The 55,822-nt window shown below is 73.2% G+C and carries 56 protein-coding genes and 1 pseudogene (1 of these 57 cut by a window edge); 36 read left to right on the top strand and 21 right to left on the bottom strand.

What is annotated here, in order from left to right:
- Both ACYU8I_RS14170 and ACYU8I_RS14165 read left to right on the top strand, forming a co-directional pair.
- Positions 1–106, top strand: the 3' portion of a protein-coding gene (locus ACYU8I_RS14170) for an RNA polymerase-binding protein RbpA (RefSeq protein WP_460841945.1). Its footprint begins 254 nt before the window's first position; only the last 106 of its 360 coding nucleotides appear in the window; the start codon falls outside the window, past its left edge; the stop codon is at positions 104–106.
- A gap of 252 nt (positions 107–358) precedes the next feature.
- Positions 359–1,279 carry a hypothetical protein gene (locus ACYU8I_RS14165; protein ID WP_460841943.1) on the top strand — a complete coding sequence of 307 codons (921 nt, stop codon included), beginning with the start codon at positions 359–361 and terminating at the stop codon, positions 1,277–1,279.
- 158 nt (positions 1,280–1,437) lie between these two features.
- On the opposite strand, the gene pgl is transcribed toward ACYU8I_RS14165, so the two are convergent.
- From pgl to tkt, 4 genes are read right to left on the bottom strand one after another with little or no spacing between them, the layout of a single operon-like run.
- The gene (gene pgl / locus ACYU8I_RS14160; RefSeq protein WP_460841941.1) at positions 1,438–2,169 is read right to left on the bottom strand and encodes a 6-phosphogluconolactonase; all 732 of its coding nucleotides are present in this window, start codon (positions 2,167–2,169) and stop codon (positions 1,438–1,440) included.
- On the bottom strand, positions 2,166–3,818 hold the full coding sequence (gene pgi, locus ACYU8I_RS14155; protein ID WP_460841939.1) for a glucose-6-phosphate isomerase: 1,653 nt from the start codon (positions 3,816–3,818) through the stop codon (positions 2,166–2,168). The genes pgl and pgi overlap by 4 nt, the downstream gene beginning before the upstream one ends.
- Positions 3,819–3,852: 34 nt before the next feature.
- Positions 3,853–4,953, bottom strand: coding sequence for a transaldolase (gene tal, locus ACYU8I_RS14150; RefSeq protein WP_460841937.1), 1,101 nt, complete (start codon positions 4,951–4,953; stop codon positions 3,853–3,855).
- A gap of 56 nt (positions 4,954–5,009) precedes the next feature.
- Positions 5,010–7,106 (bottom strand): transketolase, encoded by a 2,097-nt coding sequence (gene tkt, locus ACYU8I_RS14145; RefSeq protein WP_460841935.1) that lies wholly within the window; start codon positions 7,104–7,106, stop codon positions 5,010–5,012.
- Positions 7,107–7,407: 301 nt separating this feature from the next.
- Here tkt and ACYU8I_RS14140 point away from each other — a divergent pair, with 301 nt between their 5' ends.
- Entirely contained in the window at positions 7,408–8,361 is a 954-nt protein-coding gene (locus tag ACYU8I_RS14140) for a heme o synthase (protein ID WP_460841933.1), read from the top strand.
- A 6-nt stretch (positions 8,362–8,367) separates the two neighbouring features.
- On the opposite strand, the gene ACYU8I_RS14135 is transcribed toward ACYU8I_RS14140, so the two are convergent.
- Genes ACYU8I_RS14135 through ACYU8I_RS14115 form a run of 5 tightly spaced genes read right to left on the bottom strand, consistent with a single transcriptional unit; the run spans position 8,368 to position 12,155 of the window.
- Entirely contained in the window at positions 8,368–8,874 is a 507-nt protein-coding gene (locus ACYU8I_RS14135) for a hypothetical protein (RefSeq protein ID WP_460841932.1), read from the bottom strand.
- A 38-nt stretch (positions 8,875–8,912) separates the two neighbouring features.
- On the bottom strand, positions 8,913–9,881 hold the full coding sequence (locus tag ACYU8I_RS14130) for a COX15/CtaA family protein (protein WP_460841931.1): 969 nt from the start codon (positions 9,879–9,881) through the stop codon (positions 8,913–8,915).
- Position 9,882: 1 nt separating this feature from the next.
- Positions 9,883–10,647, bottom strand: a complete 765-nt coding sequence (locus ACYU8I_RS14125; protein WP_460841929.1) for an ABC transporter permease — start codon at positions 10,645–10,647, stop codon at positions 9,883–9,885.
- A complete protein-coding gene (locus tag ACYU8I_RS14120; RefSeq protein ID WP_460841927.1) occupies positions 10,644–11,618 on the bottom strand; it encodes an ABC transporter ATP-binding protein in 975 nt (324 codons plus the stop codon). Before ACYU8I_RS14120 ends, ACYU8I_RS14125 begins: the two co-directional genes overlap by 4 nt.
- 9 nt (positions 11,619–11,627) lie before the next feature.
- Entirely contained in the window at positions 11,628–12,155 is a 528-nt protein-coding gene (locus ACYU8I_RS14115; RefSeq protein ID WP_460841925.1) for a mycothiol transferase, read from the bottom strand.
- Positions 12,156–12,250: 95 nt separating this feature from the next.
- Between ACYU8I_RS14115 and ACYU8I_RS14110 the strand changes: the two genes are divergently transcribed.
- The 9 genes from ACYU8I_RS14110 to ACYU8I_RS14070 all read left to right on the top strand — a co-directional run bounded on the left by ACYU8I_RS14110 (position 12,251) and on the right by ACYU8I_RS14070 (position 19,889).
- Positions 12,251–13,024 carry a helix-turn-helix transcriptional regulator gene (locus ACYU8I_RS14110; RefSeq protein WP_460842005.1) on the top strand — a complete coding sequence of 258 codons (774 nt, stop codon included), beginning with the start codon at positions 12,251–12,253 and terminating at the stop codon, positions 13,022–13,024.
- On the top strand, positions 13,021–14,439 hold the full coding sequence (sufB, locus tag ACYU8I_RS14105; RefSeq protein ID WP_460841923.1) for a Fe-S cluster assembly protein SufB: 1,419 nt from the start codon (positions 13,021–13,023) through the stop codon (positions 14,437–14,439). The genes ACYU8I_RS14110 and sufB overlap by 4 nt, the downstream gene beginning before the upstream one ends.
- Before the next feature lie 54 nt (positions 14,440–14,493).
- Positions 14,494–15,714 carry a Fe-S cluster assembly protein SufD gene (gene sufD / locus ACYU8I_RS14100; protein WP_460841921.1) on the top strand — a complete coding sequence of 407 codons (1,221 nt, stop codon included), beginning with the start codon at positions 14,494–14,496 and terminating at the stop codon, positions 15,712–15,714.
- Positions 15,714–16,040, top strand: a complete 327-nt coding sequence (locus tag ACYU8I_RS14095) for a non-heme iron oxygenase ferredoxin subunit (RefSeq protein ID WP_460841919.1) — start codon at positions 15,714–15,716, stop codon at positions 16,038–16,040. The genes sufD and ACYU8I_RS14095 overlap by 1 nt, the downstream gene beginning before the upstream one ends.
- Position 16,041: 1 nt before the next feature.
- The gene (gene sufC, locus ACYU8I_RS14090) at positions 16,042–16,800 is read left to right on the top strand and encodes a Fe-S cluster assembly ATPase SufC (protein ID WP_460841917.1); all 759 of its coding nucleotides are present in this window, start codon (positions 16,042–16,044) and stop codon (positions 16,798–16,800) included.
- An 82-nt stretch (positions 16,801–16,882) separates the two neighbouring features.
- Positions 16,883–18,151 carry a cysteine desulfurase gene (locus ACYU8I_RS14085; protein WP_460841915.1) on the top strand — a complete coding sequence of 423 codons (1,269 nt, stop codon included), beginning with the start codon at positions 16,883–16,885 and terminating at the stop codon, positions 18,149–18,151.
- Between the two features lie 2 nt (positions 18,152–18,153).
- A complete protein-coding gene (gene sufU, locus ACYU8I_RS14080; protein WP_460841913.1) occupies positions 18,154–18,645 on the top strand; it encodes a Fe-S cluster assembly sulfur transfer protein SufU in 492 nt (163 codons plus the stop codon).
- Complete coding sequence (locus tag ACYU8I_RS14075) at positions 18,642–19,016, top strand: metal-sulfur cluster assembly factor (RefSeq protein WP_460841910.1); 375 nt, start codon at positions 18,642–18,644, stop codon at positions 19,014–19,016. Before sufU ends, ACYU8I_RS14075 begins: the two co-directional genes overlap by 4 nt.
- 171 nt (positions 19,017–19,187) lie before the next feature.
- On the top strand, positions 19,188–19,889 hold the full coding sequence (locus tag ACYU8I_RS14070) for a dienelactone hydrolase family protein (protein ID WP_460841907.1): 702 nt from the start codon (positions 19,188–19,190) through the stop codon (positions 19,887–19,889).
- Positions 19,890–19,892: 3 nt separating this feature from the next.
- On the opposite strand, the gene ACYU8I_RS14065 is transcribed toward ACYU8I_RS14070, so the two are convergent.
- On the bottom strand, positions 19,893–20,492 hold the full coding sequence (locus ACYU8I_RS14065) for a DUF1684 domain-containing protein (RefSeq protein WP_460841904.1): 600 nt from the start codon (positions 20,490–20,492) through the stop codon (positions 19,893–19,895).
- Positions 20,493–20,532: 40 nt separating this feature from the next.
- Between ACYU8I_RS14065 and ACYU8I_RS14060 the strand changes: the two genes are divergently transcribed.
- Positions 20,533–21,150: an acVLRF1 family peptidyl-tRNA hydrolase gene (locus ACYU8I_RS14060; protein ID WP_460841902.1), complete on the top strand. Its 618-nt coding sequence runs from the start codon at positions 20,533–20,535 to the stop codon at positions 21,148–21,150.
- Positions 21,151–21,213: 63 nt separating this feature from the next.
- Positions 21,214–21,399, top strand: a pseudogene (locus ACYU8I_RS14055) (TOBE domain-containing protein); the annotation flags it as partial.
- Between the two features lie 325 nt (positions 21,400–21,724).
- Here the strand turns inward: ACYU8I_RS14055 and ACYU8I_RS14050 are convergent.
- Positions 21,725–23,113: an amino acid permease gene (locus ACYU8I_RS14050; protein ID WP_460841900.1), complete on the bottom strand. Its 1,389-nt coding sequence runs from the start codon at positions 23,111–23,113 to the stop codon at positions 21,725–21,727.
- A 134-nt stretch (positions 23,114–23,247) separates the two neighbouring features.
- Between ACYU8I_RS14050 and ACYU8I_RS14045 the strand changes: the two genes are divergently transcribed.
- Together ACYU8I_RS14045 and ACYU8I_RS14040 are read left to right on the top strand one after the other, a co-directional pair.
- The gene (locus tag ACYU8I_RS14045; protein WP_460841897.1) at positions 23,248–24,162 is read left to right on the top strand and encodes a phosphotransferase; all 915 of its coding nucleotides are present in this window, start codon (positions 23,248–23,250) and stop codon (positions 24,160–24,162) included.
- On the top strand, positions 24,159–24,596 hold the full coding sequence (locus ACYU8I_RS14040) for a DUF6314 family protein (RefSeq protein ID WP_460841895.1): 438 nt from the start codon (positions 24,159–24,161) through the stop codon (positions 24,594–24,596). Before ACYU8I_RS14045 ends, ACYU8I_RS14040 begins: the two co-directional genes overlap by 4 nt.
- On the opposite strand, the gene ACYU8I_RS14035 is transcribed toward ACYU8I_RS14040, so the two are convergent.
- Together ACYU8I_RS14035 and ACYU8I_RS14030 are read right to left on the bottom strand one after the other, a co-directional pair.
- Positions 24,584–24,784, bottom strand: a complete 201-nt coding sequence (locus ACYU8I_RS14035) for an I78 family peptidase inhibitor (protein ID WP_460841893.1) — start codon at positions 24,782–24,784, stop codon at positions 24,584–24,586. The genes ACYU8I_RS14040 and ACYU8I_RS14035 overlap by 13 nt on opposite strands.
- A 3-nt stretch (positions 24,785–24,787) precedes the next feature.
- Positions 24,788–25,387, bottom strand: a complete 600-nt coding sequence (locus ACYU8I_RS14030) for a biotin transporter BioY (RefSeq protein ID WP_460841891.1) — start codon at positions 25,385–25,387, stop codon at positions 24,788–24,790.
- A gap of 287 nt (positions 25,388–25,674) precedes the next feature.
- Between ACYU8I_RS14030 and ACYU8I_RS14025 the strand changes: the two genes are divergently transcribed.
- Positions 25,675–27,225 carry an ABC-F family ATP-binding cassette domain-containing protein gene (locus ACYU8I_RS14025; protein WP_460842003.1) on the top strand — a complete coding sequence of 517 codons (1,551 nt, stop codon included), beginning with the start codon at positions 25,675–25,677 and terminating at the stop codon, positions 27,223–27,225.
- A gap of 139 nt (positions 27,226–27,364) precedes the next feature.
- On the top strand, positions 27,365–29,251 hold the full coding sequence (locus ACYU8I_RS14020) for an ABC transporter ATP-binding protein (protein ID WP_460841888.1): 1,887 nt from the start codon (positions 27,365–27,367) through the stop codon (positions 29,249–29,251).
- A gap of 65 nt (positions 29,252–29,316) precedes the next feature.
- On the opposite strand, the gene ACYU8I_RS14015 is transcribed toward ACYU8I_RS14020, so the two are convergent.
- Positions 29,317–30,189 (bottom strand): SURF1 family cytochrome oxidase biogenesis protein, encoded by an 873-nt coding sequence (locus ACYU8I_RS14015; protein WP_460842001.1) that lies wholly within the window; start codon positions 30,187–30,189, stop codon positions 29,317–29,319.
- Positions 30,190–30,246: 57 nt separating this feature from the next.
- Here ACYU8I_RS14015 and moaA point away from each other — a divergent pair, with 57 nt between their 5' ends.
- Positions 30,247–31,281 carry a GTP 3',8-cyclase MoaA gene (gene moaA, locus ACYU8I_RS14010; protein ID WP_460841884.1) on the top strand — a complete coding sequence of 345 codons (1,035 nt, stop codon included), beginning with the start codon at positions 30,247–30,249 and terminating at the stop codon, positions 31,279–31,281.
- A gap of 393 nt (positions 31,282–31,674) precedes the next feature.
- Here the strand turns inward: moaA and ACYU8I_RS14005 are convergent, their stop codons facing one another.
- Together ACYU8I_RS14005 and ACYU8I_RS14000 are read right to left on the bottom strand one after the other, a co-directional pair.
- Complete coding sequence (locus ACYU8I_RS14005; protein ID WP_460841882.1) at positions 31,675–31,884, bottom strand: acetone carboxylase; 210 nt, start codon at positions 31,882–31,884, stop codon at positions 31,675–31,677.
- 23 nt (positions 31,885–31,907) lie between these two features.
- Positions 31,908–32,219 (bottom strand): DUF3099 domain-containing protein, encoded by a 312-nt coding sequence (locus tag ACYU8I_RS14000; RefSeq protein ID WP_460841880.1) that lies wholly within the window; start codon positions 32,217–32,219, stop codon positions 31,908–31,910.
- A 156-nt stretch (positions 32,220–32,375) separates the two neighbouring features.
- Here ACYU8I_RS14000 and ACYU8I_RS13995 point away from each other — a divergent pair, with 156 nt between their 5' ends.
- The 3 genes from ACYU8I_RS13995 to ACYU8I_RS13985 are packed head-to-tail and all read left to right on the top strand — an operon-like array spanning position 32,376 to position 35,228.
- Complete coding sequence (locus ACYU8I_RS13995) at positions 32,376–32,588, top strand: dodecin (protein ID WP_460841877.1); 213 nt, start codon at positions 32,376–32,378, stop codon at positions 32,586–32,588.
- 19 nt (positions 32,589–32,607) lie between these two features.
- Positions 32,608–34,347, top strand: coding sequence for a Mur ligase family protein (locus ACYU8I_RS13990; protein WP_460841874.1), 1,740 nt, complete (start codon positions 32,608–32,610; stop codon positions 34,345–34,347).
- Complete coding sequence (locus ACYU8I_RS13985) at positions 34,344–35,228, top strand: NYN domain-containing protein (RefSeq protein WP_460841871.1); 885 nt, start codon at positions 34,344–34,346, stop codon at positions 35,226–35,228. Before ACYU8I_RS13990 ends, ACYU8I_RS13985 begins: the two co-directional genes overlap by 4 nt.
- A gap of 70 nt (positions 35,229–35,298) precedes the next feature.
- On the opposite strand, the gene cphA is transcribed toward ACYU8I_RS13985, so the two are convergent.
- Together cphA and ACYU8I_RS13975 are read right to left on the bottom strand one after the other, a co-directional pair.
- Complete coding sequence (gene cphA, locus ACYU8I_RS13980; RefSeq protein WP_460841868.1) at positions 35,299–38,133, bottom strand: cyanophycin synthetase; 2,835 nt, start codon at positions 38,131–38,133, stop codon at positions 35,299–35,301.
- Complete coding sequence (locus tag ACYU8I_RS13975) at positions 38,130–39,290, bottom strand: cyanophycinase (RefSeq protein WP_460841866.1); 1,161 nt, start codon at positions 39,288–39,290, stop codon at positions 38,130–38,132. The genes cphA and ACYU8I_RS13975 overlap by 4 nt, the downstream gene beginning before the upstream one ends.
- Positions 39,291–39,367: 77 nt before the next feature.
- Between ACYU8I_RS13975 and ACYU8I_RS13970 the strand changes: the two genes are divergently transcribed.
- Together ACYU8I_RS13970 and ACYU8I_RS13965 are read left to right on the top strand one after the other, a co-directional pair.
- Positions 39,368–39,886 (top strand): SixA phosphatase family protein, encoded by a 519-nt coding sequence (locus ACYU8I_RS13970; protein ID WP_460841864.1) that lies wholly within the window; start codon positions 39,368–39,370, stop codon positions 39,884–39,886.
- Complete coding sequence (locus ACYU8I_RS13965; RefSeq protein ID WP_460841862.1) at positions 39,883–40,383, top strand: DUF1990 family protein; 501 nt, start codon at positions 39,883–39,885, stop codon at positions 40,381–40,383. The genes ACYU8I_RS13970 and ACYU8I_RS13965 overlap by 4 nt, the downstream gene beginning before the upstream one ends.
- A gap of 472 nt (positions 40,384–40,855) precedes the next feature.
- Here the strand turns inward: ACYU8I_RS13965 and serB are convergent, their stop codons facing one another.
- Positions 40,856–42,079 (bottom strand): phosphoserine phosphatase SerB, encoded by a 1,224-nt coding sequence (serB, locus tag ACYU8I_RS13960; protein ID WP_460841860.1) that lies wholly within the window; start codon positions 42,077–42,079, stop codon positions 40,856–40,858.
- Positions 42,080–42,323: 244 nt separating this feature from the next.
- On the opposite strand from serB, the gene ACYU8I_RS13955 reads away from it, so the two are divergent.
- A complete protein-coding gene (locus tag ACYU8I_RS13955) occupies positions 42,324–44,081 on the top strand; it encodes a bifunctional metallophosphatase/5'-nucleotidase (protein ID WP_460841859.1) in 1,758 nt (585 codons plus the stop codon).
- 69 nt (positions 44,082–44,150) lie between these two features.
- Here the strand turns inward: ACYU8I_RS13955 and ACYU8I_RS13950 are convergent, their stop codons facing one another.
- Positions 44,151–44,873 carry a hypothetical protein gene (locus tag ACYU8I_RS13950; protein WP_460841857.1) on the bottom strand — a complete coding sequence of 241 codons (723 nt, stop codon included), beginning with the start codon at positions 44,871–44,873 and terminating at the stop codon, positions 44,151–44,153.
- A 70-nt stretch (positions 44,874–44,943) separates the two neighbouring features.
- Between ACYU8I_RS13950 and ACYU8I_RS13945 the strand changes: the two genes are divergently transcribed.
- The 7 genes from ACYU8I_RS13945 (at position 44,944) to ACYU8I_RS13915 (ending at position 49,774) form a co-directional block, all read left to right on the top strand.
- Positions 44,944–45,726, top strand: coding sequence for an ABC transporter ATP-binding protein (locus ACYU8I_RS13945; RefSeq protein ID WP_460841855.1), 783 nt, complete (start codon positions 44,944–44,946; stop codon positions 45,724–45,726).
- A 53-nt stretch (positions 45,727–45,779) separates the two neighbouring features.
- On the top strand, positions 45,780–46,262 hold the full coding sequence (locus tag ACYU8I_RS13940) for an NfeD family protein (protein ID WP_460841853.1): 483 nt from the start codon (positions 45,780–45,782) through the stop codon (positions 46,260–46,262).
- Positions 46,263–46,296: 34 nt separating this feature from the next.
- Positions 46,297–46,812, top strand: coding sequence for an SPFH domain-containing protein (locus ACYU8I_RS13935; RefSeq protein WP_460841851.1), 516 nt, complete (start codon positions 46,297–46,299; stop codon positions 46,810–46,812).
- 112 nt (positions 46,813–46,924) lie between these two features.
- Entirely contained in the window at positions 46,925–48,073 is a 1,149-nt protein-coding gene (locus ACYU8I_RS13930) for an SPFH domain-containing protein (protein ID WP_460841849.1), read from the top strand.
- Between the two features lie 32 nt (positions 48,074–48,105).
- Complete coding sequence (locus ACYU8I_RS13925) at positions 48,106–48,909, top strand: sulfite exporter TauE/SafE family protein (RefSeq protein WP_460841847.1); 804 nt, start codon at positions 48,106–48,108, stop codon at positions 48,907–48,909.
- A gap of 47 nt (positions 48,910–48,956) precedes the next feature.
- Positions 48,957–49,118, top strand: a complete 162-nt coding sequence (locus ACYU8I_RS13920) for a hypothetical protein (protein WP_460841845.1) — start codon at positions 48,957–48,959, stop codon at positions 49,116–49,118.
- Between the two features lie 89 nt (positions 49,119–49,207).
- Positions 49,208–49,774, top strand: coding sequence for a dihydrofolate reductase family protein (locus ACYU8I_RS13915; protein WP_460841842.1), 567 nt, complete (start codon positions 49,208–49,210; stop codon positions 49,772–49,774).
- Positions 49,775–49,784: 10 nt separating this feature from the next.
- Here ACYU8I_RS13915 and ACYU8I_RS13910 read toward each other — a convergent pair whose 3' ends face one another.
- Positions 49,785–50,558, bottom strand: coding sequence for an IclR family transcriptional regulator (locus ACYU8I_RS13910; RefSeq protein ID WP_460841839.1), 774 nt, complete (start codon positions 50,556–50,558; stop codon positions 49,785–49,787).
- A gap of 106 nt (positions 50,559–50,664) precedes the next feature.
- Here ACYU8I_RS13910 and ACYU8I_RS13905 point away from each other — a divergent pair, with 106 nt between their 5' ends.
- From ACYU8I_RS13905 to ACYU8I_RS13890, 4 genes are all read left to right on the top strand, one after another.
- Entirely contained in the window at positions 50,665–52,857 is a 2,193-nt protein-coding gene (locus ACYU8I_RS13905) for a malate synthase G (RefSeq protein WP_460841837.1), read from the top strand.
- Positions 52,854–53,282 carry a GlcG/HbpS family heme-binding protein gene (locus ACYU8I_RS13900; protein WP_460841835.1) on the top strand — a complete coding sequence of 143 codons (429 nt, stop codon included), beginning with the start codon at positions 52,854–52,856 and terminating at the stop codon, positions 53,280–53,282. Before ACYU8I_RS13905 ends, ACYU8I_RS13900 begins: the two co-directional genes overlap by 4 nt.
- Positions 53,282–54,778 carry an FAD-linked oxidase C-terminal domain-containing protein gene (locus ACYU8I_RS13895; RefSeq protein WP_460841833.1) on the top strand — a complete coding sequence of 499 codons (1,497 nt, stop codon included), beginning with the start codon at positions 53,282–53,284 and terminating at the stop codon, positions 54,776–54,778. Before ACYU8I_RS13900 ends, ACYU8I_RS13895 begins: the two co-directional genes overlap by 1 nt.
- A 1-nt stretch (position 54,779) precedes the next feature.
- Positions 54,780–55,822 (top strand): FAD-binding oxidoreductase (locus tag ACYU8I_RS13890; RefSeq protein ID WP_460841830.1); only part of this gene is annotated, 1,043 nt, incomplete at its 3' end.

Raw genomic sequence — 55,822 nt, 5'->3', positions numbered from 1 at the left:
CGCCTACGTGAAGGAGCGCCGCTCCGACGCCGAGGCCAAGGACATCCTCGAAGAGGCCCTCTCCACCCTCCGCGCCCGCCGCAAGTCCGGCGACCTCATCTTCTGACCCACCCCCTCCCCGCCCATCCCGCCGAGGGGTCAGTCCCTGATGGTCGAGGGGTCAGTCCCTGATGGTCGAGGGGTCAGTCCCTGACGGTCGAGGGGTCAGTCCCTGACGGTCGAGGAGTCAGTCCCTGACGGTCGAGGAGTCAGTCCCTGACGGTCGAGAGGTCAGTCCCTGACCGCCGAGCAGTCACTGCCTGACGAGCCCTGTGGATAGCCGCAGCGGGGATCCGTCGTCTGTCCGACGCTGTGCGACGTGCACTCCGACGTCCCGTTCCCAGGTTGCTTCACCACTGCGATGGCGGCGGAGGAGGGTATCGACGGCCGAACGCTACGTTCGCTCGTCGACCGGCAGGTCCTCACGCACGTCGTCACGGGCGTGTACGCCGATGCGTCGTTGACCATCGACCTGGACAGGAAGGTCGAGGCCATCAGCCTCGTGCTCCCGTCCGGCGGCGTGGTGGTCGACCGCACTGCCGCGTGGTTGCACGGTCTGGACGTGCTCCGCCGGAGCTCGATCTACGAGGTTCCGCCCGTGGAGGTCTACGTGTCAGGCGGGACCCGGATGCGTCGCGAGGGCGCCGAGTCCGGCTGCCGTCAGCTGTCGTCTGCGGACGTGGGGGAGCTCAACGGTGTCCCGGTCACGACGCCGTTGCGCACGTCGATCGACCTCGCGCGACTGCTCTGGCGGTACGACGCGATCGGGGCGGTCGACCAGTACCTTCGGTTCGGCGTCCCGCGGGAGGCCATGATGGCCGAGCTCCCACGGTTCCGTGGCTTCCGCTGGGTCACGCAGGCGCGGAGGCTCGTCGCCCTCGGAGATGCCCGCGCGGAGTCGATGGCAGAGTCGGCGCTCCGTCTGCACTGGCACGAGACGCTCCGGGTGCTGCCAGAGCCCCAGGTGTGGGTCCGTGACGCCGACGGGCACGACGTCTACCGGGTCGACGTGGCAGCTCGGAAGATGCGGTACGGCGCGGAGTACGACGGGGAGGAGCACCACACCTCGACCGAGGACGCTGCGCACGACGAACGACGTCGATCGTGGCTGGACGGGCGGGGTTGGGAGATCGACAGCCTGACGAGCAGCAGCATCTACGGGTTCTCGCCGCATCCCTCCGAGGTGCTGCTGTCGGGGTGGGACCGCGCCCGTGCGCGCCACGGGCTCCCCAGGGAGTGACTTCTCGGCCGTCAGGCAGTGACCCCTCGGCCGTCAGGGAGTGACTCCTCGGCCGTCAGGGAGTGACTCCTCGGCCGTCAGGCAGTGACTCCTCGGCCGTCAGGCAGTGACTCCTCGGCCGTCAGGGAGTGACTCCTCGGCGGGGTGGGGATGGGTGGTCAGAGGAGGGAGGCGGCGGGGTCGTCGAGCCACCAGGTGTGGCGGCCGCCGGTGACGCCGCGGGCGGGGGTCTCGGCGACGGAGCCGTCGTCGGCCAGGGCGCGTCGTACGGCGTCGGCCTTGCCGTCACCGCTCACGAGGAACCAGACCTCGCGGGTGTGGTTCAGGGTGGGGAAGGTCAGCGTGATGCGCTCGGGCGGCGGCTTGGGCGAGTCGGTGACGCCGACGGCGACCTGGTCGGTGACCTCGAGCTGGGGGTGGCCCGGGAAGAGCGACGCGACGTGGCCGTCGGGGCCGAGCCCGAGCATGACGAGGTCGAAGGGGTCGCGGTCGTGGTCGGCGACCAGTCGGGCGTACGCCGCTGCGGCCGCGTGTACGTCGGCGTGCGCCTCGTCGCTGGCGGGCATGTGGTGCACCCGCATCGCGTCGACCCCGACCCTGTCGAGGAAGTCGCGCCCGGCGGCGAGGTCGTTGCGGTCGGTGGAGTCGGCGGGGACGAACCGCTCGTCGCCCCACCAGAACCGCACCTGCGACCAGTCGACCGCGGCCGAGTCGACGGTCGCGACCAAGCGGTGGATCTCCTCGGCGATGGTGCCCCCGGTGAGCGCCACCTCGGGGATCCGGCCCTCGGCCTGGATCTCGGCCAGCCGCTCGACGAGGGCGGTGGCGACCGCGCCGGCGAGCCCGGCGGCGTCGGGGTAGCGACGGACGGTGCGCTCCGGGGTGGTCATCGGCTGCGGTGCTCCCGGTAGTAGGCGATCAGCGCCTGGGTGGAGGCGTCCTGGGCGGCGAGGGCGTCGGCGTCGCCGTCGATGGCCGGACCGACCTCCTGGGCGAGCTTCTTGCCGAGCTCGACGCCCCATTGGTCGAAGCTGTCGATGCCCCACACCACGCCCTCGACGAAGGTCAGGTGCTCGTAGAGCGCGACGAGCTGGCCCAGCACCGACGGGGTGAGCGCCGGCGCCATGATCGAGGTGGTGGGTCGGTTGCCGGTGAACACGCGCGCCGGCACCACCGACTCCTCGGTGCCCTCGGCGCGCACCTCCTCGGCGGTCTTGCCGAAGGCGAGCGCCCGGGTCTGGGCGAAGAAGTTGGCCAGGAAGAGCTCGTGGACGTCCTGGTCGCCGTCGCGCAGGGCGTACGACGGGTCGGCGAACGCGATGAAGTCGGCCGGGACCAGCCGCGTGCCCTGGTGGATCAGCTGGTAGAAGGCGTGCTGGCCGTTGGTGCCGGGCTCGCCCCAGAAGACCTCGCCGGTCTCGGTCGTGACGGCGCTGCCGTCCCAGCGCACGCCCTTGCCGTTGGACTCCATCGTCAGCTGCTGGAGGTACGCCGGGAACCGGTGCAGCAGCTGCGAGTAGGGGAGCACGGCGTGGGTCTGGGCTCCGAGGAAGTTGGTGTACCAGACGTTGAGCAGGCCGAGGAGCAGCGGCACGTTGCGCTCCGGCTCGGCGGTGCGGAAGTGCTCGTCGACGGCGTGGAAGCCAGCGAGCAGCTCGGCGAAGCGCTCCGGCCCGACGGCGACGACGAGCGAGGTGCCGATGGCCGAGTCGAGGGAGTAGCGGCCCCCGACCCAGTCCCAGAAGCCGAACGCGTTGTCGGGGTCGATGCCGAAGTCGGCGACCTTGTCGAGCGCGGTGGAGACGGCGACGAAGTGCTTCGCCACGGCGTCGTCGGCGTCGCTGCCGGGCAGCCCGGTGAGCAGCCACTCCTTGCACAGCCGGGCGTTGGTGAGCGTCTCGAGGGTGCCGAAGGTCTTGCTGGAGACGATGAAGAGCGTCGTCTCGGGGTCGAGGCCCTGCAGCGTGGTCGCCGCGTCGGTCGGGTCGATGTTGCTGATGAAGCGGCACTCGAGCGCCTCGTGGTGGAACTCGCGCAGCGCCTCGTAGGCCATGACCGGGCCGAGGTCGGACCCGCCGATGCCGATGTTGACGACCGTGCGGATCCGCTCGCCGGTGGCGCCGGTCCACGACCCGTCGCGCACCTTCTCGGCGAAGGCGTAGACCCGGTCGAGCACCTCGTGCACGTCGGGCACCACGTCGTGGCCGTCGACCTCGAGCGAGGCGTCGCGCGGCAGGCGCAGGGCGGTGTGCAGCACCGAGCGGTCCTCGGTGACGTTGATCCGCTCGCCCGCGAGCATCGCGTCTCGCCGCGCGAGCACGCCGACCTCGTCGGCGAGCGCGAGCAACGCCTCGCGCACGTCGTCGTCGACGAGCGCTTTCGAGAGGTCGACGTGCAGGTCGGCGGCCTGGTGGGTGTAGCGCGCGACCCGGTCGGGGTCGTCGGCGAACCACGCCCGCAGGTCGGGGGAGAACCCGTCGGCGAGGGCCTGCAACCTCGACCAGGCGTCGGTCTGCGTGGGGTCGACGGGGGTGCTCACCGCGGGTGCTCTCCTTCGGGCCGGGGGTCGGACGTCAGCGGACGGCGTCGAGCTGGCCCTGGACCGTCTCGAGGAGCTCGCCCCAGGCCGACTCGAACTTCTCGACACCCTCGCGCTCGAGGGTCGCGATGACGTCGTCGTAGTCGACGCCGGCCTCGGCCAGCGCGTCCATGACACGGCGGGCGTCGTCGTAGTGCGGACGCACCTGGTCGCCGACGACCTCGCCATGGTCCTTGACGGCCGCGAGGGTCTTGCCCGGCATGGTGTTGACGGTGTTCTCGACGGCCAGGTCGACGACGTACATCGTGTCGCGGTACTCGGGGTTCTTCACGCCCGTCGAGGCCCACAGCGGGCGCTGCTTGCGCGCCCCCGCGGCCTCGAGCGCCTCCCAGCGCTCGCCGGTGAAGAACTCCTCGTAGGCCTGGTAGGCGAGCCGGGCGTTGGCGACACCGGCCTTGCCCTTGAGCTCGCTGTCGGCGCCGGACTTCTCGATCCGGTTGTCGATCTCGGAGTCGACCCGGCTGACGAAGAAGCTCGCGACCGAGCTGATGCCCGACAGGTCGTGGCCGTGGTCGCGGGCCTTCTCGAGGCCGAGGACGTAGGCCTCCATCACCTCGCGGTAGCGGTCGAGGCCGAAGATCAGCGTGACGTTGACGCTGATGCCCTCGCCGAGGGTGTTGCTGATGGCCTCGCCACCCTCGGTGGTCGCGGGGATCTTGATGAACAGGTTGGGCCGGTCGACCTCGGCCCACAGCTCCTTGGCCGAGGCGAAGGTGGCGTCGGCGTCGTGGGCGAGCAGCGGCGAGACCTCGATCGAGACGCAGCCGTCGAGACCGTTGGTGGCGTCGTACGTCGGGCGGAGCTTGTCGCACGCGTCGCGGACGTCGGTGGTGGTGAGGGCGAAGACCGTCTGGTCGACGTCGGCCCCCTGCGAGGCCAGCTCACGCACCTGCTCGGTGTACTTCTCGCCGTCGGCGAGGGCCGAGGCGAAGATCGAGGGGTTGGTGGTGACGCCGACGACGTGGTCCTCGTCGACGAGCCGCTGGAGCTCGCCCTCCTGGATGAGCTCGCGCGACAGGTCGTCGAGCCAGATGGAGACGCCGGCGTCGGAGAGCTGCTGGAGACGGTCGGTCATGGGTTCCTCCCGGGGTGTGGGCCCCTCGGGGCCCGGTGGTGGGTCAGCGGCTGCCGTCAGCCGGTGACGGTGCGCAGGCTGTCGCGAGCCGCGTCGGCGACCGCGGTGGCCGTGAGGCCGTACTCGGTGTAGATGCGCTGGTAGTCGGCCGAGGCGCCGTACTGGTCGATGCCGACGATGCGGCCGTGGTCGCCCACGACCTCGCGCCAGCCCTGCGAGACGCCGGCCTCGACGGAGACGCGGGCCTTGACGGTGGGCGGCACGACCGCGTCGCGGTAGGCGGGGTCCTGGGCGTCGAACCACTCGCGGCAGGGCATCGACACGACGCGCGCCGCGATGTCGTCGGCGGCGAGCAGCTCGCGGGCCGCCACGGCGATCTGCACCTCGGAGCCGGTGGCGACCAGCACGACGTCGGGCGTGCCCGACTCGACGTCGAGCAGCACGTAGCCGCCCTTGGCCACGTCGTCGAGACCGGCGAAACCGTCCTTCCCGCGCGGGAAGACCGGCACGTTCTGCCGCGACAGCGCGAGCGCTGCCGGCCGGTCGGTGTGGCGCAGGACCTGCGCCCAGCAGGCCGCCACCTCGTTGGCGTCGGCCGGGCGGACGACGTCGAGGCCGGGCATCGCGCGCAGCGCGGCGAGGTGCTCGATGGGCTGGTGGGTCGGCCCGTCCTCGCCGAGACCGATGGAGTCGTGGGTCCAGACGTAGGTGACGGGCAGCCGGCTCAGCGCCGCCACGCGGACCGCGCCGCGCATGTAGTCGCTGAACGTCAGGAAGGTGCCGCCGTAGACGCGGGTCAGGCGGTCGGCGGCGATGCCGTTCATGATCGCGCCCATCCCGTGCTCGCGGATGCCGAAGTGGAGCACGCGACCCTGATGGGGGTCACCCTCCCAGTCGCCGGTGCTGCGGTCGCTCGGCACGAACGACGGCACGCCCTCGATGGTGGTGTTGTTGGAGCCCGCGAGGTCGGCGGAGCCGCCCCACAGCTCGGGCAGCTCGGGGGCGAGCGCGTTGATCACCTTGCCGGACGCGGCGCGGGTGGCGACGCCCTTCTCGTCGGCGTCGAAGAACGGCAGCGCCGACTCGAAGCCGTCGGGCAGCTGGCGCTCCTTGAGGCGGTGCAGCAGGGCGGCACGCTCGGGGGAGGCGGCGGCCCAGGCGTCGTACGCCTCGTCCCACTCCCGGCCCCAGGCGGCACCGCGCTCGCGCAGCTGCCGGGTGTGCTCGATGACCTCGCTCGGGACCTCGAAGGTCTGGTCGGGGTCCCAGCCGAGGATCTTCTTGGTCGCGGCGACCTCGTCGTCGCCCAGGGCGCTGCCGTGGGCCTTCTCGGTGCCCTGGGCGTTGGGCGCGGGCCACGCGATGACGGTGTCGAGCACGATGATGCTGGGCTGGTCGGTGACCTCGGCCGCGGCCTGGATGGCCTCGTGCAGCGCGGGGACGTCCTCGCGGTACTCGGTGCCGCCGTTGGTCCAGTCGACGGTCTGCACGTGCCAGCCGTAGGCCTCGTAGCGCTTCGCGACGTCCTCGGTGAAGGCGATGTCGGTGTCGCCCTCGATCGAGATGCGGTTGCGGTCGTAGATCAGCGTGAGGTTGCCGAGCCGCTGCGTGCCGGCGATCGAGCTGGCCTCGCCGCTGACGCCCTCCTGCAGGTCGCCGTCGGAGCACAGGGCGTAGACGTGGTGGTCGAACAGGCCCTCGCCCTCGGCGGCGTCGGGGTCGAGGATGCCGTGGACGCGACGCCCCGACATCGCCATGCCGACGGCGTTGGCGACGCCCTGGCCGAGGGGACCGGTCGTCACCTCGACACCGGGCGTGTGGCCGAGCTCGGGGTGGCCGGGCGTCTTGCTGCCCCAGGTGCGCAGCGCCTTGAGGTCCTCGAGCTCGAGGCCGAAGCCGCCGAGGTAGAGCTGGGTGTAGAGGGTGATGCTGCTGTGGCCGCACGAGAGCACGAAGCGGTCGCGGGCCATCCACTGCGGGTCGGCGGGGTCGTGGCGCATGACCTTCTGGAACAGCAGGTAGGCGACGGGCGCCAGGCTCATCGCCGTGCCGGGGTGGCCGTTGCCGACCTTCTGCACGGCATCCATCGCCAGGACGCGGGCGGTGTCGACCGCCTTGTCGTCGAGCTGGTCCCACTGGAGCTTCTCGCTCACGGACACGTCGGTGCTTCCTTCCGGTGGCGGGCGTCGTTGCGAGCCTAGTGCGGGCGGGCGACGAGGGTCACGCCGTGGTTCCTACCGGGCGGTTCGGACGGGTGGCCCAGCCCCGTTAGACTCGGGACGGCGGGTACCCGATCGGGTGCCGCCTGCACCCGGGTCCGGCACATCAGGTCCCGACCTCAGGTCCGTCCTGAGCCGCACGACCTGACCGACGTCCCAGCCTGCCCGGGCATCTCGAAGGAGAGGCCACGACCGAAGTGAGCCCCGTGAGCACCCGCCACGCCGGGGACCGCCGATGACGGCGCTCGACTCCGAGCGCGGCCTCGACCGGCGGCCCGACGTCGCGCGCTCGCGCCTGCTCGACGTGGTGGCGGCGTACGTCGGCCTCACCAAGCCGCGGGTCATCGAGCTGTTGCTGCTCACCACGGTGCCGGTCATGTTCGCCGCCGAGCGCGGCATCCCCCCGCTGGGCCTCGTGGTCGCGACGGTCGTCGGCGGCACCCTGTCGGCCGGCGCCGCCAACGCGCTCAACTGCGTCTACGACCGCGACATCGACGAGCACATGCGCCGCACCCGACGCCGCGCCCTGCCGCGCCACGTCGTGACGCCGAGGGCCGCGCTCGTCTTCGGGCTGGTGCTCCTGGTCGGGTCGACCCTGGTGCTGGGCCTGCTCGTCAACTGGCTCTCGGCCACGTTGTCGCTGGTCGCGTGCGCCTTCTACCTCTTCGTCTACACGATGCTGCTCAAGCGTCGTACGGCGCAGAACGTCGTGTGGGGCGGGATCGCCGGGTGCTTCCCCACCCTCATCGGCTGGACGGCCGTCACCGGCGAGCTCGCGTGGGCACCGTTCGTGCTCTTCCTCGTCGTCTTCTTCTGGACGCCGCCGCACACCTGGGCGCTCGCCATGCGCTACCGCGAGGACTACGCCCGCGTCGACGTGCCGATGCTGCCCGTGCTCAAGGACGCCGCCGGCGTCTCGCGGCAGGTGCTCGCCTACACCTGGGTGACCGTGGCGACCTCGTTGGTGCTGTGGCCGGTCGCCGGCACCGGTTGGTTCTACCCGCTGGCCGCGGTGCTGCTGGGCGCGGCGTTCCTCGTCGAGGCCCACCTGATGTGGTGGCGGGCCCGCACGAGCGACGAGCTCACGGTGGTCCGGCCGATGCGGCTCTTCCACTGGTCCAACATGTACCTGTCGCTGCTCTTCGTCGCGGTGGCGCTCGACCCGCTCGTCAGCGGCTCGCTGGGCTGAGGCCCGCTACTCCGGGTCGGGCAGCTCGGCCACGACGCCCTCGGCGATCGTGGTGGCCCGCTCCAGCGGCGGCGGCTCCGGGGCCGACACGCGCACGGTGACGAGGTCGCGCCCGGTCAGCAGCGCGATGCTCGCGCGCTCGTCGGAGGCCCCGGCGCAGGTCTCGTCGGCGCCCTCCACGTCGACCTGCTGCTCGGGCAGCGTGGACGGGTCGATGCCGGTGCACTGGCTCTCCCACGCCTGGCGCGCCGCGGGCTCGCCCTCGAGCTGCAGGTAGGTCACCAGGATGCTGTCGCCGCCCGACCCGCGCAGGGCGCAGGCCGCCGTGGGGTCGCCGTCCTGGGAGCTGCTCGAGGTGCCGGTGAGGCCGTCGGCGGCCGCCTCCGGGACGAGCGAGCACAGGTCGTCGGGGGCGGCCGGGGGCAGCGCCTCGAGGGGCTCGGGCTCACCGCCGCAGCCCGCGAGGAGGGCGAGCAGCGCACCTGCGGCGAGCACCGTCGTACGACGCGGCATCGTGCGGCCTCCTGGAGGGGCGGGCCGAGCCGGTCGGCTCAGCGGGACGCGCCCGATGCTCCCACAACGACGGGCTCGTGGGTCTCGGAACGCGACGACGCGACGACGCCCTCACGGGTCTCGAGCACGGCCCACGTCACGACGCCCGAGATCACGGCCGCACCGAGCAGGTGCAGACCGACGAGCACCTCGGGCAGGTCGGTGGCGTACTGCACGAAGCCGATGAGTCCCTGGGCGAGCAGCGCCCCGAGGAGGGCCCCCGCGGCGCGCAGCGGCCCGCGGCCGGCGCCGACGGCGCGCAGGCCCAGCAGCAGCCCGACCGAGAGGCCGAGGAAGAGGAACACGACGTCGGCGTGCAGCTGGGTCAGCGCCACGGGGTCGAGGCCGTTGCGGTCGACCTCGGCGTCGCCCGCGTGGGGGCCGGAGCCGGTCACGACGGTGCCGACGTAGAGCGTCACCCAGGACACGGCGTACGTCAGCCACGCCAGCGTCACGAGGGCGCGCGGGCCCGTCGTGGTGCCGGGGACGGGCCGGTCGACGCGCCAGAGGTAGACCACGGCCAGGCTGATCATCGCGAGCGAGAGGAGCAGGTGCAGCGCGACGATCCAGGGGTTGAGGCCGGTGAGGACGGTGATGCCTCCCACGACGGCCTGCCCGGGCACGCCGAGGGCCAGCACGAGGGCGCGGTTGCGCAGGTCGCGCCGGGCGGCCTGCCAGGCGCTCACGAGGGTGGCGATCGCGACGGCGGCGAGGACGAAGGTCAGCAACCGGTTGCCGAACTCGATGACGCCGTGGATGCCCATCTCGTCGTGGGGGACGAAGGAGTCGTCCATGCAGCGGGGCCAGGTCGGGCAGCCCAGGCCGGACCCGGTGAGCCGCACGGCCGCGCCGGTGACCACGATGCCGACGTTCGCCACGATCGAGGCCCAGGCCAGGCGCACCAGCCAGGCGCGACGCCCGAGCACGGACAGGGGCGAGGTGCCGGGGGAGGACGCGGGGGTGGTCATGTCAGTCCCATCGGAAGGTGCGGGCGGTGAGCGCGGCGGCGACGAGCGCCCAGACGGCCAGGACGAGCAGCGGTGCCCAGGCCACGGAGCCGTCCCAGCTGGCGGCGCGGAACGCCTCGCCCAGGGCGCCCGAGGGCAGCAGCGAGGCGACCCGTCCCCAACCACCGTACTCGTCGGCCGGGAGCACGACCGCGCCTCCGCTGAGGAGCAGCAGGTAGACGAGGTTGGCGACGGCGAGGGTGGCCTCGGCCCGGAGCACGCCGGCGACGAGCAGGCCGAGGGCGGCGAAGGCGGAGGTGCCGAGCAGCACGCACAGCACCAGCGCGGGCAGCGAGAGGTCGGGGCGCCAGCCCAGCGCCAGGGCCAGCAGCGCCAGCACGACCAGCTGCAGGGCCTGCACCCCGAGCAGCGCCCCCACCTTGCCGAGGAGCAGGCCGGTGCGGGGCAGCGGGCTCGAGCCGAGGCGCTTGATCACCTGGTAGCGGCGCTCGAACCCGGTGGCGATGGCCAGGGAGGTGAAGGCGGTCGACATCACGGCCAGGGCCAGCACGCCCGGGGTGAGCGCGTCGACGGCGCTGCGGCCCAGGTCGAGGCCGGCCCGGTCGACGGCCAGGACCCCGCCCACCAGCACCAGCACGGGGATCACGAGGGCGATGAGGAGCTGCTCGCCGTTGCGCAGCATCAGCCGCGCCTCCATCGCCGCCTGCACCCGCACCTGACGGTGCAGCGGGGCGGCGCCCGGGCGGGGCGTCAGGTCGAGGCTCATGCGTCGGCCGCCGCCGCGCTCGGCGCGAGCCCGCGACCGGTCAGCTCGAGGAAGACGTCCTCGAGGGTGCGCTGGCCCAGCTGCAGCGACTCCGGGAGCACGCCCTGCTCGGCGCACCAGGTCGACACCGTCGCCAGGGTGGTGTGGTCGGCGGGCCCGGTGACGACGAGGCTGACGTCGTTGAGCGGCACCACGTCGAGGCGGTGGCCGAGCGCGGCCTGCAGCGAGTCGGGCGCCCCGGGAGGGAAGGGCTTCGTCACCACGAGCCGGATGGTGGTGGTGCCGCCGCGGGTGAGCTCGGCGGGGGAGCCGTGGGCGATCACGCGGCCGCGGTCGACCACGTGCACCGCGTCGGCGAGGCGCTCGGCCTCCTCCATGTAGTGGGTCGTGAGCACGACCGTCGCGCCGGCGGATCGCAGCTCGCGGAGCAGGTCCCAGGTGGTGCGTCGCGCCGCGGGGTCCATGCCGGCCGAGGGCTCGTCGACGAAGACGAGCTCGGGCCGACCCACCACCGCGAGCGCCAGCTTGAGGCGCTGCTGCTGGCCACCGGAGAGCCGGCGGTACGGCGTGCGCCCGCACTCGTGCAGCCCCAGCCGCTCGGCCAGGGCGTCGACGTCGAGCGGGTGCGCGTGCAGCCGCGCGACGTGGGCGAGCATCTCGGTGGCGCGCACCCCGGACCACGCGCCGCCGTCCTGCAGCATCACCCCGATGCGGGGCAGCAGCCGCCGGCGGTCGCGCTGCGGATCGAGGCCGAGCACGCGCACGGCGCCCTGCTGGGCCGCGCGGTATCCCTCGCACGTCTCCAGCGTGGTCGTCTTGCCCGCCCCGTTGGGGCCGAGCACCGCCGCGACCGTGCCCCGCTCGACGCGCAGGTCGAGGGAGTCGACGGCGACCGTGTCGCCGTACGTCATGCGGAGGCCGGAGACGAGCAGCGCGGGCTCGCCCGGCTCCTCGGCGGGGGGCACGGACACGCCCCAATGCTACGAAGCCAGCAACCCGCGGACGTACGCCGCCTGCCCGAGGTGCTGCAGGCAGTCGCCGACGACGCTGACGAGCCGCACCCCGGCCGTCACCGGCGGGTCCCACGCCTCGTCGACGACCCGGTCCAGCTCGGCGGCGTCGACCCGCTCGGCGTACGCCCGGCTGAGGTCGTGGACGGCGCGGTGGTAGTCGACGAGCAGCGTCAGGTCGTCGACGCGCACGGCGTCGACCTGGGCGTCGCCGTGGCCGTAGCCGATGTCGGCGTGGTCGAGCGGCAGCGCGAACCGCTCGGCCCAGGCGTCCCACGCCTGGTCGACGCCCGCGAGCGCCGCGACGTGGTCGTCCTGCACCCGCGCGGTGTGCCACAGCAGCCACACGATGCTGTTGCCCCGGGCGGGGGCAGGGTCCCCGGACGGTGCCAGCACGGGACGCAGGTGGGCGTCGTCGAGCGGGAGCCCGTGGGCGGTGGTCTCCACGAGCTCGCGGACGCGGTCGAGGTGGTCGAGCAGCAGGTCGCGGGTCTCCATGCCGGGCCGGTACCCAGCCGGCTGCCGGCACCGGTCGGTAAGGGTGGCCTTATTTGAAAGGCCCTGATCAATAAGCGCACACTGGTGTTGTGGAAATGGCCCAGACCGACCCTCGTGCCCCGGTGGGCGCGGCGGTCCCCGACCAGCCGACGCGCGAGCGCGTCGCGCGGTCGGTCCTGGTCGAGGGCCCGTCGACCGCGGCGGCGCTGGCCGAGCGGCTCGACCTCACTCCCGCCGCCGTGCGGCGCCACCTCGACCAGCTGATCGACGAGGGTGCCCTGGAGGCCCGTGAGCCCCGCAGCCACGGCGCCCGGGGTCGCGGTCGGCCCGCCAAGGTCTTCGCGCTGACCGATGCAGGTCGCGACCGCTTCGACCAGGCCTACGACGACCTCGCCGTGCAGGCGATGCGCTTCCTCGCCGAGACCGGTGGCCCCGACGCCGTCCGGGCCTTCGCCGAGCGCCGTGCCGCCGGCATCGAGCAGCGCTTCGAGACCGTGATGGCCGCCGAGCCCGGTCTCGACCCGTCCGTGGCACTGGCCCGTTCCCTCTCCGAGGAGGGGTACGCCGCCTCCGTGCGCGAGGTGCCCGTGGGCGAGCAGCTGTGCCAGCAGCACTGCCCGGTGTCGCACGTCGCCCACGAGTTCCCGCAGCTGTGCGAGGCCGAGACCGACGCCATCGGCCGCATGCTCGGCCGCCACGTGCAGCGGCTCGCGACCATCGCCCACGGCGACGGCGTCTGCACCACCTGCATCCCCGCTCCACCCGTCGCGACGCGGGAAGACCACGCCGTCGCGACGCGTTCCACCAGCACGACCAGCACCGTGACGAGCACGAACACCCAGCCCACGACCAGGAAGGTCACACGATGACGAGCATCGAAGAGCTGAACCCCGAGCTGAAGGGCATCGGCCGCTACGACTTCGGCTGGGCCGACAAGGACGACGCGGGCGCCACCGCGCAGCGCGGCCTGAGCGAGGACGTCGTGCGCGACATCTCGTCGAAGAAGTGCGAGCCGCAGTGGATGCTCGACCTACGCCTCAAGGGCCTCAAGCTGTTCGGTCGCAAGCCCATGCCGACCTGGGGCTCCGACCTCGACGGCATCGACTTCGACAACATCAAGTACTTCGTGCGGTCCACCGAGAAGCAGGCCCAGACCTGGGAGGACCTGCCCGAGGACATCAAGAACACCTACGACAAGCTCGGCATCCCCGAGGCCGAGAAGGCCCGCCTGGTGGCCGGCGTCGCGGCGCAGTACGAGTCCGAGGTCGTCTACCACGCGATCAACGAGGAGCTCGAGGCTCAGGGTGTGCTCTTCCTCGACACCGACACCGCGCTGCGGGAGCACCCGGAGATCTTCCAGGAGTACTTCGGCACGGTGATCCCGGTCGGCGACAACAAGTTCGCCGCGCTCAACTCCGCGGTCTGGTCGGGCGGCTCCTTCATCTACGTGCCGCCGGGCGTGCACGTCGAGATCCCGCTGCAGGCCTACTTCCGCATCAACACCGAGAACATGGGCCAGTTCGAGCGCACGCTGATCATCGCCGACGAGGGCTCCTACGTGCACTACGTCGAGGGCTGCACCGCGCCGATCTACAGCTCCGACTCGCTGCACTCCGCGGTCGTCGAGATCGTCGTGAAGAAGAACGCCCGGGTGCGCTACACGACCATCCAGAACTGGTCGAACAACGTCTACAACCTGGTGACCAAGCGCGCGACCTGCGAGGCCGGCGCCACCATGGAGTGGGTCGACGGCAACATCGGCTCCAAGGTGACGATGAAGTACCCCGCCGTCTACCTCATGGGCGAGCACGCCAAGGGCGAGACGCTGTCGATCGCCTTCGCGGGCGAGGGCCAGCACCAGGACGCCGGCGCCAAGATGGTGCACGCCGCGCCGCACACCTCGAGCTCCATCCTGAGCAAGTCGGTCGCCCGCGGAGGTGGTCGCACCTCCTACCGCGGCCTGATCCAGGTCAACGAGGGCGCCCACGGCTCCAAGAGCAACGTGCTGTGCGACGCCCTGCTGGTCGACCAGGTCAGCCGGTCCGACACCTACCCCTACGTCGACATCCGCGAGGACGACGTGTCGATGGGCCACGAGGCGAGCGTCTCGAAGGTCTCCGACGACCAGCTCTTCTACCTCATGTCGCGCGGCATGGAGGAGGACGAGGCGATGGCGATGATCGTGCGCGGCTTCGTCGAGCCCATCGCCAAGGAGCTGCCGATGGAGTACGCCCTCGAGCTCAACCGCCTCATCGAGCTGCAGATGGAGGGCGCCGTCGGCTGACGCCGACCCCGCCCCACCCCGACGTACGACGAAGGAAAGACGAGCCACGTGACTGTGACTGACGCTGCCCGCGAGAGCGTGGAGGCGAGCCTCGAGCAGGCCCCCGGCACCGAGGTGGTCTCCCACCTCAACCCGCCGGCGTCCTACGACCTCGACGACCACCCGGTCCCGACCGGGCGCGAGGAGGTGTGGCGCTTCACCCCGCTCAAGCGGCTGCGCGGCATCCTCGACGGCGAGCCCTCCGACGCCGCTCTGCAGTGGACGACGAGCGTGCCCGAGGGCATCACGATCTCCACGACCACGCCGCAGGAGGCGCGCGAGATCGGCGAGCTCGGGCCCAACGAGCGACCCGCCGCCCTCGCGGTCGCGAACGCCGAGGGCGTCACGCTGGTCGACGTCCCGGCCGAGTTCACCTCCGAGGAGCCGCTGGTCATCGACCTGTCCGGCACCTCGGTCGACGACCTGGTCTACGGCCACCTCGTCTTCCGCGTCGGTCGCTTCGCCCAGGTCACCATCGTCGTGACCCACACCGGCTCGGCCCGCTACTGCGCGTCGACGTCGTACGTCGTGGGCGACGGGGCGCAGGTCGACGTCGTCAGCCTGCAGGACTGGGCCGACGACGCCGTGCACCTCGGCCGCGACGCCATCCGGGTCGGGCGCGACGCGCGGGTCAAGCACACCTCGATCAGCTTCGGCGGCGACCTCGTGCGCACCCACGCCAACGTCGAGTACGCCGGCCCCGGCGGCGAGGCGGAGCTGCTCGGCCTCTACTTCGCCGACGAGGGCCAGCACCTCGAGCACCGGCTCTTCGTCGACCACAACCAGCCCCGGACCAAGAGCAACGTCGTCTACAAGGGCGCGCTGCAGGGCAAGGCCGCGCACACCGTGTGGATCGGCAACGTGCTGATCCGCAAGGTCGCCGAGGGCATCGAGACCTACGAGGAGAACCGCAACCTCGTGCTCACCGACGGCTGCCAGGCCGACTCGGTGCCCAACCTCGAGATCGAGACCGGCGAGATCGAGGGTGCGGGTCACGCCTCGGCCACCGCGCGCTTCGACGACCAGCAGCTGTTCTACCTGCGCTCGCGCGGGATCAGCGAGGAGGAAGCCCGCCGCCTGGTGCTGCACGGCTTCTTCCAGGACCTCATCCGCAAGGTCGGCGTGCCGTCGCTCGAGGAGCGGCTCACCGCCACCGTGGAGGAGGAGCTCGCCAAGAACGTCCTCCGCGGCGACCACGAGCTGTCCCAGGACCAGCCCTCGGTCGAGGGCGCCTGATGGCCTTCCAGCGCGTCTGCGGCACCGCCGAGCTGACCGACGACCGGCCGCTGCAGGTGGAGGTCGACGGCCAGGAGGTCGCCGTCGTCCGCACCGCCGGCGAGGTCTTCGCCATCGCCGACGAGTGCAGCCACGCGGCCGTCGCGCTCTCCGAGGGCGACGTCGCCGACTGCTCCATCGAGTGCTGGCTGCACGGCTCGCGCTTCGACCTCCGCTCGGGCAAGCCCACCGGGCTGCCCGCCACCGAACCCGTGCCCGTCTACGCCGTCCGTGTCGACGGCGACGACGTGCTCGTCGACATCACGAACACCGTAGGAGACAACTGACATGGCCACGCTGGAGATCAAGGACCTGCACGTCACGGTCGACACCGAGGACGGTCCCAAGGAGATCCTCAAGGGCGTCGACCTCACCATCCGCGAGGGCGAGACCCACGCGATCATGGGTCCCAACGGCTCGGGCAAGTCGACGCTGGCGTACTCCATCGCCGGCCACCCGCGCTACAACGTCACGGGCGGCTCGGTCACCCTCGACGGCGTCGACGTGCTGGCGATGAGCGTCGACGAGCGGGCGCGCGCGGGGCTGTTCCTCGCGATGCAGTACCCCGTCGAGGTGCCCGGCGTCTCGGTCGCCAACTTCCTGCGCACCGCCAAGACCGCCATCGACGGCGAGGCCCCCAAGCTGCGCACCTGGGTCAAGGACGTCAACGCCGCCATGGACGCGGTCAAGATGGACAACGCCTTCTCGCAGCGCTCGGTCAACGAGGGCTTCTCCGGCGGCGAGAAGAAGCGCCACGAGATCGTGCAGCTCGAGCTGCTCGCCCCCAAGGTGGCGGTCCTCGACGAGACCGACTCCGGCCTCGACATCGACGCGCTCAAGATCGTCAGCGAGGGCGTCAACCGCTACAAGGCCAACGGCGACAAGGGCGTCCTGCTCATCACCCACTACACCCGCATCCTGCGCTACATCGAGCCCGACTTCGTGCACGTCTTCGTCGACGGCAAGGTCGCCGAGGAGGGCGGCCGCGAGCTGGCCGACCAGCTGGAGGCCGAGGGCTACGACAAGTACGTCTCGGCCAAGGCCTGATCGTCGGTCGAGCCTGTCGAGACCACGCAGGCCCCAGACTCTCGACCACCGAGATCCCGAACCACTCAGAAGAGGAACGACCATGACGGACCTGGCGCACGGGCTCCTGCCCGACCTCGAGGTCATCCGCAAGGACTTCCCGATCCTGGAGCGCCGGCTCGCGGGCGACATGCCACTGGTCTACCTCGACAGCGCCAACACCTCGCAGAAGCCGCAGTGCGTGATCGACACGATGGTCGACCACCTCGAGCGTCACAACGCCAACGTCGCGCGGGCGATGCACCAGCTCGGAGCCGAGTCCAGCGAGGCGTTCGAGGCGGCGCGTGACCGGGTGGCGGCGTTCCTCAACGCGCCGCGCCGCGAGGAGGTCGTCTTCACCAAGAACGCCTCCGAGGCGCTCAACCTCGTCGCCAACGTCCTCGGGCTCGAGAAGGGCCCGCACGGCGTGGGCGAGGGCGACCGCGTGGTGATCACCGAGATGGAGCACCACTCCAACATCGTCCCGTGGCAGATGCTCACGCAGCACACCGGCGCGGAGCTGCGGTGGTTCGGGCTCACCGACGAGGGCCGGCTCGACCTGTCCGACATCGACGAGCTCATCACCGAGCGCACCAAGGTCGTCTCGCTGACCTGGGTGTCCAACATGCTCGGCACGGTCAACCCGGTCGCCGAGATCGCCCGCCGCGCCCACGAGGTCGGCGCGCTGGTGGTGGTCGACGCCTCGCAGGCCGCGCCCCACGTGCCGGTCGACGTGCAGGCGGTCGACGTCGACTTCCTCGTCTTCACCGGCCACAAGGTGACCGGGCCCACCGGCATCGGCGTGCTCTGGGGCCGTCACGAGCTGCTCGCCGCGCTGCCGCCGTTCATGGGTGGCGGCGAGATGATCGAGACCGTGGCGATGGAGCGCTCGACGTACGCCCCGCCGCCGCACCGCTTCGAGGCCGGTACGCCGCCGATCGTCGAGGCTGTCGGCCTGGCCGCGGCGCTCGACTACATCAGCGAGCTCGGGCTCGACGCGATCCACGCCCACGAGAACGCCCTGACCGAGCGGCTGCTGCGCGGGCTCGCCGACAACCCCGGCGTCCGCGTCATGGGCCCGACCGAGGTCGTCGACCGCGGAGGAGCCGTGAGCTTCGAGGTCGACGGCGTGCACCCCCACGACGTCGCCCAGCTGCTCGACAGCCGCGGCATCGCCGTGCGCGCGGGCCACCACTGCGCCAAGCCTGCCCACAAGCGGTTCGGCGTGCAGTCGTCGACCCGGGCGTCGTCGTACCTCTACACCACGCCCGCGGAGATCGACGCCCTGCTCGAGGGAATCATCGCCACGCAGGACTACTTCAAGGTCAGGTGAGCATGGACCTCGACAGCCTCTACCAGGAGATCATCCTCGACCACTACCGCAACCCCCACCACGCGGGGCTGCGTGACCCGTTCGAGTCCGAGGTGCACCACGTCAACCCGACGTGCGGCGACGAGATCACGCTGCGCGTGCACCTCGAGGGCGGCGACGGTGCCGAGGTCGTGCGCGACGTGTCGTACGACGCCGAGGGCTGCTCGATCAGCCAGGCCGCGGCCTCGGTGATGACCGACCTGGTCATCGACAAGCCGCTGGCCGACGCACTCGTCACCCACGAGGCGTTCCTCGAGCTGATGCAGTCGCGCGGCACCCTGGAGCCCGACGAGGAGGTGCTGGAGGACGGCATCGCCTTCGCCGGCGTCTCGAAGTTCCCCGCCCGCGTCAAGTGCGCCCTGCTGTCGTGGATGGCGTTCAAGGACGCCGCCTCGCAGGCCCTCGCCACCCCAGGCTCGCCGGTCGAGCCTGTCGAGACCAAGGAGACCCGATGAGCTTGACCCCCGACCACAGCGACCTCCCCGAGGTGCCCGAGGCCACCGGCGGCGGCACCACCACGGTCGCCAAGGACGACGTCGTCGAGGCCATGAAGGACGTCGTCGACCCCGAGCTCGGCATCAACGTCGTCGACCTCGGTCTCGTCTACGACGTGCACGTCGACGCGGCCTCCGCCGCGACCCTCGACATGACGCTGACCTCCGCGGCCTGCCCGCTGACCGACGTCATCGAGGAGCAGACCAACTCCGCCCTCGAGGGCCTCGTCACCGATGTGACCATCAACTGGGTCTGGATGCCGCCGTGGGGCCCCGACAAGATCACCGAGGACGGCCGCGAGCAGCTGCGCGCCCTCGGCTTCAACGTCTGAGGCGGCCCGCGCGGAGCGGTCCCGCCCTTCGTGGCTCGCTCCGCTCGCACCTCAGGGAGCGGGCCGCTCGCACACCTCAGGGCGTCGAGTCCGCTCCCTGAGGAGCCCGCGATGGACGAGCGGGCGTCACGAAGGGGCGCCTCCGCCCGGCCACCTGGCTAGGTTGGGCGCATGACGAGCCAACCCTCGGTCGTGGTGCCGACCGACGCCGGCGAGATGCCGGCCCACCTGTGGCTGCCGGAGTCGGGGACGGGGCCGGGGGTGCTGCTGGTCCAGGAGATCTTCGGCATCAGCCGCTACCTCGAGTCGCGGGCGCAGGATCTCGCCGACCTCGGCTACGTGGTGCTCGCGCCGGAGATCTTCTGGCGCCTGGGTGTCGACCGGGTGGCGGAGGGGCCCGACATGCTCGAGCAGGCGATGGCCCTGCTGCAGCGGGTCGACTGGGCCGCAGCCGTCTCCGACGGCGTGGCTGCGCTGCGGCTGCTGCGCGACCGCGACGAGGTCGAGGGGCCGACGGGGGCCGTGGGGTTCTGCTTCGGCGGCGGCCTCGCCTTCAACGTGGCCGCCGAGGCAGACCCCGACTGCCTCGTCAGCTACTACGGCTCGGCGCTGCCGCAGCTGCTCGAGCTCGCCCCGCAGGTGACGGCGCCACAGCTGCACCACTTCGGGCTCGCCGACTCCTACATCCCGCCCGACCAGGTCGAGCGGATCCAGGCCGCCGTCGACGGGCCGCGGACCTCGTTCTTCACCTACGACGGGGCCGAGCACGCCTTCGACAACCCGGACATGCCGGCCCTGCACGACGCCGACGCCTCGGTCACGGCGTGGCAGCGCACCACGGACTTCCTCGCCGACCAGCTGCGCGTGCGCTGACGGTCAGGGCTGCAGCTCCCCGACCGGCACGGCCACGTCGACGCGGTTGCCGGGCGGCGGCAGCGGGCACGCCCACGCCGGGTCGTAGGCGCACGACGGCGGGTAGGCGAAGTTGAGGTCGACGACGAGTCGGGCGTCGTCGCCACCCAGGTCGGCGCCCTTGACCGTGTCGAGCACGTAGCGTCCACCGCCGTACGCCCCACCGGGCGTGCCGCAGCCGGCGTCGCGAAGCGGCAGGAACACACCGCCGCCGTAGGTCGCGAGCCGCCAGACGTCGAGACGGCCCACGCCGGGCAGGTCGACGACCCCGAGACGCTCGAACGGCACGAGCCCGTCGGTGCCGGTCTGCGCCTCCCAGCGCTCGGGCTCGGCCGGCTGCAGCTCGACCTCGAACCGCCACGCCGGGTCGTACGGCGGCACCCGCAGGCCGGTGAAGGCCTCGCGCTGCTCGGGCAGCAGCGGGCTCGCGGGGTGCTCGGCGAAGAGCCGGTCGCGCCCGGCACGCCACGCCTCGTGCCCAGCAGCGGGCTCGGCGTCGGCGCGCACGGCGGCGTACAGCGCGAAGACCCGGCGTCGCCAGTCGACGACCTCGAACGCAGTCACCGGCACCACGCTAGCGAGGTCGGCCCGTAGGGTCCGGCAGGTGGGGGAGTCGCGCGTGGTGCTGGTGCCGCCGGAGCGGTGGGCCCGGTGGCGGCAGAACTTCGAGTCGTCCCACGGCCCGACCGAGGTCGCGGTCGTCGGTGACGCGCTCGTCGGCACCGCCGCCGACGGCTCCACCTTCGACGCGCGGCGCTCGCTCGGACGCGGCTGGGACGAGCGCGAGCTCGAGCCGGTGGGGCGCTGGGGGGTGCTGCTGGTGCGCAAGGGCGGCTTCGCGGTGGCGCTCGTCGACGGCACGACCGTGCTCGACCGGAAGGTCGGACGTCGTCACGTGCAGGGCCGCACCAAGGCGGGCGGGCAGAGCCAGCAGCGGTTCGCCCGGCGACGCGACAACCAGGCCCGGGCGGCGTACGACGCCGCGGCCGACCACGCCGCGCGCGTGCTCGCGGGGGTCAGCCTGGTGGTGGCCGGCGGAGACCGCGACGCCGTCGACGCGGTGCTCGACGACCGGCGGCTGGCCGGGCTGACGGTGGTCGACCCCTGGCTGGCAGTGCCGGACCCCCGCGCCGCGGTGCTCGCGCGAGCGGTGCGTGACGCCGGCTCGCTCCGCGTGCGTGTGGTCAACGCGCCCGTCGGCGAGGCCGACCAGCAACCCTGAGCCCGCACCTGCGGCACGGCGTGAGAACGCAGAAGTCCTGCCTGGCTCTAGACCCGCAACCAGCTCCCCGGCACCGTCGTCTCGGTGACGACCGGCGAGGCGATGGCGGTCGTGAAGATCAAGCTCGACGGCGGTCCCGAGATCACGTCCTCGATCACCCGCGACGCCGCTGAGGACCTCGGGCTCGCAGAGGGCAGCAAGGTCGTCGCGCTGGCGAAGTCGACGGACGTGGCGCTCGGGGTCGAGTGACCCGCGGAGCGCTCGCGAGGGACCAGGAGCTGGATGTCGCTCCCTGAGGCGTCACGAAGGGGGCGCCCCTTCGTGGCTCGCTGCGCTCGCACCTCAGGGAGCGGACACCGCTCCCTGAGGAGCCCCCGCGAGGGACGAGCGGGGGCGTCACGAAGGGGGCGCCCCTTCGTGGCTCGCTGCGCTCGCACCTCAGGGAGCGGGTAGTGCCGGGGGCGGGTCGGATGCCGCTCCCTGAGGAGCGCCCGCGAGGGACGAGCGGGAGCGTCACGAAGGGGCCCCCTTCGAGACGGTCGCTGCGCGACCTCCCCATGGACTACGGGTGGGGTCAGGCGCGGTCGCGCTCGAGCTCGTCGGCGGTGACGGAGCCGCCGGCGGCGCGGGTGACGGCGTACAGCACGAGCACGACGGCCCACGAGAGCAGGCTGAGGAAGATCTGCGAGCGCGTGGCCTCGGTGAACATCATCTGCACCAGGATGGCGAGGATGCCGACGATCGCGACGACCGTCAGCACCGGGTAGCCCCACATCCGCACCACGAGCTGCTCCGGGTCGGTGCGGCGACGCAGCACCAGCTGGCTGAGGGCGATGAGCAGGTAGACGAAGAGGATCACGGCGCCGCTGGAGTTCAGCAGGAACGAGAACACCGTGTCGGGGGAGACGTAGGCGGCGCCGACGCACAGGAAGCCGACCACCGTCGAGAACAGGATCGCGGCCGTCGGCACGCCTCGCGCGTTGGTGCGGGTGAGTGCCTGCGGCGCCTCGTGGCGGTCGGCGAGCACGAAGACCATCCGCGAGGCCGTGTAGAGGCCGGAGTTGAGGCACGAGAGCACGGCCACGAGCACCACGGCGTTCATGATGTGGTCGGCGTACGGGATGCCCATGCGCTCGAAGGCCAGCACGTACGGCGACATGCCCGCCTCGTTGTCGTCCCACGGCACGATCAGCACGAGCAGCACCATCGAGCCGACGAAGAACGTCGCGACCCGCACGATCACCGACTGCGTGGCGCGGGCGATGGCCCGCTCGGGGTCGCTCGACTCGGCCGCGGCGACGGTGGCGATCTCGGCGCCGACCATCGAGAACACCACGACCACGATGGCCGCGAAGATCGCGCTGCTGCCGTTGGGCAGGAAGCCGCCCTGGCTGGTCATCAGGCTGACGTCGAAGTCCTTCTCGGGCCACAGCCCGACCACGAACAGGGTGCCGAGGACGAGGAAGGCGATGATGGCGACGACCTTGATGCCGGCGAACCAGTACTCGAACTCGCCGTAGGAGCGCACCGAGACCAGGTTGGTGGCGGTCATCAGCACCATCAGCACCAGCGCCACGACCCACAGCTCGACGTCGACCCAGTAGCGGATCGCCTCGGCGCCGGCGACGGCCTCGAAGCCGACCACGATGACCCAGAAGTACCAGTACAGCCACGCCGTCGAGAAGCCCGCCCAGCCACCGAGGGCGCGCCGGGCGTAGTCGGCGAAAGAGCCGGTCGACGGGTTGGCGGTGGCCATCTCGCCGAGCATCCGCATCACCAGGATGATGAGCACGCCGGTGACGAGGTACGACACGAAGGCCGCCGGGCCGGCCTGCAGGATCACCGCCGCCGACCCGACGAAGAGGCCGGCGCCGATGACACCGCCCATCGCGATCATCGTGAGGTGCCGCTGCTTGAGCCCCTGCTGGAGCCCGGGCGCGGCGGGAGCGTCGGTGCTGGTCACGGGCAGCCTCGATTCCGAGAGATGGTGCCGTCGTGGACCGGGCGGCTCCTGGCATCCTGCACCCGATCCGGTCCGGACGCCACGCGCCGGGCGGGGACCGTGCGTCGTCCGGGCTGACCTGCGACGATGCCGACGTGTGGGCCCGGGTGTGGGAGCCGGAGCCGGACTGGCAGCCCCTGCGGGGGGGTCCCTCCGGCCACGCGTTGTGGCGCGTCGACCGGCCCGACGGCGCCTGGGTGGTCAAGCGGCTGGTGCGTCCGGCCGCGGGTGACCCGGCGCACCTCGACGACCCCACCCACCCGGGCTACTGGCGCCGCGAGGCCGCGGTGGCCACGGCCCCCGACGTCGTCGACGGCCCGGGCCTGGTGCCGGCCCCCTTCGGCGTCGTCGAGGAGGACGAGGCCGGGGTGCTGGTCTGGGTCCGCGAGCTGGTGGGCGAGCCGCCGACCGGGCTGCAGGTCGCGCGCTGCCTGGGCCGGTACGCCGCTGCTCCCGCCGCGCCGGCACCGGCGTGGGCCGCTCGCGACCAGCTGCGCACCCGGCTGGCGCTGGCCGAGGAGCGCGGCGGCTGGCGCACCCTGGCCCGCACGACGCTCGCCGACGTCACCGACGAGCTGTGGCGGCGGCGAGGCCACTGGCTCCGACAGCTCGACGACGCGCGCCAGGGCCGGGTGCACGGCGACGCGGTGCCGTCCAACCTGCTGACCACCCGTGGCGACGACGTCGTGGCGACCGACTGGCAGTGCGCCGGCGTCGGCCCGGTCGGCGCCGACCTCGGCTACTGGGCGTTGTCGAGCCGGGAGGACTTCGCGGTCCTGCTCGACGCGTTCGTCACCGGCGCACGGCTGGTCGGCGAGGTCGACGTCGACGAGGTCGCGCTCGTGGCGCGGGTCACCGCGGCGTACTCGGTGCTGAGCCGGGCCGAGTGGGCGCTGGCCCAGGTCGCCGCCGGGGAGGGCGCGCTCGCCGGGAAGTTCCGCCACCCGGCGGTCGCGCCGTACCTGCGGGCGGTGCAGCGGCAGTTCCCGCAGCTCGAGGCGCTGCTGTGAGCGCGCTCGACGACCCACGCGCCCTGGTCGGCCGGTGGCGGATCGAGCGGGAGGTCGACGACCGGCGCGCGGGGGGGCGCCACGCGATCGACGGCATCCTGGAGATCGTGGACGAGGGCGACCGGCTGCGGTGGGAGGAGCGGATGGTGTGGCACCGGCCCGCCGGCGACGTCGACGTGCGCCGCGGGCTGTGGCTGGTGCCGACCGACGACGGCTGGTGGGTGCGCTTCGAGGACGGGCGCGACTTCCACCCCTGGCGTCCGCGGGAGGCGGTGGTGCACCCCTGCGCTCCCGACACCTACGCCGGCGAGGTCAGCGGCGACGTGCGCCGCTGGGTCGTCACGTGGCGGGCGACGGGCCCGGCCAAGGACTACACGATGACCAGCGTGCTCACGCCGCTGCGGGACGGAGCGGGGAGCGGTCAGCCGGGGTAGGCGCGGACGACGGTGCCGGCGTCGTCGAGGTGCAGGTTGAGCCGGTCCTCGCGGAAGTCCATCGTCATCATGGCGCCGGGTGGCAGCACGCGGGCGAGCCAGCCACGCTCGGTGGCAAGCTCGCCCGCGCGCTCACCGGCGAGCCCGACGTAGTCGTCGGGGTCGAGGTCGCCCGGTGACGTGGTCATGGGTCAGCCGCGGTGCAGGCGGTCCATCAGGCGCCAGGTGAGGGGCAGCAGGCCGGCGGCGGCGGCGGCCTTGATGGCGTCGCCGACGAGGAAGGGGGTCAGGCCGGCAGCGATCGCGGCGGAGGCGTCCATGCCGAGCGACCAGGCCAGGTAGGGCACACCGAACGCGTAGATGACGGCGTTGCCGAGCAGCATGGCGCCGGCGGTCTGCAGCGGCGAGCGGTCGACCCCGCGACGGGCCAGGGCGCCGATGGCGACCGCGGCCACGAGGTAGCCCACGAGGTAGCCCGACGACGGGAAGCCGAAGCCGGAGGTGCCCTGGGCGAACCACGGCACGCCGGCCGCCCCGACGGCCACGTAGAGCAGCATCGTCAGCGCGGCGCGCTGCCAGCCGTAGGCGGCACCCAGGGTCAGCACCGCGAAGGTGCCGAGCGTGAGCGGGACGGGCGTGCCGGGCAGCGGGATCGCCAGCTGCGCGGTGACCCCCATGAGGATCGCGCCGCCGACGACGAGCGCCACGTCGCGGGCGACGGTGCCGGGCACGAGGTCGGCCAGGACGATCCCGCGGCGGGGGAGCGGGGCGGAGAGAGCGGAGCTGGACATCGGACCTCCGGGAGGGGGAGCACGGTGGACGGCGTGGTGCCGCGACACCAGGTTTCTACCAGATGTGAGGCTGACCTCGTATTGTGAGGTCGCTCTCCGGACGGTCCACCTGGTCGGGCGCGGGCGTCGTGGCGCCTACACTCGGGGGGTCGCCCCCGGGTGCTCGTCACGAGCCCCGACGCGGGCGCCCGCACCGGTCGCCTCGCGCGACCCACCGCTCCGTCGTCGAAGGCAGTCCCGTGATCACCGTGTCCCAGCTCGAGGTGCGCGCCGGCGCGCGCCTGCTGATGAGCGACGTCTCGTTCCGGGTCGGCCAGGGCGACAAGGTGGGGCTGGTCGGGCGCAACGGTGCCGGCAAGACCACGATGACCAAGATCCTGGCCGGCGAGGCCCTCCCGGCGGCGGGCCAGGTCTCGCGCTCGGGCTCGATCGGCTACCTCCCGCAGGACCCGAGGGTGGGCGACGTCGAGCAGCTCTCGCGCGACCGCATCCTCGGTGCCCGCGGCCTCGACGACGTCGTACGGCGCCTGCGCGAGGCCGAGGACGAGATGGGCAGCGACGACGAGGCGGTCCGCGAGCGAGCGATGCGTCGCTACGCCAACGCCGACGCCGCGCTCCACGCGGCCGGGGGGTACGCCGCCGAGGCCGAGGCCGCGCAGATCGCGGCGAGCCTCAACATCGAGGCGCGGCTGCTCGACCAGCCGCTCGGCACGCTCTCCGGCGGCCAGCGCCGCCGGGTCGAGCTGGCCCGGATCCTGTTCTCCGGAGCCGAGACGCTGCTCCTCGACGAGCCGACCAACCACCTCGACGCCGACTCGGTCGTGTGGCTGCGGGAGTTCCTGCGCACCTTCTCCGGCGGCCTGGTGGTGATCTCGCACGACGTGGAGCTGCTCGACGCCTGCGTCACGAAGGTGCTGCACCTCGACGCCAACCGGGCCGTGGTCGACGTCTACAGCATGGGCTGGAAGGCCTACCTGCAGCAGCGCGAGACCGACGAGAAGCGCCGGCGCCGCGAGCGGCTCAACGCCGAGAGCAAGGCCAAGCAGCTGACCGACCAGGCCAACAAGATGCGCGCCAAGGCGACCAAGGCCGTGGCCGCGCAGAACATGCTCAAGCGGGCCGAGCGCCTGCTCGAGGGCGTCGAGGGCGAGCGCCGGGCCGACCGCGTGGCGCGGATCGCCTTCCCGGAGCCGGCCAAGTGCGGCAAGACCCCGCTCACGGCCAAGGAGCTGTCGAAGAGCTACGGCTCGCTCGAGGTGTTCACCGACGTCGACCTCGCCATCGACCGCGGCAGCCGGGTGGTGATCCTCGGCCTCAACGGCGCCGGCAAGACGACGCTGCTGCGCATGCTCGCCGGCGTCGACCAGCCCGACACCGGCGAGGTGCTGCCGGGCTTCGGGGCGAAGGTCGGCTACTACGCCCAGGAGCACGAGACCCTCGACACCTCGCGCACGGTGCTGCAGAACCTCCACGGCTCGGCCCCGCAGCTCACCGACACCGAGGCCCGCTCGGTGCTCGGCTCGTTCCTGTTCTCCGGCGACGACGCCGACAAGCCCGCCGGGGTGCTGTCGGGCGGCGAGAAGACCCGCCTGGCGCTGGCTGCGCTGGTGGTCTCGAGCGCCAACGTGCTGCTGCTCGACGAGCCCACCAACAACCTCGACCCCGCCTCGCGCGAGGAGGTGCTGGCAGCGATCCGCTCCTACCAGGGCGCCATCGTGCTGGTCACCCACGACGAGGGCGCCGTGCACGCCCTCGAGCCCGACCGGGTGCTGCTGCTGCCCGACGGCGACGAGGACCTCTGGTCGGCCGAGTACGCCGACCTCGTCTCGCTGGCCTGATCACCCGGCGTCCCCGCGCCAGCCGCGCTCGAGGCCCGTCGCGTGGTCGCCGGTCGTCGGGGAACAACCATGTCGGTGCTCGGTGTTGCCATGGGGCTCGGCACCACCCGGGCACGGACGCCGGCAGGAGGGCGAGGTGATGGCGATGGGCAGCGGGATGCAGCCGTGGTCGGCGCTGCGCGCGGCGCAGAAGGCCGACGAGGTCGGCGACCAGCGCGTCACCCGCGGCACCTTGCGGCGGGTGCTCGGCTTCGCCGCGCCACAGCGCCGCCTGATCGGCTTCTTCCTCGTGGTCGTGGTGCTCGACGCCGCGATCGTCGTCGCCAACCCGCTGCTCATCAAGGCTCTGCTCGACGACGGCGTGCTCGCCGGCGACCGGTCGACGGTCGCCTGGCTCGCCGCGGCGATGGCCGTGGTCGCCGTGCTCGACGCCGGCCTCGGCGTCGCCTCGGGCTACTTCTCGGCGCGCATCGGCGAGAACCTGATCTTCGACCTGCGCACCCGGGTCTTCTCCCACGTGCAGCGGCTGTCGATGGCGTTCTTCACCCGCACCCAGACCGGGGCGCTGGTCTCGCGCCTCAACAACGACGTCATGGGCGCGCAGCGTGCCTTCACCTCGGCCCTGTCGAGCACCGTCTCCAACGTCATCAGCGTGGTCGTCGTCGGCATCACCATGCTGGTCCTCAGCTGGCAGGTCACGCTGGCGTGCCTCGCGCTGTTCCCGGTGCTCCTGGTGGCCTCGCGCTGGGTGGGGCGGCAGATCAGCGGCCTCACGCGCCGGCAGATGGACGGCAACGCCGACCTCGGCAACCTCATGACCGAGCGGTTCAACGTCGGCGGGGCGCTGCTGCTCAAGCTGTTCGGCCGCCGCGAGGACGAGGACGCCGCCTACGCCGACAAGGCGGGGGTGGTGCGCGACCTCGGCGTCCGGATCTCGCTGGTCACGCGCATCTTCATGGCGGTCATGATGCTGATCCCGGCGCTGGCGGTGGCCCTGGTCTACGGCGTCGGCGGCGTGCTCGCGGTCGGCGGCACGCTCACCATCGGCACCCTGACCGCGCTCGCGACCCTGCTGCTGCGCCTGCTCGGCCCGCTCCAGGGGCTGTCCAACGTGCGCATCGACGTCATGACCGCCCTCGTCAGCTTCGACCGGGTCTTCGAGGTGCTCGACCTCGAGTCGTCGGTCCGCGAGCGCGACGAGGCGCCCGACGTCCCGCGGGGCGCGGGTCGGCTGCAGTTCGACCACGTCGACTTCACCTACCCGCGCGCCGACGAGGTGTCCCTGGCGAGCCTCGAGACCGTGATGGCGACCGAGTCGGCCCACGAGCAGGTGCTCCACGACGTCAGCTTCACCGCGGAGCCGGGTCAGATGGTCGCGCTGGTGGGTCCCTCCGGCGCCGGCAAGAGCACCATCACGCACCTCGTGGCCCGCCTGTACGACGTGTCCGGCGGCGCGGTGCGGGTGGGTGACCACGACGTGCGCGAGGTGTCGCTGCAGTCGCTCGAGGACGCCGTCGGCTACGTCACACAGGACGCGCACATGTTCCACGACACCATCGCGGCCAACCTGCGCTACGCCGACCCCACGGCCGACGAGGCACGCATGTGGGCGGCCCTCGACGCCGCCCAGGTCGGGTCGCTGGTGCGGTCGTTGCCCGACGGGCTCGCGACCGTCGTCGGCGACCGCGGCTACCGCCTCTCCGGCGGCGAGCGCCAACGTCTGGCCATCGCCCGGCTGCTGCTCAAGGGCCCCGGGATCGTGGTGCTCGACGAGGCCACGGCCCACCTCGACTCCGAGTCCGAGCACCTGCTGCAGCGGGCGCTCGACGAGGCGTTGACCGGCCGCACCTCGTTGGTCATCGCCCACCGGCTCTCCACCGTGCGCCACGCCGACCTGATCCTGGTCGTCGACGGCGGGCGGGTCGTGCAGCGCGGCACCCACGCCGACCTGCTCGCCGAGGGTGGTTTGTACGCCGACCTGTACCGCACGCAGTTCGAGGCCGACGCCCCCGCACCGGTGCACTGACGCCGGCCTGCGTGGGCCTGGGCAGGCTGGGGGCCCGCCCAGGTCAGCCCGGGTCGGCGTCCGGGTCAGTCGCGCGGGGTGGGCCGGTCCTCGCGGTCGCCGTAGCGCCAGGCGACCAGCTGGGCGGCCTCCTCGGCCTTGGCCGCCTTGGCAGCCGACCGGCCGGCGCGCCGCTCCTCGGCACGGGCCGCGGCGAGCTCGCGGCGCTGGCGCACGGCGTCGCGACGACCGCCGCCACGCCGCTCGTCGTAGGCGAGGTAGACGAAGCCGAAGACGGCCAGGGCCCCGAAGAACCACCACTGCAGGCCGTAGAAGAAGTGCGGGCCCTCGCTGGTGTCGTCGGGCAGCGGCGCCGGGGCGAGCGGGGTGCTGGCCGCGGGGTCCTGGTCCTGCAGCTCTACCCAGCCGCGGAGCACGGGGTAGGGGAGCGTCCTGCCGATCTGGGTCGACGACACGGCCCGGGTCTCGCCGTCGGCGACCCGGGCCGAGTCACCCGTGGCGTCGCCGCGGACGTAGCCGGTGACGCTGACCGGGCCGGGATCGGCCGCTGGCACGTCGGGGGTGGTGCCGCCGCTGTTGTCGGCGGCGAGCCAGCCGCGGTTGACGAGGACCGCCTCGCCGTCGTCGAGCACCAGCGGGGTGACGACGTCGACGCCGGGCTCGCCGTCGCGGGTCTGGTACTTCACCACCACGGTGCGGGTGTCGTCCCAGGTGCCCGAGGCCGTGACGTGCTGCCACTCCTGCTCGTCGCCGGGGGCACGGCCCGGGTCGAGGGCGTCGGTCACCGGCACCGGGTCGGCGGCGAGGTTGGTGGCGACGACGCGGTTCTCGGCGCGGCGGTCGTCGAGGCGGTGGAACTGCCACACGCCCAGCAGGTAGGCGAGGTAGGCGAGCAGCGCGACCACGACGGCGAAGGCGAGCCAACGTCGCGACAGCATGAAGCGCACAGGACCAGCGTAGGTGCGTCCGCGCAACCGCCTCCTAGACTGGGGCGCGTGAGCAGTGTGACGACGACCACGGCCGACCCGGGTCCCGCCGGCGTCGGCCTCGCCGACGCCTACGGCCGGGTCGCGACCGACCTGCGGGTCTCGCTCACCGACCGCTGCAACCTGCGGTGCAGCTACTGCATGCCGGCCGAGGGCCTCGACTGGATGCCGACCGAGCAGACCCTGACCGACGACGAGGTCGTGCGGCTGATCCGCATCGGCGTCGAGCAGCTGGGCGTCCGCGAGGTGCGCTTCACCGGCGGCGAGCCGCTGCTGCGGCGCGGGCTGCCCGGCATCGTGGCAGCGACGACGGCGCTCGAGCCGCGGCCGGAGGTCTCGCTGACCACCAACGCCCTGGGTCTGTCCCGTACGGCGCCCGCGCTCGCGGCCGCCGGGCTCGACCGCGTCAACGTCAGCCTCGACACGGTGCGACCCGACACCTTCGCCACCATCACCCGCCGTGACCGGCTCGACGACGTCGTGGCCGGGCTGGCCGCCGCCGACGCCGCGGGCATCGGCCCCGTCAAGGTCAACGCCGTGCTGCTGCGCGGCGTCAACGACGACCAGGCGCCGGAGCTGCTGGGCTGGTGCCTCGAGCGCGGCTACCAGCTGCGGATCATCGAGCAGATGCCGCTCGACGCCCAGCACGGCTGGTCGAGGGCCCAGATGGTGACGGCGGAGGAGATCCTCGCCTCGCTGCGCACGGTCTTCGACCTGACGCCCGACCCCGAGCACCGCGGCAGCGCTCCGGCCGAGACCTTCCTGGTCGACGGCGGGCCTGCCAAGGTCGGCGTCATCGCCTCGGTCACGCGGCCCTTCTGCGGCGACTGCGACCGGGTGCGGCTCACCGCCGACGGGCAGGTGCGCAACTGCCTGTTCGCCCGCGAGGAGTCCGACCTCCGGGCGGCGCTGCGCGGCGGCGCCGACGACGCCGAGATCGCCGACCGCTGGCGCCTGGCGATGATGACCAAGCGGCCGGGCCACGGCATCGACGACACGACCTTCCTGCAGCCGACCCGGCCCATGTCGGCGATCGGCGGTTAGCGGGACGGGAGGATCGGCCTCGAGAGCTCCCGCTCCCCGAGGTGCGAGCCGAGCGAGCCACGACCTGCTCCCTGAGGCACTAGCGGAGCGAGCCACCGCCCGCCCGCTCCCTGAGGTGCGAGCGCAGCGAGCCACCACCCGCTCCCTGAGGTGCGAGCGCAGCGAGCCACCACCCGCTCCCTGAGGTGCGAGCGCAGCGAGCCACGAAGGGCCGGTCGTCTCGACAGGCTGCAACGAGCCACGACCCGCTCCCTGAGGTGCGAGCGGAGCGAGCCACGACCCGCTCCCTGAGGTGCGAGCGGAGCGAGCCACGACCCGCTCCCTGAGGTGCGAGCGGAGCGAGCCACGAAGGGGCGGACGTCTCGACAGGCTCGACCAGCGGACCGCAGCTGGTCAGGAACCATCCCCCTCGGACGGCTCGTGCGCGACGACCTCGCGCAGGAAGCCCCGGGCGCCGAGGAAGTCGGCGAGGTGCTCGCGGTGCTCGTCGCACGCCAGCCAGACCTTGCGCCGGTCGGGGGTGTGGAGCTTCGGGTTGTTCCAGCGCAGCTGGTGAGCGGCGGGCTGCTGGCAGCCCTTCGCGGAGCAGGTGTCGGCGTCCACGCGCCGAGTCTCCCAGCCCCCGCCTACCCCAGCTCGCGGTGGGTGGAGACACCCGTCGGCAGGTCGGTGCCCTCGATGCGTGGGGCGGCCGAGTTGGCGGCCACGACCGCGAGGTAGGGCAGGAACACGGCGCCCACGATGAGCACCCACATCAGCCAGCCGATGCCGAAGCCGGCCTGCGCGATCACGGCACCGACGAAGCAGAGGCTGCGGATGACCATCGAGATGACGTAGCGGCGGCGCCGCTTGTCGAGGTCGTCGCGGTGGCTCTCCGGGGCTGTCGTGATGCGGACGGGCTCGACGCGGCGAGCCGTCGTCTTGCGTACCTTGTCCACAATCCAATTCTACGTCGACGCTGGTGACCCGCGGCGCGGTCGGCCGCGGGTCGTGGCATCCTTCAGCCCACGACGGGCAGCCCACGACGGGCACCCCCCGGCCGCGTGCCGGGGGCGCCCGCCGGCCCACCCGCCCAGGCGAAGGAGCCCGTTTCGATGACCAACCGCACCTACCGTGTGACCGAGATCGTCGGCACCTCTCCCGACGGCATCGACCAGGCGATCCGCAACGGCGTCGAGCGTGCTGCCCAGACGCTCCGGCACGTCGACTGGTTCGAGATGACGCAGGTGCGCGGCCAGGTCAAGGACGGTCAGGTCGAGCACTTCCAGGTCGGCCTGAAGGTGGGCTTCCGGCTCGAGGACGACTGAGCTCCGCGGCGACCTCACGGTGACGGTCCTCACGCCCTCCGACCCCGCCAGCACGGCGCTCGTCGAGCTGCGGGTGCTGGAGGGGCCCAACCTCTACTTCCCGCGCGCGGCGGTGAAGCTCACCCTCGACGTGGGTGACCTCGCGGCGGCGCCCGAGACTCGCGTGCGCGCCGTGGCCGCGGAGCTCGGCCTGCGCACGCTGCGACCCGGGCCGCCGGCCACCGGCTTCCGCCAGCGTGCCCTGGTGCGGGTCGTGACGGCGCTGCTGCGGCAGGTCGCGGCCGCCGGCGGGACGACCCGGCTCGGTGTCCGGGTGCGGCCGGGGCTCAGCGCCGACCAGCTCGTGGCGGCGTACCCCTGGCGCGACCGCAACCGTGCCGTCGCGCTCGGGCGCGGCGTCGTCGAGGTGCTCGACGCCCTCGCTCGCGAGGCCGGTGCCGAGCCGGTCGAGACCCTGGTGGCGGCTGCCGGACGCGCGCTGCGCGCGGTCGAGCGGGGCCCCGGGCCGACGACGCTGCGCCCTCGGGTGCCGGTCGTCGCGGTCACCGGCACCAACGGCAAGACGACGACGTCGCGGATGGTCGCCCACCTCGCCCGCACCGCCGGGCACCACGTGGGCTGGTCGAGCACCGACGGGGTCTACGTCGACGGCGTCCTCGTCGAGCCCGGCGACTACTCCGGCCCGTCGGGCGCGGGTCGGGTGCTGGCCCACCGCCAGGTCGACTTCGCCGTGGTCGAGACCGCTCGCGGTGGCATCCTGCTCAAGGGCATGGGGGTGGCGGCCGTCGACGTCTCGGTCGTCACCAACGTCAGCGCCGACCACCTCGGGCTGCACGGCATCGACACGCTCGACCAGCTCGCCGAGGTCAAGGGCGTGGTGCCGCGCACCACCAAGCGCACCGGGTGGGCGGTGCTCAACGCCGACGACCCGCGGGTGCACGCGATGCGGCTGACGACCACGGGCCGGGCCTGGGCGTTCTCCCGCGACCCCGACTCGCCGGCGCTGCGCGAGGTGCTCGCGCACGGCGGCCGGGCCACGACCGTCATCGACGGCTGGGTCACGGTGCTCGACGCCGACGGCACCGACCCGCTGCTGCCGGTCGACGAGGTGCCGATGACGCTGGCCGGCCTGTCGCGCCCCAACGTCGAGAACGCCCTCGCGGCCGCGTCGGCGGCGCTCGCCGCGCGGGTCGACCGCGAGTACGTCGTCGCGGGGATGCGCACCTTCCTGCCCGACGCCGAGCACAACCCGGGCCGGATGAACTGCTTCTCGCTGGGCGGCGCGACCGTGGTCGTCGACCTGGCCCACAACGAGGTCGGGCTCGAGGCGATGCTCGAGATCATGACCGGCCTGCGCGCGCCGGGTGCGCGGCTGATGCTCGCGCTGGGCGCGGTCGGCGACCGCCAGGACGACCTCATCGAGGGCCTCGGCGAGGTGGGCGCGCGCGGCGCCGACGTCGTGGCGATCGGCCACAAGCAGAAGTACCTGCGCACCCGCACCCTGGACGAGGTCGACGGGCTCCTCCGCACGGGCGCCGCCCGCGTGGGCGTGACGAGCATCGACAGCCACCCGACCGAGCTGGAGGCGCTCGTCGCCCTGGTCGACCAGGCCCGCCCCGGCGACGTCGTCGGCCTGATGTGCCACGCGGAGCGCCAGGAGGTCTACGACTGGCTGGCCGAGCGGGGCGCGACGGCAGACGGCCCCGACGACCTGCTCGCCAAGGTACGGGCGGCCCACCCGAGCGAGGAGCCTTCGTGAGCGACCCCCGGCTCGCCGTGCTGATCGACGCCGACAACGTCTCCCACCGGCACGCCGCCGACCTCTTCGCCGAGCTCGCGGGCTACGGCACCCTGACGGTCAAGCGTGCCTACGGCGACTGGACGACCGGCCAGCTCGGCGGCTGGAAGCAGCGCCTGCTCGACCACGCGGTCTCGCCGATGCAGCAGTTCGCCTACACCCAGGGCAAGAACTCCAGCGACTCCGCGCTCATCATCGACGCGATGGACCTGCTGTACGCCGGCAACCTCGACGGCTTCGTCATCGTCTCCAGCGACAGTGACTTCACCCGCCTCGCCACCCGGCTGCGTGAGTCGGCCATGACCGTCTACGGGCTCGGCGCCCGGAAGACCCCCAAGGCCTTCCGCGACGCCTGCGACCAGTTCGTCTTCCTCGAGAACCTCGCCGACAGCACCGAGCCGGAGCCCGTCGACGCGCCGCCGTCTCGGGCTCGCCGTGAGCGCGGTCGCCCGGCCGGACCCGCCGTCGAGGTGGTGCCGGCTCCCGTAGAGGAGGCAGCGGACGACAGCTCGGAAGAGAGCTCGGACGACGTCTCGGACGTGGCGGTCGACGACGGGGAGGGCGCGCCGGGCAGAGCGCCCGAGGCCCTGCTGCAGTCAATGCTGACCAAGGCGCTCAACCGGGTCGACACCGACGACGACCACTGGGCCACGCTGTCGACCGTCGGTGACCTGCTGCGCCGTACCGACCCGTCCTTCGACTCCCGCACCTTCGGCTTCAGCAAGCTCAGCGACCTGGTGCGTGCGCAGCACTTCGTCGAGACGCGCACCGTCACCGCCGAGGGCGGGCAGGGCCAGCTCTGGGTGCGGCTCAAGGGCCGCCGGACCCGCCGCGACGGCTGACGGCGCGTGGCGCCCCTGACCGCCACCGACCGTCACCGACCGTCACCGACCGCCACTGGTCGCGGACCGGTCAGGCTGGGGGCGTCCAGTCGGGGTCGGCGGCGGGCCGGTCGTCGGCGTCGTCGCCGTACGCCGCTCCGGCCTGGGCGTGGTCGGAGAAGGTCTCGAGCTCGGCCATGACGGCCGGGTGCTTGTCGACGCACACGACCAGCAGGTCGCCCCGGTTGGCGCGGGCCATGGCGTGGCGGACGGCCTCGAGCTCGTCGAGCACCACCTCGAGCTGCTTGCAGCGGGCGGTGCCCGCGTCGACCGCGCGCCGGACGCCCTCGGCGACGAGGGTCGAGGTCTCACCGCGCTGGCGTCCCCGCAGGGCCTCGTCCTCCCGCACCACGACGACGTCGAAGTGCTGGGCGGCGACCTCGCCGAGCTCGCGCATGTCCTCGTCGCGGCGGTCGCCCGCGGTGGCGATGACGCCGATGCGCGACGGCTTGCCCAGACCGCCGGTGTCGAGCGACTCGCCGACCCGGTCGACGAAGTCGCCGAGCATGCGCATGCCGGGGGCGTTGTGGCAGTAGTCGACGATGACGTTGACGCCCGCCACCTCGACCTCGTTGAGGCGGCCGGGGGAGAGGTAGTAGCTGGTCGAGAAGGTGCGGAGGCCCTGCCGGATGTCGTGCAGCGGCGCACCGGCGGCGAAGGCGGCCGCCGCGGCGGCGAGCACGTTCTGGACGTTCATGCGGGCGCGGCCGTTGAAAGTCGCCGGCAGCAGGTGGGTGAAGGCCAGCTGCATGTCGCGCGAGCCGTGGCGCACCACGATCATCTCGCCGCGCTCGGTCGGCTGCAGCACCAGCGCCTTGCCGCCGCGGCGGCAGTGGGCGTCGATCATCTCGCGCACCTCGGAGCCCGGCTCGGCCATCGAGAACCACACCACCTGGCCCGAGCACCGGCGGCGCATCTCGCGCACCAGCGGGTCGTCGGCGTTGAGCACGGCGTGGCCGTCGCGGGGCACGGCCTCGACGACCACGGCCTTGACGTCGGCGAGCTGCTCGACGGTGTCGATGCCGCGCAGGCCGAGGTGGTCGGGCTGCACGTTGAGCACGACCGCGACGTCGTTGCGCTCGTAGCCGAGGCCCTCGCGCAGGATGCCGCCGCGGGCGACCTCGAAGACGGCGAAGTCGACCCGGGGGTTCTGCAGCACCATCCGGGCGCTGCGCGGCCCGGAGGCGTCGGAGCGGATCAGCAGCCGCTCGTCGATGACGACGCCGTCGGTCGAGGTCATGCCGACCTTGCGGCCCATGCCCTTGAAGACGTGGCTGATCATGCGGCTGGTCGTGGTCTTGCCGTTGGTGCCGGTGACGGCGACGACCGGGATCCGGCTCGGGGCTCCCGGCGGGAACAGCATGTCGACGACCGGCTTGGCGATGAACTGCGGCTCGCCGATGGTGGGGTGGGTGTGCATCCGGAACCCGGGCGCGGCGTTGACCTCGCAGATCGCGCCCCCGGTCTCGCGCACCGGCTCGGTGATGTCGGGGCAGATGAAGTCGATGCCGGCGATGTCGAGCCCGATCATGCGGGCCGCCTCCTCGGCGATCTCGACGTTCTCCGGGTGGGCCTCGAAGGTGCGGTCGATCGAGATGCCGCCCGTGCTCATGTTGCCGGTCAGCGCCAGCTTGACCATCTCGCCCTCGGCGGGCACCGAGTCGAGGCTGTGACCCTGCCCGGCGAGCACCTCCTCAGCGGCCGCGTCGACCTTGATGCGGGTCAGCACCTTCTCGTGCCCGACGCCGCGCCGCGGGTCGGCGTTGGTCAGGTCGACCAGGTCGCGCACGGTGCTGGTGCCGTCACCGGTGACCGACGCGGGCACCCGCTCGGCGATCGCGGCCATCCGGCCGTCGATGATCAGGCAGCGGTAGTCCTTCCCGGTCACGAACGACTCGACGATCACCCAGCCCCGGCGCGACTGCTCCTGCGCGACCGGGAACGCCTCGCGCACCGCCTCGGCGTCCTGCAGGTCCAGGCACACGCCTCGACCGTGGTTGCCGTCGAGCGGCTTGACCACCACGGGGTAGCCGATCCGCTCGGCCACCGTGACCGCCTGGTCGGCGGAGCGCACGGAGTCCTGCTTGGGCACCGGCAGGCCGGCGGCCGCCAGCAGCCGGGTGGTGAGGTCCTTGTCGCTCGCGACGTCGACGGCGATCGAGCTCGTCTCCGAGGTCATGGTGGCGCGGATGCGCTGGGCGTGGACGCCCTGCCCGAGCTGCACCAGCGAGTGCTGGTTGAGCCGGATCCAGGGGATGTCGCGCGAGACCGCCTCGTCGAGGATCGCCTGGGTCGACGGGCCGAACGCCGCGCGCTGCGCCCGCACGATGAAGCGGTCGAGCTCCTCCGGGAAGTCGAACTCGGGCTCGGCCTCCACGAGGTGGTTGACCAGGCGGCAGGCCAGCCGGCCCGCCGCCAGGCCGACGGACTCGTCGACGTACCCGTAGATGACGTTGTAGCGGCCGCGCTGGCCCTTCACCTGCCGGGTCTTGCCGCGCCGGATGTCGTGGCCGACGACCTGCTGCAGCGCCAGGGCGCAGTGCTCGGCGACGTGACCGAGCCAGGTGCCCTCGTGCAGCCGCTCGACGAACCCGCCCCGACGACCGCGCGAGCACGAGTGCTCGCGCAGGCCCGGGAGCGCCTCGAGCAGGTGCTCGGTGAAGCCCGGCAGGGTGTTGGTGGGGTGGTCCTCGAGCACGCCGAGGTCGACGACGAGGTGGATCGCCTTCTCGTAGGACCAGACGTTGGGGCCGCGGTAGACCCGGGTCTCGGCGATCTGCAGGTCGGCCGTCGGACGGCCGCCGGCGCGGTACGTCGTCGCGTCCGACGGGCTCGTGCCGGCCGGGCTGTGGGCGTCGTCGGTCATCGGGTCGCTCCTCCGGGGTCGGTCGGGTCGGTGCTGGTCAGGCCGCGTTCCATCAGGTCGGGCTCGGTCGGGTCGGGCTCGGTCGGGTCGGGCTCGGTCGGGTCGGGCTCGATCAGGTCGGGCTCGGTCACCTCGGGCTCGGTCGGGTCGGGCTCGGTCACGTCGGGCTCGGTCACGTCGGCCGCCGGCGTGCGCCGTCGAGCCCGGCGGCGTCGCAGCGTGGTGGGGGAGACGTCGTCGGCGGCGATGTCGCGCGCCATCCGGGCCAGGTCGCGGTTGGCCAGGGCGAGCTCGTCGGCCTCGCGCGGGTCGACCTCGGTGGGCGAGGGCAGCAGCACCCGGTCGGTGAGGTCGAAGCGCGCGCCCTCGGGCAGCGAGTGCAGCACCACGCCGGAGGCGAGCACCGGGCGGTGCTCCTTGGTGGCGTGGGCGTCGGTCACCATGCGACGGCCGTCGAGCACGGTGACGGCGCCCCGGCCGACGACCTCGCCGACCTCGTGGCCGTCGGACCCGGTGGTGACCACCAGGGCGGTGTCCTCGTCGACGCCGATCCCCAGCAGCTGCGGGCTCTGCGACACGATCATCAGCAGGCGGCCGTAGCGGTTGCGCTGGGCGAAGTGCTGGTCGACGACGCACTCGGTGAGCAGCCCGAGCCCGGCCGCGACCTGGGTCATCCGCTGCTTGGGGGTGGCGCCGCCGGGGCCGAAGGCGACCATGTGCGACGACTGGATGCTGGCCCCGGCTGAGGTGCCGCCGACGGCCGCGCCCCGGGCGTGGGCGTCGTGCAGGGCCTGGCCGAAGGGCGTGCCGGCGACCACCGTCGACAGCTTGAGCTGGTTGCCGCCGGTCATGAAGACGCCGGTGGCGTCGTCGAGCGCACCGACGACCTCGGGGTCGGCGGCCTGCGCCCGGTCCTCCGGACGCACGCCCCACACCGCCTCGGCGCCCAGCTTGGTGAAGACGGCGGCGTACACCTCGACGATCTCGGGGCCCAGCGAGCTGGCCGTCGGCACCACCGCGATGCGGGCGTGCTCCCCGCCCGCGCGGCGGACGAACTCGGCGAGCACGCGTCGGCGGCCGAGCTTGTCCTCGGCGCCGCCGATGACGAGCAGCGGGCCTGCTCCGGCCGTGGGCGCGGGTCCACCGGGTGCAGGCATGGGAGGCAGCCTAGAGCGGCCGGGCGGCCCGCCCGATCCGCGGGCGGGCGTGAGCCCGGAGTGGCAGAGTGGGACCGATGAGCACGACGCCCACGCCCGCCGCGCACCAGCTCGTGGTGCTGCGCCACGCGAAGGCCGAGACCTTCGCCCTCGACGACGCCGCCCGCCACCTGACCGACCGGGGTCGGGCCGACGCCGAGGCCCGCGGCGGCTGGCTCGCCGAGCACGTCGGCACACCTGACCTGGCCCTGGTCTCGAGCGCCGTGCGCACCCGCGAGACCTGGGAGCTGGTCGCCGCGGGACTCGACGGCGAGGTCGAGGCCCGCCACGAGGACGCCCTGTACGGCGCCTCGCCCGACGCCGTGCTCGACCTCGTCCGGGCGCTGCCGGAGTCGGTCGGCACGGCCGTCTACGTCGGCCACAACCCGACCGCCGCCTCGCTCGCGCTGCTGCTCGACGACGGCTCGGCCGCGCCCGACGCCTTCGCACGGCTGAGCGAGGGGCTGCCCACGAGCGGGGTCGCCGTCTACGCCCTGCCCGGCGCGTGGGCCGACCTCGACGCCGGCGGCGCCACGCTCACGTCGTACGACGCGTGAGCCTGACCTACCCGGGCGTCGGGGCGACCCGCGGCTGGAGCGACCTGCCCGACGGCCACCACGCCCTGCGGGTGCGACGACGGGTCAGCGACGCCGACCGGCTCGACGACGCCGCCCACTTCGTGCTCGGCCTCGGGATGCAGCGGGCCACCGGGCTGCGAGTCCCCGACGTCGAGCCAGCGCCCGGCACCGACGTGGTGATGCGCCTGGGCGTCGGACGGCTCGCGATCACGGTGCCGACGCAGGTGGTCTACGTGCTCGACGAGCCCGACCGGCGGGGCTTCGCCTACGGCACCCTCCCGGGCCACCCCGAGTCGGGCGAGGAGCTCTTCCTCGTCGAGCGGGTCGACGGGGCGACGTACGGCGAGGTCCGGGCCTTCTCCCGACCTGCCGGTCAACTCCTGCGCCTGGCCGGCCCGGCCGGGCGGCTCGCCCAGCGGGTCATGGCGGGGCGCTACCTCGCGGCGCTGGAGCGGCACCTTGCCCAGACCGCCTGACCCGTCGGGCGGCCCAGCCGGGTGTCGGCCCGCACCGTCCCGCGGCGCCGCCGGCCTGGTCTGGCTTCGCGTCAGTTCGTGCGACGGTCGACATCCACACCGGCGAAGTCACTGGTTCACCAGTGACTTTGACACTGAGCCACGAAAGCTTGCCGCGCTCAGCGTCAGACTTCGTTGCTCAGTGTGTCCACGGACCATCCCTCGGCGCGGGAGGGGTTGCTGAGCGGAGCCGTCGTCAGAGTCACTGGTGAACCAGTGACCTTGACACTGAGCCAAGCTTGCCGCGCTCAGCGTCAGACTCCGTGGTCCAGTGACTCGTCGGACGGGCTTCTCGGACGTGGGACCCTCCCGGGGCCGTCGAGGTCGCCCCGTCGCCGTTCGCTTGCGGACTCGGATCCCGGTCGGGCTCTGCGGCGGTGCCGATCCTACGGAGAACGAACGAACGGCCGCGCCGACGAGATCCCCGACGACCTCAGACCGGGGGAGCAGGGGTGGTGAAGCCGGCCTCGGCGTCGGCGGCCTCGACCTCCTCGCGGCTGATGCCGAGCAGGTAGAGCACGGCGTCCATGTACGGCACGTTGACCGAGGTCTGCGCCTGCTCGCGCACCACGGGCTTGGCGTTGAAGGCGATGCCGAGGCCGGCTGCCGCCAGCATGTCGAGGTCGTTGGCCCCGTCGCCGATGGCGATGGTGGCGGCCACGGGGACGCCGGCGGCCTCGGCGAAGCGACGCAGCGCGGTCGCCTTGCCCTGCCGGTCGACGATCTCGCCCACGACGCGGCCGGTGAGCCGGCCGTCGACGACCTCGAGCTCGTTGGCCAGGGCGTAGTCGATGCCGAGGTCGGCGGCGAGCCGGTCGGTGAGCTGGCTGAAGCCGCCGCTGACGATGGCGAAGCGGTAGCCGAGCCGCTTGAGGGTGCGCACCGTGGTGCGCGCACCGGGGGTGAGCACGAGGTCGGCGTACACCTCGTCGAGCACCGCGGCGTCGAGGCCCTCGAGCAGCGCCACCCGGGAGCGCAGGCTCTCGGCGAAGTCGAGCTCACCGCGCATCGCCCGCTCGGTCACCTCGGCCACCTCGGCCTCGCAGCCGGCGTGCGCGGCGAGCATCTCGATGACCTCGCCCTGCACCAGGGTGGAGTCGACGTCCATGACGATGAGCCGGATGCCGTGGCGGAGCAGGCCGGCGGGCTGGACGGCCACGTCGACGCCCTGCACGGCCGCCTCGCGCGCGAGCACCTCACGGACGCCGTCGGGGTCGGCGCCCGAGACGTGCAGCTCGACGGCGGTGACGGGGTAGCGCGCCATCCGCACGATCCGGTCGATGTTGGCCCCGGAGTCGGCGATCCGTCCGGCGATCGCGGCGACGGCCGCGGGCTGCAGCGGCGTGCCGAGCACGGTGACGTGGCTGCGGCCGTCGGGCCGCGGCCGGTTGTCGCCCGAGCCCTCCTCGAGCTCCAGGGTCATGTCGAGCCGGGCCGCGACGTCCTCCACGGCCGCGCGCAGCCGGGCGGTGCTGCGGGGTGCGCTGACGAGCACGCCGAGCACGAGCCGGCGCCGCAGCACGATCTGCTCGATGTCGAGCACCTCGACCGAGAAGCCCGCCAGGGTGTCGAAGAGCAGCGAGGTCACCCCGGGCCGGTCGCGTCCCGTCAGGGTGATGAGCAGGGTGCGGGCGGGGGTCGCGCTGGGCTCCGGCACGGCACGACCCTAGGCCACCCGCGCCGGCCCGTGGCCCGGGTGCGACGCAGGTGTGACGGAGGTCCCGCTCGCCCCACGTTCACCGGAACGTGACCTCCGAGGCCTTTGTCCCGCCGTCGCGACGTGGCAACGTCGGGCCGTCGTGGTCCGCCCGTCCGCGGGGCCGGCGTGCCGACGGCCTACCTGTCGAACTCCCGGGAAGCGATGCCTCATGCCCTCAGCACGGCCCTCAGCACGGTCCCTCGTGGCCGCCGGTCTCTCCGCAGGCCTGCTCGCCAGCACCCTCACGGCGTACGCCGCTCCGGCCCAGGCGGCCCCGTCGGGCGACCGCGTCGCCAGCCAGAAGGCCCAGCCGGCCGCGAAGAAGAAGCCGAAGAAGAAGCCGGCCACCCGGGGCACCGTGCCGGTGCGCCTGATCGGCTTCAACGACCTGCACGGCAACCTCGAGCCGCCGAGCGGGTCGTCGGGCCGCGTGACGGTGCCGGGGACCCCGGCCACCACCGTCGACGCCGGCGGGGCGGCGTACCTCGCCACGCACGTGAAGCGGCTGCGCTCGGCGGCGAGGAACTCCGTGGTGGTCTCGGCGGGCGACGCCATCGGCGCGTCGCCCGTGGTCTCGGCGCTGTTCCACGACGAGCCCACCGTCGAGGTGCTCAACCGGATCGGCGTGCAGGCGATGGCGCTGGGCAACCACGAGCTCGACGAGGGCTACGCCGAGCTGCAGCGGATCCAGAACGGGGGGTGCCACCCGGTGGACGGGTGCGACTTCAACTCCTACTACGACGGCACCGACTTCCCGATCCTCGGCGCCAACGTCACCAAGTCCAGCGGCCGGGCGGCCCTGCTGCCCTCGCGGGTGGTGCGCTCGGGCGGCATGCGCGTCGGCATCATCGGCGTCACGCTGCGGGGCCTGCCCGACGTCGTCGCGCGCGAGGGCATCCGCGGCCTCGAGTTCGGCGACGAGGTCGCCGCCGTCAACCGCACCTCGGCGGCGCTGCAGCGCCAGGGCGTCAAGGCGCAGGTCGTGCTCGTGCACCAGGGTGACGACGTGGCCGACGCCAGCACCGGGCCCAACGCGTGCAGCCTCAAGGCCGGCGGCCCCGCCACGGCGATCGCCACGAGGTCGACGTCACGCGTGGACGCCTTCATGACCGCGCACTCGCACCAGGGCTACAACTGCGTCGTCACCGACCCGGCGGGTCGCAAGCGCCCGATGATCCAGGGCCTGTCCTTCGGCCGCCTGCTGTCGGTCGTCGACCTGCGCATCGACCGCCGCACCAAGGACGTGGTGCGCTCCGCCACCCGCGCCACGAACGAGGTCGTGACCCGGACCGTCACTCCCGACGCCGCCGTCACCCGCATCATCGACCAGGCCAAGGAGCTCGCCGCCCCGCTGGCGAACCGTCCGGTCGGCGACGTCACCGCCGACATCACCCGCACCCCGGCCCCGTCGGGGGAGACGCCCCTCGGCAATGTCATCGCCGACGCCCAGCTCGCGGCCACGCAGGGGGCCGGGGCGCAGGTCGCCCTGATGAACCCCGGCGGCGTGCGCGCCGACCTCCAGTACGCCGGCTCGCCGGCCGGCGAGGGCGACGGCGTCGTCACCTACGGCGAGGCCTTCTCGGTGCAGCCCTTCGGCAACGTCCTGCAGACCGTGACCCTCACGGGCGCCCAGCTCAAGGCCGTGCTCGAGCAGCAGTTCGAGGTCAACCGGGTGCTCCAGCCGTCGTCGACGCTGACCTACAGCTACTCGACGACCGCACCGGTCGGGTCCAAGGTGTCGGGCATCCAGATCGCCGGCACCGCCGTCGACCCCGCCGCGTCCTACCGGGTGACCATCAACAACTTCCTCTCGGCCGGCGGTGACGGCTTCACGACGCTGACCGCCGGCACCAGCACGACCGGTGGCGAGGTCGACCTCGACGCGTTCATCGACTACCTGGCCGACGCCTCGCCCGCCGTGGCGCCGGCGCCGACCAACCGCATCACCGTGCTGCCCTGACCCCAGCAGCCGCTCGTACGACGGGCCCCCACCGTGCCGCGGTGGGGGCCCGTCGGTCGTCGAGGAGCCTCAGGACCGACCGGTGCAGGCGCCGACGAGGGCGTGGCGGGCGGCGCGGTCAAGGTGGCCGAGGGCGGTGCGACGGGCGTTGGCCTCGAGGGCGGTGACGGAGCCACCGTCGTCGCCGCTCGCGAGGTGGACGATCTCGAGGCACAGCACCGCCCGCTCGAGGGTCTCGCGGCGCCGGTCGTCGATGCCCGGCGGCAGCCGCAGCGGGGCGCGGTGGCGCAGGTTCATCAGCAGGTCGGGCACCTCGGGGCCCCACGAGGCGACGTCGAGCTCGACCAGCCTCGTGGTCACCTCGGTCAGGGCGAGCCGGAGCGCGCGGGCGGTCTCACGCTCGTCGACGTACGGCGCCCGGCCCGCGGGCAGCGCGCGCCACACGACGGTGCGGGCGTCGTCCTCCGGCACCAGGGCCACGCCGCCGCAGACGACGGCCTCGCCCGCCTCGAGGGCGGCGCGGCTGGTGGCCGCGGGCCCGCCGAGCCCGACGGGGTCGCCGGGTGCGGGCAGCGCCAGCGACAGCGGCCCGGCCAGGGTCAGGGGCAGCGCGACGAGCTCCAGCACGTCGGTGTCGGCCCCGGGCGACCCCGCCGCGACGCGGGCACCCACCACCAGGTGACGGGGGTCGTCGCCGCGCACCGCGTCGGCGAGCTCGTCGGGCCCGACGAGGCCCGCGCGCACGGCGTCGAGCCACAGCGCGAGGGTCGCGGACAGGGGCAGGGCGCTCACGTCGCAGCAGCCTAGGACGGGGTGGGCCCCGACCCCCTCCGGGGCCGGTGCGCCGGTTAGGTTGGGCCGCATGAGCGCCGTCGTGGAGCTGGCCGGGGTCACCGTGCGACGCGGGGAGTCGCTGCTGCTCGACGGCGTCGACTGGAGCGTCGAGGAGGACGAGCGCTGGGTCGTGCTCGGCCCCAACGGCGCCGGCAAGACCACCCTGATGCAGCTCGTCTCGGCGCAGGTCCACCCGACCTCGGGCGTCGTCGGCCTGCTCGGCGAGGTCGTCGGCACCGTCGACGTGTTCGAGCTGCGCCCCCGGATCGGCTGGACCTCGGCCGCGGTGGCCGAGCGGATCCCCCCGCACGAGGTCGTCAGCGACGTCGTCGTGTCCGCGTCGTACGGCGTGGTGGGGCGCTGGCGCGAGGCCTACGACGACCTCGACCACGCCCGGGCCGCCGAGCTGCTCGCCGAGGTCGGCGCGGGCGCGCTCGCCCGGCGCACGTTCGGCACCCTGAGCGAGGGCGAGCGCAAGCGGGTGCAGATCGCCCGCGCCCTGATGACCGACCCCGAGCTGCTGTTGCTCGACGAGCCGGCGGCCGGCCTCGACCTCGGTGGCCGCGAGGACCTCGTGCAGACCCTGTCGGCGCTCGCCCAGGACCCCGACAGCCCCGCCACCGTGCTGGTCTCGCACCACGTCGAGGAGATCCCGCCCGGCTTCACCCACGGCCTCGTCCTGCGCGGCGGTCGGGTCGTGGCCGCGGGCCTGCTCGACGAGGTCATGACCGACGCCGTGCTCTCCGACGCCTTCGGGCTGCCGCTGGCGGTCCGCTCCGAGGCCGGGCGCTGGTCGGCGCGGCGCGCCTGAGCGAGGTCCCCGACACGGCCCGTCGCCGTGGTGCGGACGGCTAGGGTCGCGCCATGGAGTGGTGGCAGGACCTCACCGACTGGCTGGGCGACAACGCCTGGGCCGGCTGGGTCGCCCTGGCCGCCGTGCTCGGCGGCCTCGAGATGATCGGCACCGACCTGTGGCTGGTGATGCTGGCCGGGGGTGCCCTGGGTGGCGCCGTGGCCGCGGGGCTCAACGCGCCCTTCCTGCTGCAGCTGGGGCTCTTCACGATCACCTCGGTGGCGCTGATGGCCCTCGTGCGGCCCAGCGTCGTCAAGCGCATCCACACCGCCCCGACGCTGCGCACCGGCCACCAGAACCTCATCGGCCAGCGCGGCACCGTCGTCGTGGCCATCGAGGGCGCCGGGCCGGGCCGGGTGAAGGTCGACGGCCAGGAGTGGTCGGCGCGCTCCTACGACGAGGACGACTCCATCGAGGTCGGTGCTCGCGTCGACGTCGTGATGATCGAGGGTGCCACCGCCTTCGTGCTGCGCACGCACACGCTCGAGGCCTGACCGGCCCCGGCCGCACACATCCGGGGGAGCGCACGTGGTCGAGCTGCTGACCGCCGTCACCGTCGGAGTCGTGGCCGTGGCGGTCGCCCTGGCGAAGGCGGTCGTGCGGGTCCCGGCGGGCCACGTCGGGCTGGTGGAGCGGCGCGGCCGCCACCGACGGACGCTGCCGGAGGGCACCCACCTCGTCGTCCCGTTCCTCGACCTCGTGCCGCGCACCGTCGACCTGCGCGAGCAGACCCTGCCGCTGCGGTCCGTGCCGATCGTCGCCGGCGACGACGTGCTGCTCCACCTCGACCTCGACGTGTGCTTCACCGTCACCGACCCGGTGCTGGCCACGCACGAGGTGCTCGACGTGCGCCTCGGCCTGGAGCGGCTCGCGACGCTGGCGGCCCGCGACGTGGTCGGCTCGTGGGAGAGCGAGGAGGCCCTGGCCTCGCGAGGCCGCCTCGGCCACCTGCTGCGCGGCGAGCTGATAGCCAAGCCAAGGCGGTGGGGTGTCGAGGTGAGGGCCGCCGACGTCGTGGCACTCGCCCGAGCGGGCGGCACCTGACCCCGGGGCCGCCGCCCCCGCGTCGTACCGCGGCGGTGTCGGGGGCCGTCGGTAGGGTCGGTGCACACAGCGGTGGCTCCTGCCACCGCGAGAGCCGAGGGGGTTGGCTGACGTGACGGGTCTGACCATCGTGCTGCTGGTGCTGGCGGTCTTCGCCGCGCTGCTGCTCTTCAAGTCCGTGCAGATCGTGCCGCAGTCGCGGGTCGGGATCGTGGAGCGCCTGGGCAAGTACCAGCGCACCCTCACCGAGGGGCCCAACCTGATCGTCCCGTTCGTCGACAAGGTGCGCTACAAGATCGACCTGCGCGAGCAGGTCGTGTCGTTCCCGCCGGTGCAGGTCATCACCGAGGACAACCTCGGCGTCGACATCGACACCGTCATCTACTTCACCGTGACCAACCCCGTGTCGGCGACCTACGAGATCGTCGACTACATCAAGGGCGTCGAGCAGCTCACCATCACCACCACCCGCAACATCGTCGGTGGCATGGACCTCGAGGAGACGCTGACCTCCCGCGACCGCATCAACCGCGAGCTGTCGCAGGTGCTCGACGAGGCCACCGGTCGCTGGGGCATCAAGGTCAACCGGGTCGAGATCAAGGCGATCGACCCGCCGCCGTCGATCAAGGACTCGATGGAGAAGCAGATGCGCGCCGACCGCGACAAGCGCGCCGCCATCCTCACCGCCGAGGGCTCGCGGCAGTCGGCCATCTTGTCGGCCGAGGGCCAGAAGCAGGCGGCGATCCTGTCGGCGGAGGGCGACCGCGAGTCGCAGATCCTGCGCGCCCAGGCCGACCGCGAGGCCGCGATCCTGCGTGCCCAGGGTGAGGGCCAGGCCATCCAGACGGTCTTCCAGGCCATCCACGACGGGCAGCCCGACCAGTCGCTGCTGGCCTACCAGTACCTCCAGATGATGCCCAAGATCGCCGAGGGCTCCGCCAACAAGGTGTGGGTCGTGCCGTCCGAGATCACCAAGGCGCTCGAGGGACTCGGCTCCTCGATCCACCAGGTCGCGGGCATCCCGCTCAAGACCGACGGCCCGCGCACGCGGGTCGACATGGGCTCCAGTGACGTCGAGCTGCCGGCCACCGGTGGGTCGAAGGCCTCCGACGCGGTGCAGGAGGCCCTGGCCGCGGCCGAGGAGGCCGAGCCGGGCTCCAGCGGCACGTCGACGACCAGCGCTGCGGTGCCGCCCGCCTCGGCGGTCGACGCCCCGGCCGACGTCCCGAGCGAGCAGCCGGGCGACCAGCCCACCGGGTGAGGCCCGCGACGCCTCGGGCACAGTAGGCGCCCGTGGAGGTCTGGGAGGCACTGCTCGTGACCCTCGCCGGAGTGGCGGCGGGCACCATCAACACCGTGGTCGGGTCGGGCACGCTCATCACGTTCCCGACCCTGCTGGCGTTCGGCGTGCCACCGGTGACCGCCAACGTCTCCAACACCATCGGTCTGGTGCCCGGCTCGGTGTCGGGGGCGATCGGCTACCGCAAGGAGCTGCGCGGCCAGCGGCGACGGGTGCTCGTGCTCGGCACCGCCTCGCTCATCGGCGGCGTCGGCGGGGCGCTGCTGCTCCTGGTGCTGCCCTCCGCGGCCTTCGACGCCGTGGTCCCCGTGCTGATCGTGCTCGGCTGCGTGCTGGTCGTGACCGGCCCGCGCATCCAGCGCCGCGTGGCGGCCCGGGCCGAGGCCCGCGGCGGTCTGCGCGAGACGGGGGCGTGGTGGGTCTGGCCCTGCGTCGCGCTCGCCGGCGTGTACGGCGGCTACTTCGGCGCCGCGCAGGGCGTGCTGCTGATGGCGGTCCTCGGCATCGGGGTCGCCGACACCATGCAGCGGCACAACGCCACCAAGAACGTGCTCGCCGGCCTCGTCAACGGGATCGCTGCGGTGATCTTCATCGTGCTGTCGCTCGTGCCGGTGCCGGGCCTCGAGGACGCCGTCGGGAGCGTCGACTGGCGCTACGCCGGCCTCATCGCCCTCGGCTCGGTGGTCGGCGGCCAGGTCGGCGCCACCGTGGGTCGCCGACTGCCCCCGGTCGTGCTCCGCGGCGTCATCGTCGCGGTCGGCGTGGTCGCCGTGGTGGCGTTCGTGTGGGGCGGCTGAGCAACCGCCCGGGGCTGGCCGGCACCCACCCGGGGTAGTGGTGCGGCATGAGCAGCGACGAGAGCAGCAGCCGACCCGAGCAGGCACCCGAACCCGAGCACGACCCCGTCACCCCGGCCCGCACCGAACCCGATCCCGAGCGGGAGGGCGAGCCCGACAAGCGCGCCGAGGCCGACCGTCCGACCGGTGACGACGAGGTGGGAGCCTGAGCGTCGCCACCCGGCGATGAGTCCCGGCCCGACGGGTGGTCGAACCCCCGCACGGCCCGTTCGACATCCCCGAGCCCAGGAGGCCCGTCATGACCCGTCTCGTCCTCACCACGTTCGTCTCCCTCGACGGCGTCATGGAGGCGCCTGGCGGCGGGGACCACCCGTACGCCGGCTGGACGTTCAAGGACGTCGCGTTCGACGAGGCGGCGTACGAGATCAAGGGTCGCGAGATGGAGACCACCGGTGCGCTGCTGCTCGGCCGCCGCAGCTACGACGAGTTCGCGCCGGTGTGGCCGACGATGGAGGAGTTCGCGACCTACAACGCGATGCCCAAGTACGTCGTCTCCAGCACGCTGCGCGACCCCGAGTGGGAGAACACCACCGTGCTCGGGTCGCTCGACGAGGTGGCGGGCCTCAAGGAGTCCGGCAGCATCGACGGCGACATCGCCGTGCACGGCAGCGCGACGCTGGCGCAGGGCCTGCTGGCCGCGGGGCTGGTCGACCGGCTCCACCTGCTGGTCTTCCCGGTCGTGCTCGGCGCGGGCCGTCGGCTCTTCGACACCGAGGGCACGGCGAAGCACCGCTTCGCCCTCGCCGAGCACGCGGCGTACGACAACGGCGTCACGCTGCAGGTGTACGACGCGCTGCGCGACTGAGGCGGCGACGTCAGCGCAACGACGCCGCCAACGACCGCGCCGCGTCGCCCAGCAGCGGCACGGCGCGGTCGACCAGCTCGTCGGTGACCCGCGGCGCGGGCCCGGACACCGACAGGCCGAGGGGGAGCGGGGTGCCGGGCACGGCGACGGCCACGCACCGCACGCCGACCTCCTGCTCCTCCTCGTCGAGCGCGTAGCCGCGCTCGCGCACGGCCTCGAGCTCGGCCAGGAGGGTCGGGAGCGTGGTGAGGCTGTGGGCGGTGCGGGCCGCCAGCCCGGTGCGACCCACCAGCTCCGCCACCTGCTGCTCGGGCAGCCGCGCCAGCAGCGCCTTGCCGACCGCGGTGCAGTGCGGGGCGACCCGGCGCCCGACCTCGGTGAACATGCGCATCGCGTGGCGACCGGGCACCTGGGCCACGTAGGCCACCTCGTCGCCGTCGAGGACGGCGAGGTTGGCGCTCTCGCCGAGCGCGTCGACGAGCCCACGCAGGGTCGACTCCGCCGCGGGACCCACCCCGACCACGGCGCCCGAGACGCTGCCGAGCGGCACGAGGGCCAGCCCGAGGGCGTAGCGCCGGTCGCGCAGCTGCCGCACGTAGCCGCGCTCGAGGAGCGTGCGCAGCAACCGGTGCACCGTCGGCAGCGCGAGCCCGGTCTCGGAGGCCAGGTCGGCCACCCCCGCCGTGCCCCCGCGCGCCGCGAGGAGCTCGAGCAGGTCGAGCGCGCGGTGCAGCGAACGCACGCCTCCGGACCGGGGCGAGTCGGAAGCGTCGTCGCTGGGCACTGGCCACTCCTCGGGGTGACGGTTGACACACCGCGACGTCGTCACGGTAGTTTTCCACTGTTACGTCCGATGTTTCCACGATGCGGAATCCCGCGCAAGGAGCGACATGCCTGGACCCGATGCGACCGTCGAGACCGCAGGACTGCAGGTCGCCGCACCGCTGCACCGCTTCGTCGAGGAGGAGGCGCTGCCCGGCAGCGGCCTCGACCCGGAGGCGTTCTGGAGCGGCCTCGCGGCGATCGTGGCCGACCTCGCGCCGCGCACCCGCGATCTGCTGGGTGAGCGCGACCGCATCCAGGCCGTGCTCGACGACTGGCACCGCGAGCACCCGGGCCAGCCCGACCCCGAGACCTACCAGGCGTTCCTGCGCGAGCTCGGCTACCTGCTCGACGAGCCCGAGCACGTGCAGGTCACCACCGACGGGGTCGACGACGAGGTCGCGGCCGTGCCCGGCCCGCAGCTGGTCGTGCCGCTGCTCAACGCGCGGTTCGCCACCAACGCCGTCAACGCGCGCTGGGGCTCGTTGTACGACGCGCTCTACGGCTCCGACGTGGTGCCCACCGACGGCGACCTCGCGCCCGGCGACTCCTACAACCGCACTCGCGGCGACGAGGTCATCAAGCGGGGGCGGGCGCTGCTCGACGAGCACTTCCCGCTCGCCGACGGGTCCCACGCCGACGCCACGTCGTACGCCGTCGACGACGAGGGGCTCGCGGTGACCCTCGCCGACGGCACCGCCCGGCTGGCCGACGCGGGCCAGCTCGTCGGCTTCCGCGGCGACCGCTCGGCACCCGAGGCCGTCGTGCTGGTCCACCACGGGCTGCACGTCGAGATCCAGGTCGACGCCGACGACGCGATCGGCTCGACCGACGCCGCCGGGGTCAAGGACCTCCTGGTCGAGTCGGCCGTCTCGACGATCATGGACCTCGAGGACTCCGTCGCGGCCGTCGACGCCGACGACAAGGTGCTGGGCTACCGCAACTGGTTGCACCTCATGGACGGCTCGCTGTCGGAGCAGGTCACCAAGGGGGAGCAGACCTTCACCCGCGAGATGCACGACGACCGCGAGTGCACCGCTCCCGACGGCAGCACGGTCACGCTGCGCGGGCGCTCGCTGCTGTTCATCCGCCAGGTCGGCCACCTCATGACCACCGACGCGGTCCTCGACGCCGAGGGCCGTGAGGTGCCCGAGGGCCTGCTCGACGCGGTGATGACCGGCCTCGGCAGCCTCGCCGACGTGCAGGGCCGCACCTCGCGCCCCAACTCGCGCACCGGCGCCGTCTACGTGGTCAAGCCCAAGATGCACGGCCCGGCCGAGGTGGCGCTCGCCGTCGAGCTGTTCACCCGCGTCGAGGAGCTGCTGGGCCTGCCCGCGCGCACGATCAAGATGGGGATCATGGACGAGGAGCGGCGTACGTCGCTCAACCTCAAGGCCTGCATCGCCGAGGCGGCCGACCGCGTGGTCTTCATCAACACCGGCTTCCTCGACCGCACCGGCGACGACATCCACACCTCCATGCAGGCTGGGCCGGTCGTGCGCAAGGGCGCCATGAAGCAGACCGACTGGATCGCGGCCTACGAGGACCTCAACGTCGACATCGGCCTCGAGTGCGGCCTGCTGGGCCGGGCCCAGATCGGCAAGGGCATGTGGCCCGCGCCCGACAGCCTCGCCGACATGTACGAGCAGAAGAGCGGCCACCCGCAGGCCGGCGCCACATGCGCCTGGGTGCCGTCGCCGACCGCGGCCACGATCCACGCGCTGCACTACCACCAGGTCGACGTGCGCGCCCGCCAGGAGGAGCTGGCCCGCGGGGGTCGGCGCCGCGACCGCGAGCAGCTGCTCGTGCTGCCGCTCGGCGACGCGGCCGAGTGGTCCGACGACGACCGCCAGCAGGAGATCGACAACAACCTGCAGAGCCTGCTCGGCTACGTCGTGCGGTGGGTCGACGCGGGCGTCGGCTGCTCCAAGGTGCCCGACATCACCGGCGAGGCGCTGATGGAGGACCGGGCGACCTGCCGGATCAGCGCGCAGCACGTCGCCAACTGGCTGCACCACGGCGTGGTCGGGGCCGACCAGGTCGAGCAGACGCTGCGCCGCATGGCCGAGGTCGTCGACGAGCAGAACAGCGGCGACGCGTCGTACGTCGCCATGGCCCCGGGCTTCGACGGCGAGGCCTTCCAGGCGGCCCACGACCTCGTCTTCGAGGGGCTCGCGCAGCCCTCGGGCTACACCGAGCCGATCCTGCACCGTCGCCGGGCGGAGAAGAAGGCACGCGACCAGAAGGAGGCGCAGGCATGAGCCTGGACCTGGAGACCGCCCGTTCCATCGTCGCGGCGGCCCGCGCCCACGGTGCCGAGGCGGGGTTCAAGCCGCTGACCGTCGTGGTCCTCGACCCCGGCGGTCACGTCCTCGCCGTCGAGCGCGAGGACGGCTCGTCGATCGGTCGCTTCGACGTCGCCCGCGGCAAGGCCCACGGGGCCCTGGCGCTCGGCATGGGCTCGCGCTCGATCATGGGCCGCGCCGAGCAGCAGGCCTACTTCGTGCTCGCCGCCGCCCAGGCGGTCGGCGGCTCGCTGGTGCCGGTGCCCGGCGGGGTGCTGGTGCGCGATGCGTCCGGCGACCTGCTCGGCGCCGTCGGCATCAGCGGCGACACCTCCGACAACGACGAGGCCGCGGCCGCGGCCGGCGTCGAGGCCGCCGGTCTCACGGCGCAGGTCGACTGATGGCCACCACCGCTCCCGCCGCGCCCTCCCAGGACACCGCCGGCATCCGGGCGGTGACCGAGGCGGTGCGCCGCGTCGTCCCCGACGAGGGCGTCATCAGCGACCGCACCCGGCTGCGCACCTACGAGTGCGACGGCCTGGCCCACCACCGGGTCACCCCGGCGCTGGTCGTCATCCCCGAGGACGCCGACCAGCTCGCCGCCGTCGTGCGTGCCTGCGCCGAGCACCGGGTGCCGTACGTCGCCCGCGGCTCCGGCACCGGGCTCTCGGGCGGGGCGTTGCCGCACGCCGAGGGCGTGCTGGTGGTGACGTCGCGGATGCGGGCCATCACCGAGGTACGCCGCGCCGACCAGCGCGCCGTCGTCGAGCCCGGGGTGATCAACCTCGACGTGACCCGGGCCGCGACCCCCGAGGGCTACTACTTCGCCCCCGACCCCTCGAGCCAGCAGATCTGCTCGATCGGCGGCAACGTCGCCGAGAACTCCGGCGGCGCGCACTGCCTGAAGTACGGCTTCACCGCCCACCACGTGCTCGCGGCCGACTTCGTCGCCCCCGACGGCGAGCACGTCCGGCTCGGGACCGACGCGCCCGACGCACCGGGCTACGACCTGCTCGGCGCCGTCATCGGTTCCGAGGGCACCCTCGGCGTCGTCACCTCCGTCACGGTCAAGCTGACCCGGCTGCCCCAGGAGGTGCGCACGCTGCTGGTCGGCTTCCCCAGCACCGACCAGGCGGGCGCGGCGACGTCGGCCATCATCGCGACCGGCATCGTGCCCGCGGCCATCGAGATGATGGACGAGCTCGCCATCGAGGCCGCCGAGGCGGCCACGGCCTGCGGCTACCCCGAGGGCGCCGGCGCGGTGCTCGTCATCGAGCTCGACGGCTCGGTGCACGACGTCGAGGCGGAGTTCGACGACGTCGAGCGGCTGTGCGGCGAGCACGGCTCCTTCGAGCAGCGGCTCGCCACCGACCCGACCGACCGCGCGCTGATCTGGAAGGGCCGCAAGTCGGCCTTCGCAGCGGTCGGCCGCATCAGCCCCGACTACATCGTCCAGGACGGCGTCATCCCCCGCACGGCGCTCGGGGAGGTGCTCGGCGAGATCGCCGAGCTCTCCCGCAGCTCGGGGGTCCGGGTCGCCAACGTCTTCCACGCCGGCGACGGCAACCTGCACCCGCTGGTGCTGTTCGACGACAGCGTCGAGGGTGCGGGCGACGCCGCCGAGCAGGTCAGCGGCGCGATCCTCGACCTGTGCATCAAGCACGGCGGCTCGATCACCGGTGAGCACGGCGTCGGCACCGACAAGTCCAAGTACATGCCGCGGATGTACTCCGACGACGACCTCGACACCATGCAGCTGGTGCGGTGCGCCTTCGACCCGCACGGCATCTCCAACCCGGGCAAGCTCTTCCCGACCCCGCGGCTGTGCGGCGAGATCCCCGGGCGCCACAAGGGCGCGCATCCGCTGCAGGACGCCGGCGTGGCGGAGGTGTTCTGAGATGGGCGTCGACGACAGCGCCCGGGCCGCGCTCGTTTCGGCCTGCGAGCGGGTCGGTGAGCTCGCCGACGACGCCGTGGGCGTCGACGGCGTCCGACCCGCGATCGTGGCCGGACCGACCGACGTGGGCCAGGTCGCCGAGGTCATGCGGGCCTGCCAGGCCCACGATCTCGCGGTCGTCGCCCGGGGCCGGGGCACCAAGCTGTCGTGGGGCCGGGCGCCCGAGCGCTGCGACGTGCTGCTCGACCTGTCGGCGCTCGACCAGGTGCTCGACCACGCGGCGGGCGACCTCATCGTCGCCGCCCAGGCCGGCGCGACGCTGGCCGGCGTGCAGGAGGTCGTCGCGAAGGGCGACCAGCGGCTGTGCCTCGACGAGACCGTGAGGGGCGGCACCATCGGCGGCGCCCTGGCCACCAACGCCAGCGGGCCCCGTCGCGTGCTCGCCGGCACCCCACGCGACCTGCTGATCGGGATCACCGTCGTGCGCGCCGACGGCGTCGTCGCCAAGGCCGGCGGTCGCGTCGTCAAGAACGTCGCCGGCTACGACCTCGGCAAGCTCGTCGTCGGGTCCTACGGCACCCTCGCCGTCGTCGTCGACGCCACCTTCCGGCTCCACCCCCTGCCCGCCGCCTCGCGGTGGGTCGGGGTCGAGGTGCCCGACGCCACCGCGGCCCAGACCGCCGCGCAGGCCGCCGTGCACAGCCAGGTGGTGCCCGCGGCCGTCGAGGTCGAGTGGTCGCGCGACACCAAGCGGGTCTCCGTGCTCCTCGAGGGCCGGCCCGACGGCGTCGAGGGCCGTGCCGCGGAGCTCCGCGAGCTGCTCGGACGCGGGGCCGCCGACCTCGACGGGCCCCCGGCCGAGGGGTCGACGTACCCCTGGACCGAGGGGGCGGGCGAGACCGCTCTCAAGCTCACCTGCGTGCTCTCCGGCGTCGGCGAGGTGCTCGCCGAGGCCGAGCGGGTCGGCGCCCACGTGCGCGGCTCCGCCGGCGCGGGCGCGCTGTACGCCGCCCTGCCCGCCGGCACCGCCCCGCCCGACGCCGC

The organism is Nocardioides marmoraquaticus, from assembly GCF_054777915.1.
The sequence above is the reverse complement of the archived record's forward strand: the minus strand, read 5'-3'. Positions and strand labels throughout refer to the sequence as shown.

Coding starts and splice junctions, on each gene's coding strand:
- pgl (WP_460841941.1), bottom strand. CDS start 2,169: ATGACCACCCCGGAGCGCACCGTCCGTCGCTACCCCGACGCCGCCGGG.
- tal (WP_460841937.1), bottom strand. CDS start 4,953: ATGACCGACCGTCTCCAGCAGCTCTCCGACGCCGGCGTCTCCATCTGG.
- ACYU8I_RS14140 (WP_460841933.1), top strand. CDS start 7,408: ATGACGGCGCTCGACTCCGAGCGCGGCCTCGACCGGCGGCCCGACGTC.
- ACYU8I_RS14135 (WP_460841932.1), bottom strand. CDS start 8,874: ATGCCGCGTCGTACGACGGTGCTCGCCGCAGGTGCGCTGCTCGCCCTC.
- ACYU8I_RS14130 (WP_460841931.1), bottom strand. CDS start 9,881: ATGACCACCCCCGCGTCCTCCCCCGGCACCTCGCCCCTGTCCGTGCTC.
- ACYU8I_RS14125 (WP_460841929.1), bottom strand. CDS start 10,647: ATGAGCCTCGACCTGACGCCCCGCCCGGGCGCCGCCCCGCTGCACCGT.
- ACYU8I_RS14115 (WP_460841925.1), bottom strand. CDS start 12,155: ATGGAGACCCGCGACCTGCTGCTCGACCACCTCGACCGCGTCCGCGAG.
- ACYU8I_RS14110 (WP_460842005.1), top strand. CDS start 12,251: ATGGCCCAGACCGACCCTCGTGCCCCGGTGGGCGCGGCGGTCCCCGAC.
- sufB (WP_460841923.1), top strand. CDS start 13,021: ATGACGAGCATCGAAGAGCTGAACCCCGAGCTGAAGGGCATCGGCCGC.
- ACYU8I_RS14095 (WP_460841919.1), top strand. CDS start 15,714: ATGGCCTTCCAGCGCGTCTGCGGCACCGCCGAGCTGACCGACGACCGG.
- sufC (WP_460841917.1), top strand. CDS start 16,042: ATGGCCACGCTGGAGATCAAGGACCTGCACGTCACGGTCGACACCGAG.
- ACYU8I_RS14085 (WP_460841915.1), top strand. CDS start 16,883: ATGACGGACCTGGCGCACGGGCTCCTGCCCGACCTCGAGGTCATCCGC.
- sufU (WP_460841913.1), top strand. CDS start 18,154: ATGGACCTCGACAGCCTCTACCAGGAGATCATCCTCGACCACTACCGC.
- ACYU8I_RS14075 (WP_460841910.1), top strand. CDS start 18,642: ATGAGCTTGACCCCCGACCACAGCGACCTCCCCGAGGTGCCCGAGGCC.
- ACYU8I_RS14070 (WP_460841907.1), top strand. CDS start 19,188: ATGACGAGCCAACCCTCGGTCGTGGTGCCGACCGACGCCGGCGAGATG.
- ACYU8I_RS14035 (WP_460841893.1), bottom strand. CDS start 24,784: ATGACCACGTCACCGGGCGACCTCGACCCCGACGACTACGTCGGGCTC.
- ACYU8I_RS14030 (WP_460841891.1), bottom strand. CDS start 25,387: ATGTCCAGCTCCGCTCTCTCCGCCCCGCTCCCCCGCCGCGGGATCGTC.
- ACYU8I_RS14025 (WP_460842003.1), top strand. CDS start 25,675: ATGAGCGACGTCTCGTTCCGGGTCGGCCAGGGCGACAAGGTGGGGCTG.
- ACYU8I_RS14020 (WP_460841888.1), top strand. CDS start 27,365: ATGGCGATGGGCAGCGGGATGCAGCCGTGGTCGGCGCTGCGCGCGGCG.
- ACYU8I_RS14015 (WP_460842001.1), bottom strand. CDS start 30,189: ATGCTGTCGCGACGTTGGCTCGCCTTCGCCGTCGTGGTCGCGCTGCTC.
- ACYU8I_RS13995 (WP_460841877.1), top strand. CDS start 32,376: ATGACCAACCGCACCTACCGTGTGACCGAGATCGTCGGCACCTCTCCC.
- cphA (WP_460841868.1), bottom strand. CDS start 38,133: ATGACCGACGACGCCCACAGCCCGGCCGGCACGAGCCCGTCGGACGCG.
- ACYU8I_RS13975 (WP_460841866.1), bottom strand. CDS start 39,290: ATGCCTGCACCCGGTGGACCCGCGCCCACGGCCGGAGCAGGCCCGCTG.
- ACYU8I_RS13970 (WP_460841864.1), top strand. CDS start 39,368: ATGAGCACGACGCCCACGCCCGCCGCGCACCAGCTCGTGGTGCTGCGC.
- ACYU8I_RS13945 (WP_460841855.1), top strand. CDS start 44,944: ATGAGCGCCGTCGTGGAGCTGGCCGGGGTCACCGTGCGACGCGGGGAG.
- ACYU8I_RS13940 (WP_460841853.1), top strand. CDS start 45,780: ATGGAGTGGTGGCAGGACCTCACCGACTGGCTGGGCGACAACGCCTGG.
- ACYU8I_RS13920 (WP_460841845.1), top strand. CDS start 48,957: ATGAGCAGCGACGAGAGCAGCAGCCGACCCGAGCAGGCACCCGAACCC.
- ACYU8I_RS13915 (WP_460841842.1), top strand. CDS start 49,208: ATGACCCGTCTCGTCCTCACCACGTTCGTCTCCCTCGACGGCGTCATG.
- ACYU8I_RS13905 (WP_460841837.1), top strand. CDS start 50,665: ATGCCTGGACCCGATGCGACCGTCGAGACCGCAGGACTGCAGGTCGCC.
- ACYU8I_RS13900 (WP_460841835.1), top strand. CDS start 52,854: ATGAGCCTGGACCTGGAGACCGCCCGTTCCATCGTCGCGGCGGCCCGC.
- ACYU8I_RS13895 (WP_460841833.1), top strand. CDS start 53,282: ATGGCCACCACCGCTCCCGCCGCGCCCTCCCAGGACACCGCCGGCATC.